Origin of the sequence: Shewanella sp. SM32 (assembly GCF_025654235.1) — a bacterium.
GTDB lineage: Bacteria > Pseudomonadota > Gammaproteobacteria > Enterobacterales > Shewanellaceae > Shewanella > Shewanella oncorhynchi.
Genome location: NZ_JAKKRO010000012.1, coordinates 1 through 57671 on the forward strand (window position 1 = coordinate 1; position 57671 = coordinate 57671).

At 46.6% G+C, this 57671-nt stretch carries 44 protein-coding genes and 4 pseudogenes (1 of these 48 running past the window's edge); 20 read left to right on the top strand and 28 right to left on the bottom strand.

What is annotated here, in order from left to right; translation table 11 throughout:
- Nucleotides 1-236, top strand: a pseudogene (locus tag L5M10_RS06815) (IS4 family transposase); the annotation flags it as partial.
- Nucleotides 237-529: 293 nt separating this feature from the next.
- A complete protein-coding gene (locus L5M10_RS06820; RefSeq protein WP_263173907.1) occupies nucleotides 530-1438 on the top strand; it encodes a hypothetical protein in 909 nt (302 codons plus the stop codon).
- A gap of 195 nt (nucleotides 1439-1633) precedes the next feature.
- Here L5M10_RS06820 and L5M10_RS06825 read toward each other — a convergent pair whose 3' ends face one another.
- The 17 genes from L5M10_RS06825 to L5M10_RS06905 form a co-directional block, all read right to left on the bottom strand.
- Nucleotides 1634-1960, bottom strand: coding sequence for a DUF3325 domain-containing protein (locus L5M10_RS06825; RefSeq protein ID WP_263198071.1), 327 nt, complete (start codon nucleotides 1958-1960; stop codon nucleotides 1634-1636).
- Nucleotides 1957-3546 (bottom strand): PepSY-associated TM helix domain-containing protein, encoded by a 1590-nt coding sequence (locus L5M10_RS06830; RefSeq protein WP_263255075.1) that lies wholly within the window; start codon nucleotides 3544-3546, stop codon nucleotides 1957-1959. The genes L5M10_RS06825 and L5M10_RS06830 overlap by 4 nt, the downstream gene beginning before the upstream one ends.
- Nucleotides 3543-3911, bottom strand: a complete 369-nt coding sequence (locus tag L5M10_RS06835; protein ID WP_168826169.1) for a hypothetical protein — start codon at nucleotides 3909-3911, stop codon at nucleotides 3543-3545. Before L5M10_RS06835 ends, L5M10_RS06830 begins: the two co-directional genes overlap by 4 nt.
- The gene (locus L5M10_RS06840) at nucleotides 3904-7071 is read right to left on the bottom strand and encodes an efflux RND transporter permease subunit (protein WP_263198075.1); all 3168 of its coding nucleotides are present in this window, start codon (nucleotides 7069-7071) and stop codon (nucleotides 3904-3906) included. Before L5M10_RS06840 ends, L5M10_RS06835 begins: the two co-directional genes overlap by 8 nt.
- Nucleotides 7072-7075: 4 nt before the next feature.
- Nucleotides 7076-8125 carry an efflux RND transporter periplasmic adaptor subunit gene (locus L5M10_RS06845; protein ID WP_263162575.1) on the bottom strand — a complete coding sequence of 350 codons (1050 nt, stop codon included), beginning with the start codon at nucleotides 8123-8125 and terminating at the stop codon, nucleotides 7076-7078.
- A gap of 26 nt (nucleotides 8126-8151) precedes the next feature.
- Nucleotides 8152-8793, bottom strand: coding sequence for a DUF4198 domain-containing protein (locus L5M10_RS06850; RefSeq protein ID WP_263162574.1), 642 nt, complete (start codon nucleotides 8791-8793; stop codon nucleotides 8152-8154).
- A 39-nt stretch (nucleotides 8794-8832) separates the two neighbouring features.
- Complete coding sequence (locus L5M10_RS06855; protein ID WP_263162571.1) at nucleotides 8833-11019, bottom strand: TonB-dependent siderophore receptor; 2187 nt, start codon at nucleotides 11017-11019, stop codon at nucleotides 8833-8835.
- A 402-nt stretch (nucleotides 11020-11421) separates the two neighbouring features.
- Nucleotides 11422-12669: a glutamate-5-semialdehyde dehydrogenase gene (locus L5M10_RS06860; protein ID WP_263162568.1), complete on the bottom strand. Its 1248-nt coding sequence runs from the start codon at nucleotides 12667-12669 to the stop codon at nucleotides 11422-11424.
- A 46-nt stretch (nucleotides 12670-12715) separates the two neighbouring features.
- Nucleotides 12716-13816: a glutamate 5-kinase gene (gene proB / locus L5M10_RS06865; protein ID WP_105250714.1), complete on the bottom strand. Its 1101-nt coding sequence runs from the start codon at nucleotides 13814-13816 to the stop codon at nucleotides 12716-12718.
- Nucleotides 13817-13827: 11 nt separating this feature from the next.
- On the bottom strand, nucleotides 13828-15324 hold the full coding sequence (putP, locus tag L5M10_RS06870) for a sodium/proline symporter PutP (protein WP_168826179.1): 1497 nt from the start codon (nucleotides 15322-15324) through the stop codon (nucleotides 13828-13830).
- Between the two features lie 3 nt (nucleotides 15325-15327).
- Nucleotides 15328-15504 carry a hypothetical protein gene (locus L5M10_RS06875; RefSeq protein ID WP_168826181.1) on the bottom strand — a complete coding sequence of 59 codons (177 nt, stop codon included), beginning with the start codon at nucleotides 15502-15504 and terminating at the stop codon, nucleotides 15328-15330.
- A gap of 163 nt (nucleotides 15505-15667) precedes the next feature.
- Nucleotides 15668-17734, bottom strand: coding sequence for an FUSC family protein (locus tag L5M10_RS06880; RefSeq protein ID WP_263198079.1), 2067 nt, complete (start codon nucleotides 17732-17734; stop codon nucleotides 15668-15670).
- Between the two features lie 5 nt (nucleotides 17735-17739).
- On the bottom strand, nucleotides 17740-18603 hold the full coding sequence (locus L5M10_RS06885; RefSeq protein ID WP_263162565.1) for an HlyD family secretion protein: 864 nt from the start codon (nucleotides 18601-18603) through the stop codon (nucleotides 17740-17742).
- A gap of 6 nt (nucleotides 18604-18609) precedes the next feature.
- Complete coding sequence (locus L5M10_RS06890) at nucleotides 18610-18810, bottom strand: DUF1656 domain-containing protein (RefSeq protein ID WP_263162563.1); 201 nt, start codon at nucleotides 18808-18810, stop codon at nucleotides 18610-18612.
- A 181-nt stretch (nucleotides 18811-18991) separates the two neighbouring features.
- Nucleotides 18992-20347, bottom strand: coding sequence for a glutathione-disulfide reductase (gorA, locus tag L5M10_RS06895; protein WP_113940197.1), 1356 nt, complete (start codon nucleotides 20345-20347; stop codon nucleotides 18992-18994).
- 147 nt (nucleotides 20348-20494) lie between these two features.
- Nucleotides 20495-21061, bottom strand: a complete 567-nt coding sequence (locus L5M10_RS06900) for a hypothetical protein (protein WP_263198080.1) — start codon at nucleotides 21059-21061, stop codon at nucleotides 20495-20497.
- A 152-nt stretch (nucleotides 21062-21213) separates the two neighbouring features.
- On the bottom strand, nucleotides 21214-22005 hold the full coding sequence (locus tag L5M10_RS06905) for a hypothetical protein (protein ID WP_263198082.1): 792 nt from the start codon (nucleotides 22003-22005) through the stop codon (nucleotides 21214-21216).
- A 269-nt stretch (nucleotides 22006-22274) separates the two neighbouring features.
- Here L5M10_RS06905 and prlC point away from each other — a divergent pair, with 269 nt between their 5' ends.
- A complete protein-coding gene (gene prlC, locus L5M10_RS06910; protein WP_105250706.1) occupies nucleotides 22275-24314 on the top strand; it encodes an oligopeptidase A in 2040 nt (679 codons plus the stop codon).
- 175 nt (nucleotides 24315-24489) lie between these two features.
- Complete coding sequence (locus tag L5M10_RS06915; RefSeq protein WP_011791203.1) at nucleotides 24490-25020, top strand: thioesterase family protein; 531 nt, start codon at nucleotides 24490-24492, stop codon at nucleotides 25018-25020.
- Between the two features lie 24 nt (nucleotides 25021-25044).
- On the opposite strand, the gene L5M10_RS06920 is transcribed toward L5M10_RS06915, so the two are convergent.
- Nucleotides 25045-25692, bottom strand: coding sequence for a glutathione S-transferase family protein (locus L5M10_RS06920; protein ID WP_263198084.1), 648 nt, complete (start codon nucleotides 25690-25692; stop codon nucleotides 25045-25047).
- Between the two features lie 206 nt (nucleotides 25693-25898).
- Between L5M10_RS06920 and L5M10_RS06925 the strand changes: the two genes are divergently transcribed.
- The 5 genes and pseudogenes from L5M10_RS06925 (at nucleotide 25899) to L5M10_RS06945 (ending at nucleotide 32462) form a co-directional block, all read left to right on the top strand.
- Nucleotides 25899-26588 carry a DNA-3-methyladenine glycosylase I gene (locus L5M10_RS06925; RefSeq protein ID WP_219235075.1) on the top strand — a complete coding sequence of 230 codons (690 nt, stop codon included), beginning with the start codon at nucleotides 25899-25901 and terminating at the stop codon, nucleotides 26586-26588.
- An 814-nt stretch (nucleotides 26589-27402) separates the two neighbouring features.
- A complete protein-coding gene (locus L5M10_RS06930; protein ID WP_105250703.1) occupies nucleotides 27403-28548 on the top strand; it encodes an efflux RND transporter periplasmic adaptor subunit in 1146 nt (381 codons plus the stop codon).
- A 9-nt stretch (nucleotides 28549-28557) separates the two neighbouring features.
- Complete coding sequence (locus L5M10_RS06935; RefSeq protein WP_263255076.1) at nucleotides 28558-31692, top strand: efflux RND transporter permease subunit; 3135 nt, start codon at nucleotides 28558-28560, stop codon at nucleotides 31690-31692.
- 141 nt (nucleotides 31693-31833) lie between these two features.
- Nucleotides 31834-32101 (top strand): annotated as a pseudogene (locus L5M10_RS06940) (hypothetical protein).
- 37 nt (nucleotides 32102-32138) lie between these two features.
- The gene (locus L5M10_RS06945) at nucleotides 32139-32462 is read left to right on the top strand and encodes a hypothetical protein (RefSeq protein ID WP_131524445.1); all 324 of its coding nucleotides are present in this window, start codon (nucleotides 32139-32141) and stop codon (nucleotides 32460-32462) included.
- 56 nt (nucleotides 32463-32518) lie between these two features.
- Here L5M10_RS06945 and L5M10_RS06950 read toward each other — a convergent pair whose 3' ends face one another.
- Nucleotides 32519-34141 carry an AbgT family transporter gene (locus tag L5M10_RS06950; protein ID WP_263198087.1) on the bottom strand — a complete coding sequence of 541 codons (1623 nt, stop codon included), beginning with the start codon at nucleotides 34139-34141 and terminating at the stop codon, nucleotides 32519-32521.
- A gap of 559 nt (nucleotides 34142-34700) precedes the next feature.
- On the opposite strand from L5M10_RS06950, the gene L5M10_RS06955 reads away from it, so the two are divergent.
- From L5M10_RS06955 to L5M10_RS06965, 3 genes are read left to right on the top strand one after another with little or no spacing between them, the layout of a single operon-like run.
- Nucleotides 34701-35267: a LemA family protein gene (locus L5M10_RS06955; RefSeq protein ID WP_105250697.1), complete on the top strand. Its 567-nt coding sequence runs from the start codon at nucleotides 34701-34703 to the stop codon at nucleotides 35265-35267.
- Nucleotides 35268-35316: 49 nt separating this feature from the next.
- Nucleotides 35317-36354 carry a DUF3137 domain-containing protein gene (locus L5M10_RS06960; RefSeq protein ID WP_263198089.1) on the top strand — a complete coding sequence of 346 codons (1038 nt, stop codon included), beginning with the start codon at nucleotides 35317-35319 and terminating at the stop codon, nucleotides 36352-36354.
- Nucleotides 36354-37109, top strand: coding sequence for a lytic transglycosylase domain-containing protein (locus L5M10_RS06965; protein WP_263198091.1), 756 nt, complete (start codon nucleotides 36354-36356; stop codon nucleotides 37107-37109). Before L5M10_RS06960 ends, L5M10_RS06965 begins: the two co-directional genes overlap by 1 nt.
- A gap of 69 nt (nucleotides 37110-37178) precedes the next feature.
- Here the strand turns inward: L5M10_RS06965 and L5M10_RS06970 are convergent, their stop codons facing one another.
- Both L5M10_RS06970 and L5M10_RS06975 read right to left on the bottom strand, forming a co-directional pair.
- Nucleotides 37179-38024: a 23S rRNA (adenine(2030)-N(6))-methyltransferase RlmJ gene (locus L5M10_RS06970; protein WP_173497834.1), complete on the bottom strand. Its 846-nt coding sequence runs from the start codon at nucleotides 38022-38024 to the stop codon at nucleotides 37179-37181.
- Nucleotides 38025-38116: 92 nt separating this feature from the next.
- Nucleotides 38117-40381 (bottom strand): GGDEF domain-containing phosphodiesterase, encoded by a 2265-nt coding sequence (locus L5M10_RS06975; RefSeq protein WP_263255077.1) that lies wholly within the window; start codon nucleotides 40379-40381, stop codon nucleotides 38117-38119.
- A 266-nt stretch (nucleotides 40382-40647) separates the two neighbouring features.
- Here L5M10_RS06975 and L5M10_RS06980 point away from each other — a divergent pair, with 266 nt between their 5' ends.
- Together L5M10_RS06980 and L5M10_RS06985 are read left to right on the top strand one after the other, a co-directional pair.
- Nucleotides 40648-41394 (top strand): class I SAM-dependent methyltransferase, encoded by a 747-nt coding sequence (locus tag L5M10_RS06980; RefSeq protein WP_263196409.1) that lies wholly within the window; start codon nucleotides 40648-40650, stop codon nucleotides 41392-41394.
- Between the two features lie 228 nt (nucleotides 41395-41622).
- Nucleotides 41623-42270, top strand: a pseudogene (locus L5M10_RS06985) (CatB-related O-acetyltransferase).
- Nucleotides 42271-42315: 45 nt separating this feature from the next.
- On the opposite strand, the gene L5M10_RS06990 reads toward L5M10_RS06985, so the two are convergent.
- Nucleotides 42316-43236, bottom strand: coding sequence for a LysR family transcriptional regulator (locus L5M10_RS06990; protein ID WP_263196408.1), 921 nt, complete (start codon nucleotides 43234-43236; stop codon nucleotides 42316-42318).
- Between the two features lie 185 nt (nucleotides 43237-43421).
- On the opposite strand from L5M10_RS06990, the gene L5M10_RS06995 reads away from it, so the two are divergent.
- The 5 genes from L5M10_RS06995 to L5M10_RS07015 all read left to right on the top strand — a co-directional run bounded on the left by L5M10_RS06995 (nucleotide 43422) and on the right by L5M10_RS07015 (nucleotide 49083).
- Nucleotides 43422-44171 carry a 3-oxoacyl-ACP reductase family protein gene (locus L5M10_RS06995; RefSeq protein WP_263196406.1) on the top strand — a complete coding sequence of 250 codons (750 nt, stop codon included), beginning with the start codon at nucleotides 43422-43424 and terminating at the stop codon, nucleotides 44169-44171.
- Nucleotides 44172-44574: 403 nt separating this feature from the next.
- The gene (locus tag L5M10_RS07000; RefSeq protein ID WP_263196404.1) at nucleotides 44575-45039 is read left to right on the top strand and encodes a hypothetical protein; all 465 of its coding nucleotides are present in this window, start codon (nucleotides 44575-44577) and stop codon (nucleotides 45037-45039) included.
- A 361-nt stretch (nucleotides 45040-45400) separates the two neighbouring features.
- Nucleotides 45401-47512 carry a protein-disulfide reductase DsbD family protein gene (locus tag L5M10_RS07005; RefSeq protein ID WP_263196403.1) on the top strand — a complete coding sequence of 704 codons (2112 nt, stop codon included), beginning with the start codon at nucleotides 45401-45403 and terminating at the stop codon, nucleotides 47510-47512.
- Nucleotides 47513-47648: 136 nt separating this feature from the next.
- Nucleotides 47649-48533 carry a DsbA family protein gene (locus L5M10_RS07010; protein ID WP_263196401.1) on the top strand — a complete coding sequence of 295 codons (885 nt, stop codon included), beginning with the start codon at nucleotides 47649-47651 and terminating at the stop codon, nucleotides 48531-48533.
- Nucleotides 48534-48558: 25 nt separating this feature from the next.
- On the top strand, nucleotides 48559-49083 hold the full coding sequence (locus L5M10_RS07015) for a protein disulfide oxidoreductase (protein ID WP_263196412.1): 525 nt from the start codon (nucleotides 48559-48561) through the stop codon (nucleotides 49081-49083).
- A 111-nt stretch (nucleotides 49084-49194) separates the two neighbouring features.
- On the opposite strand, the gene cyoE is transcribed toward L5M10_RS07015, so the two are convergent.
- The 6 genes from cyoE to L5M10_RS07045 form a co-directional block, all read right to left on the bottom strand.
- Nucleotides 49195-50127: a heme o synthase gene (gene cyoE, locus L5M10_RS07020; protein ID WP_263141405.1), complete on the bottom strand. Its 933-nt coding sequence runs from the start codon at nucleotides 50125-50127 to the stop codon at nucleotides 49195-49197.
- 13 nt (nucleotides 50128-50140) lie between these two features.
- Nucleotides 50141-50482: a cytochrome o ubiquinol oxidase subunit IV gene (gene cyoD / locus L5M10_RS07025; protein WP_263196399.1), complete on the bottom strand. Its 342-nt coding sequence runs from the start codon at nucleotides 50480-50482 to the stop codon at nucleotides 50141-50143.
- The gene (gene cyoC, locus L5M10_RS07030; protein ID WP_263196397.1) at nucleotides 50482-51102 is read right to left on the bottom strand and encodes a cytochrome o ubiquinol oxidase subunit III; all 621 of its coding nucleotides are present in this window, start codon (nucleotides 51100-51102) and stop codon (nucleotides 50482-50484) included. Before cyoC ends, cyoD begins: the two co-directional genes overlap by 1 nt.
- A gap of 1 nt (nucleotide 51103) precedes the next feature.
- Entirely contained in the window at nucleotides 51104-53083 is a 1980-nt protein-coding gene (gene cyoB / locus L5M10_RS07035) for a cytochrome o ubiquinol oxidase subunit I (protein ID WP_263196394.1), read from the bottom strand.
- 2 nt (nucleotides 53084-53085) lie between these two features.
- A complete protein-coding gene (gene cyoA, locus L5M10_RS07040) occupies nucleotides 53086-54189 on the bottom strand; it encodes a ubiquinol oxidase subunit II (protein WP_263196393.1) in 1104 nt (367 codons plus the stop codon).
- A gap of 189 nt (nucleotides 54190-54378) precedes the next feature.
- A complete protein-coding gene (locus L5M10_RS07045; protein WP_317629809.1) occupies nucleotides 54379-54768 on the bottom strand; it encodes a hypothetical protein in 390 nt (129 codons plus the stop codon).
- 615 nt (nucleotides 54769-55383) lie between these two features.
- On the opposite strand from L5M10_RS07045, the pseudogene L5M10_RS07050 reads away from it, so the two are divergent.
- Nucleotides 55384-57671, top strand: a pseudogene (locus tag L5M10_RS07050) (EAL domain-containing protein) (it continues 1360 nt past the right edge of the window).

Here is a 57671-nt window from a genome sequence, read left to right on the forward strand (position 1 = left end):
GGTTGATGGTTCAATGCCTGTTGTGGCTAGTTGGTTTACACGCACAGCAACAGGGCTGGGATAAGCATTTTCAGGCCAATACCATTGGGCATCGAACGGTACTCTCAACGATTCGCTTGGGATTGGAGGTACTCAGGCGGCCTGATTATCAAATCACGGAGAAAGAATTGCTGGCGGCCTGGGTATTATTCGCCAATCAGTTGCTCAAATATGGCTATGCTATGGCTGATTTATGAGGGGATCCTTCAGGTGAAAGCTAGCTCGCTATTTGATAGGCAGGATGTCTGAATGTCGTGAAGTGCATGGATGCACATGAGCGACCATAGTGAGATATATATACTTTTATGGTAATTTTTTGGGGAGTTACATTCTGCGGAATTGAGCCGGGGTTAGGACCAGCTGAGAACTACCTGTTTTATTTTTTATTTTTAATATTAATGTCCACATCAGAATGATTTGTTATTTGACTTAATACTACTAACGTATCTAATGTGTTGAGTTAATAAATAGCATCATCAAGGTTGATAGATTGAAAGAATTACACTTTAGTATAGTGAGCGACAGTTTGCTGAAAACCCATAAGGCAAAGCTAAGTGATTGTGAATATTTAGAGTTGAGTAATGCTAGAGAGATTCTATCTAAAATACTTGACCATGAAGAATTATATGATCAGGTAATAGAATCCTATGTTGAAGCTAAGTCTACAATGTATGAAATGAGTGTCAGAGCTATTTCTGACAGTGTTAAATATGATTACATAAAGAATCATAATAATCGTAGTAAGCTAAATCGCCTTTATTTCAATGTTTTAAACTTCAGTAAACTATATCTTGATCGCCACTTTCATGATGGGGATAAGAAATCATTCGTTAAAAGTATTACTGCTTCAGAAAGTAGTCACGACGAGGTTAAAAAGCATCGACAAGATATATCAAAGAATAATCCTGATTATATTTTTGGATGCAAATTAAGGAATTATGTACAGCATGCTTCGTTGCCCGTAAAAACGTTCACTACAGGTGTTCGCTGGAGTCCAGAAGATAATCAAAGTGTTGCTATTTTTCATGTGCCACTTGCTAAGAAAAAGCTAATCGATAGCGGTATTTTTTCACAACAGATGTTATTAAAATATGGTGAAAAAATTGATTTGCATCAAATTATGGATGGTTATATTTACGCAATTTCAGAAATGCATTTGAAGAGTAGACAGCTAATAAAGGATTATATGGAAAAAAGTTTAGAAGTAATTAACTTGAAGAGGCGTCAGATAGGGTTAGAACATAGTAGCTCATTATGTGATATCAACGTTGTTGATACTGAACAAGGAGTAAGTTTATTCTCACTACACGTTGAATGGTTTAGTGTAGTTGAGCATCTGCAAAAAAAGAACTTACACTCATTAAATTTCAAACGCTTTACTCACATACCGTATCAGTAGGATGTGTTTGTTAAATATTTGTAGCCGTCTAACTTATAGGGATATTTCTTATAAAATAAAAGTGCTGTTTGTCTTTGGAGTGTGAGTGCTTAATCATTTTCAGTATGATCATATTGGATTAGGGTTTGGCTATCCACCTCACTCTCTGCGATTTGCTATCAAGCCTAACTCATCTTAGTTTCGGTTATGATTGACTTAATACAACAAACCGAGCAAACACACTACGGTGCTGGCGGGCAATATGGGCTGTAACCAGCGTGGTTTGTAACTGAGTAAAATCACTAGGATTATCGAACTTAAACACACCCAGCCGAGCAGTAATACGCTGGCGTACGCTGGGCCGTAATGACGACTGGCAAGCCAATAGCACAGGACGAGCGTTGCAGTACCAGCGGTGCGAAATCCGCGTGCCTGTGCATCGGTTAACGGGCGGTTACGCACGGCGCGGTGGTGGTTAAAATAAGATAATGCCAACAGCCCCATGGCGATAAAACAGGTTAACAATTCGCCTGTGGCTGTCATGATTCAACTCCTAATTCTGTCGTCGCTTTGGCTACCCGTGTAGCCAGCACTTTTTTAGGGCTACGCAAGCGTTTGGCTGCCATGTAAAACAGCGCTGCAAGTCCGAGCATCATGAGATCAAATCCTGCGAGAACATAGGCTTGGCGCTGTAGATTGCTTATCAGCTGATACTGCGAAGTCATGGCGTTGAGCAGAGGTAGCAGGCCATAAAGCAAGGATGTGAGTAAAAAGAGTCGTTGCCATGTTTGTTTATCTCGTTTGAAACAAGCGAGCAGTGCGACTAACGCCCAACTGATAAAGAAACAATGGATTTCCCAGTTCTCTCTATCCGCAAAGGTGACGGGTAAGAGTCGATTGGCATAAAAATAACAGGCTAACGCAATGGGCAGGCCAGCAAAGGTGGCGAGATTCAACATGTTCACTAGCGTGAGCCCGCTATGATTCTTATCTTTTTTAAGCTGCTTTTGTGCCAGTTTATCGGCCCACATAATCGCGCCGCTGGCGATCATCACGCAGCCCGTTAATCCCGCCAGTAAATACAGTAAACGTAGGCCTTGGCCTGCAAAGCGACCACTGTGCAGGGCTATCATGGCACTTTGGGTTTGATTCGCTCCCGAAGTCACAGCCGACTGCGCCAAAACAGCACCTGTCACAGTAGACAAGTGATACCAAGGCGCTTGCTGATTTAAGCTGTGCTCAGGGGCGATTTTGACTGTTACGCTGGCATTGCTGTCGTTGAGATTATCAAACTGCAAGCCTTCAAGTGGCGACTCACCCACGACACTGTGAATCGCACTGAGTAAACTCTGACTATCGAGCATAGTGGCTGGCGTGCCAGTGGCGGCGGGAGTTTGGTAAATTGGTTTCCATTGCGAATAAAAGGCTTGAGTTTCATCACCATATTGCGTGTTAAGTCCCCATGGCATATACATAAACATCAGGGTCACTAGGCCGGTATAAGTGATCATAAGATGAAAGGGCAATGCGAGAACTGAGCTGGCGACATGGGCATCTAACCAAGAGCGCGGGCCTTTTCCGGGGCGAAAACTAAAGAAATCCTTAAAAATACGTTTGTGGATCACTATCCCGCTGATGATGGCGACCAACATGAACATAGTGCAAAAGCCGACAATCCAACGCGCCGTGAGCACACTCATGTAGTACAAGTCGAAATGCAGTCGATAGAGAAAGTCGCCCCCTCGGCTTTCCCGTGCTTTAGGTAAGGCTTCACCTGTTGCAGGGTTAATAAAGCCTTGATGATAATCACCAAATCGCTGGCCTTCAGCGGTGGGATCGCTCCATGCATAGGTCAGTAATGGCATCCGTTGTGTGGGCAAGTAAATCCACCATGACTCAGCGTCAGGCGCTTGTTGTGCCAAGGACGTGAGGCCCTTGAGTATCAATTGTTGATTATCCGCATTGGCATCATATTGGCTGCTGTGGTTTTCGGGTTGCATCCACAGGTTGATTTCAGCACGGTAATAGGCCGCTGTTCCGGCGAAAAAAACCAGAAACAACACCCAGCAGGTGAGCAATCCAACCCAAGTGTGTAGCCAAGTCATTGAACGAAAAAAGGAGTCTTTCATAATCCACTCCCTTGAGCGCTTGTTGCATCAAACGCTTTAGCGGCGAGGTAAGCTAAATACAGCAGACCGCTAAGCGCGAATAAATCCAGCCAGTATCGCCATGTTGATTTAACGCTGAACACCCAAATCACGGCGCAGGTGTACACAGTAAATGACAGCATCATGGCGGTTAACACCCGATCAACCTGAGATAACGGCAGGATTTGCGCGAATAAAATAGTCGCTACTGCACTTAACAAATAGCCGCCAAAGGTTGCTGCGAGGCAGCGATTGCCTATGTTCAGGCTATCGCTCCAGATGGCTGACGTTTTCCAGCGCATCAGTCTTTGTGTTAACGGTGGAGTCATGTTGGTTTTTTCAGTCATGATGGTGTGCCACTTCTGCTGAATTTGTCTTGTGGGTGCGGGATAGCACAGAGATTAACAGGGCGGGTAAAAAGGTTAAGCTGAGTAGCGTTGCCACGATAATGCCTGCCAATACCACTATGCCAACGCCGCGGTAGAGTTCGCTGCCAGCACCGGGGAATAACACCAACGGCAATAACCCAAACAAGGTTGTCGCGGTAGACATTAGAATCGGTCGTAATCGACTGGCGACGGCAGATTTTACGGCATCAACGATACCAAACTGACCCGATTGCAGGTTTTTACGGCTCTGTTCCACGATCAAAATCGGGTTGTTAACGACAGTGCCTAATAGGATTAGAAATCCAAGCATAGTAATCATATCAAAGGGTTGGTGCCAACCTTGGCCGCCAAGATACGCAAATAAGCTGCCAGTATAATTAAGCGCTTGTAAGCCGACTAAACCGCCCGCAAGTCCGAGCGGGATAGTGATCAGTACAAATAACGGATAACCCCAGTGATTAAAAATCGCGACTAATAACAAGTAGATGATCAACACGGCGACCAGAAAATTGCTGGAGAGTGCCGCTTTCGTCGCTTCGAGTTGATCGGCTGCGCCCGAAATGTCCAAACTGACATCTTTGCCGACAGCACCCTGTTGATAGAGGATGGGGACTAATTCTTCCCGCACCTTAGCAACAGCGGTTTCTAACGCAATGGAACGCGGCGGAATAATGTAAAGAGTCACGGTTCTGCGGCCATCGACGCGGCGTAAACTGTCGCTATCCATTTGCTCACTAATGTCGGCCAAGGCTTGCAGTGGCAGTACATTACCCTTAGGCGTGACTATCGGCGCGAGTGCCAATTGCGACAGACTCTGTTGATTGCCTGCCAGACTAAATAGAAAGATATCCACCTTGTTATCATTGAGGAAAAACTCGTCGACATAGGCGCCATCGCTCAGTGCCGAAACTGCATAGCCAAACTCGCTGCCGCTAAAATCTTGTTCTACAAGACGTTGCCAGCGAGGGGAAATCTGCCACAGCGGTTGATCTAGCGACAAGGTCGATGGGTCTGAATACCGCTGTGGTTCGGCAAATACTTTTTCCGCCGCTTGATACGCCGCTTCTGCAGCACGATAGAGGCTGGCTTGATTCGGGCCAGAAATATCCAAGGCGACAGCGCGGGTGCCACCATCGTTGCTGGAAATAATGGAGCCCCGCGATGAATAGGCGCGCATGCCAGGATATTGCTCAAACAAGGCGGTGAGTGAGCTCATCATGGCATCCATATCTTGGCTGCGAACGGGCTCGCTCATCACCCAAATACTGCCGACACCTACGCTGAGGGTATAGTATTTTAGTGGCGGGACTTTTTGCTCACCACGTTCAAAGGATGCCGCCTCGGCATTGACTCTCGCGGATAGCTGAGTCGTTAATTCTTCAGCAATTTTAGCCATTTCGGATAGGTTGTAACCCGGCGGCGCGACCATAGAGGTAAAGGCTTTTGGTTCTTCGCCTTCGGGTAAATATTCGGCCGGAGGCATAAGCCAAGCCGCAAGCCCAATCGTCGAGACGAGTGACAGCACAATCACAAAGATGCGGCGTCTTGCCGACAGTACAAGTTGGCTGACTAAGCTCAATATGCGTGATGCTTTGGGCGGCTCACTTTGGTTTGTCTGCGCCGAGTGCATCTTACCGAAACCAAAACGGGCAATAGCGGCGGGTACGATGAACACCGCGACCAGCATAGAAGCGATAATGGATGAAGCGATGGCAATCGCGATATCCGAGTACAGTTGCCCCGCTTCTTGTTTGATAAATAGAATGGGTACAAACACTAGCACTGTGGTGAGCGTCGAGGCTAATACTGCGGGCCAGACATCGTAGATACCACTTATGGCTGCTTCGAGACGCTCTAATCCGCGTCTGCGCGCTTGTTCAATACTTTCGAGCACCACAATGCTGTTATCGACCGTCATGCCGATGGCAAAGGCAACACCCGCCAGCGAAATGACATTAATGGTGCGATCAAACACCAGCAGCCCGACGAAGGCGGCTAAGGTACATAGCGGAATACCGATAACACCAATCAGGGTGGCTCGATTCGAGCGCAAGAAGAGATACATCACTAAGGTTGCCAGTAAGGCTCCTAGGCCTAAATTGACCCACACATTTGCAACCGAATCTTGCACATAGCGCACATCATCACTGAATAACTCTAACTGCATGGCGTGCTGGGCGAGTTGATTTTGATTGATCTGCGCTATCACGGGCATCATGGCATCTTTGATGGCGATAACGTTAGAACCGACATCCCGTTTGACCGCTAAGCTGAGGGTGCGTTCTTGTTCGGCAAAGGATAGTTCTCGGATCTCGGCGTGGTCGAGTTTTATCTCGGCAACGTCTTGCAGCAGAATATTCGTATTACCTTGGCGTTTTAAAATCAGTTGCTTAAGTTGATTTAAATCCTCAAAACGGCCAATTACCCGCAGTAAATAACGTTTTTTACCACTGTCGATATCGCCCGCAGAAGTGTCCTTGTTGCGATCTCGAATGGCTTGGCGCACGTCCATAATGCTGATGCCACGTTGGGCGAGTTTGGCGGGATCGAGCCGTATTTGAATTTGCCGTTCAGCGCCGCCTTGAATAGTGACGGAGGAAACGCCTTTGACGCGCTCCATTTGTGGGCGAATAAAGTCGTTAGCGAAATCGCGCATCATGTCTATGTCTAGATTCAGCGGGTTCCCCGCGACAGGCACGAGGCGGAAATACATGAAAGCGTTGTCTGAATATGAACTGCTGTAAAGCCTTGGTTGATCGACGTTTTCAGGGTAGGACGATACTTGGCTGAGCGCATTGCTAACACGAATAAGCGCGTCGCTTATCTCAGTGCTTTGGGGGAATTCGAGTTCTATCCATGCCGAACCCGTATCAGCCCAAGATGTCATGCGTTGTAAGTTGGGCAGGGTGCGCAGGTAGCGTTCCTGCTCAAGTAGAATTTCTTTTTCGACGTCTTGCGGTGTTGCCCCCGGCCAACCTGTGGCCACGCTGATGGTGCGCACATCTAAGTCGGGGATCATTTGGATTGGGATACGCAGTGCGGCAGCCGTGCCCAATACGCAAAATATCAAGACGATGACCGACAGTAAGGTGCCATGTTTAATTCCAAACTTCAGCATCTCACTAACCTCCTACTGCAGAGTTGAGTACAGAGACTGGCTGTTGGTCTTGTAGGCTTTCGTTACCGCGGATCACTACGGGCGCGTCTTTAGGTAATGGGCTAAGGATTTCAATCCCGATGGCACTCGTATGGCCCACTTGAACGGTATGCCGTTGGGCTATGTTGTTTTGCACGGTAAAAACACTGAACTGGCCGTCCGGGTGACGGACTAGCGCATCTTGCGGCACGACAACACTGTGTTGCGCCCGCTGTAAGTGGAAGGTCGCAGTGGCCGATGTGCCGGGCATCAAAAGTCCACTCGCATCAGGAATGGTTAAGCGCACCAAGAAGCTGCGAGCATTGTGGTCGCTCACGGGGACGAGTGCATTCACATGGCCGATAAACTGCTGTTCAGGCAGCATATCTGCGGCAATATCGACTTGAGTTGCAGTGGCTATGTTTTGGAACATTTCCTGTGGGACTTGAATATCGAGCCAGAGCTGTTCTTGGGATACTAAGGTGAAGATTTCAGTGCCGACATTGACCCATTCACCGGTTTCAGTTTGTTTGCTTGAAATCACTCCCGCAAACGGCGCGATCAGTTGGTGGCGGGCGACCACCTCTTTTTGGTGTGCTAATGCCGCCGTTAAACTCTGCAGATTAGCTTCGGCTTCGGTTAACGCCGCTTGACGAATCGCGCGCTCAGTTTCGGGAAATAATTGCTGAGAACTGAGTGTTTGCGCTTCGGTGAGGAGTCGCTGCTTTTCTGCCAGCATGGTCTTAGCGGCCATTACATCGGCCTGACGCTGTGCTAATTGGTGTATGGCTAAGGTGTCATCGAGTGCGAGCAAAGGCTGGCCAGCGGTAACGTTAGAGCCCGCATCGACCAGCACTTTGGCGACTAGGCCATCGGTACGTGCAGATAAGCGGGCTACCCGTGCGGATTTAATGGAGCCACTGAGTGGCAAAAGTTCATTGGTACTGCCTGTTTGGGGCAAGGCGACTCTTACAGGTGCTGTGCTTGCGTGGACTGCAGAACACAGCATGTATAAACCTATCATTAAATAACGCACGTTAACTCCATCTCATTATAAGATTATTACTGAGTGATAAAACTCGTGGTGGTGATGTGTAAAACGCTATCAACCTCGTTGCCTGCGAGTGTTTGTTTACCTTCTGTGGTGTGATTACTGACGAGTAAGTAGCGGCCCGCATCTGGGGTATCGAGGGCGAATTTACCTTGGGCATCGGTGGTGAAAGATTTACTCCAAAAACCGGGGCGATAAACTTGTACTGGATGATTCACCAGTGGTGCGCCTTTATAGCTAAGTACAAACTCGGGAGCGCCTGACTTTACTGGCGTAAATTCAAAATCTTGCAGCGGTTTTGTGTGTTCTTGTCCCGTGCGGGCATAGAGTATTGCGGCCTGCAATCCGGTCTCAGTTTTCCATGGTTGCCACGCGGTATCGGCATAGAAACTGATGTCACTCTTGCTATCTTGGGTTTTGACCAGTAAATGATCGGCCTGCGTTGTGGCGGTTAACGGTGTCTTGGCATTGGCGGCGAAAATACGCGCCGCGCTTAACGATGCTAACTCTTCTGCCGAAGCTTGCTCTGAACCCGGTTCGCCAAATTGCACTTTAACCGAACCATCGTTATTACGCTCAAGCCATACTTCATGTGCTTGAGCCGAAAAAGCGATACCGCCGAGTAAAGTGAGTATTACAAGTGCTTGTTTCATCAGATCATCCTTAATGTTATTTCGGGTTAGGGCTATGTTTTAGAGCGTCCAACGTAGTGACAGTGTGGCATTACGTGGCTCGCCAAAGTCGGCGTAACCCCAGAGTGAACGGTTGTAGTTCTTGTCGAAAATATTGTTAATGTTCAATTGCATAGAAATAGAAGGTGTGATTTGGTAGCCAAACATTAAGTCAACGAGTGAGTAGGCGGATTGTGTTTGGCGGTAAGCCACATTCGGCGCGCCATCGACACCCCAAATAGTGCCTTGATAGAAGGTGCTGCTCTGCCAGCGCCAGCTTGCACCTGCAGTAATGCCCGGCAGAATGTCTTCAAAGTTATATTTAGTGGTGAGTTTGAAGATATCTTCGGGCAGATAAGTTTGACGACGTAGGCCATCTTTATCTTCTGCATTGTTGTGGGTATAACCACCGCTGATATCCCATAAGTCGGTAAGACGTCCGGCTATTTCTAACTCATAGCCTTTGGTGGTAATCCCATCCACACTTTCGTAGATAGAGTCACCGGAAGGTAGCTGACCTTTACCTGCATACTCGGGTTCGTTGTCTTTATTGGTTTCGTAGATGGCGGCTGACATGTTTAGCGTGTCATCGAACAGCGCGACCTTGACGCCGCCTTCGACGTTTGTGCCTTCTGCAGGTTCGAGCAGTTGGCCATCTTCACCAAAATAGGTGCCAGGTTTGAAGATTTCAGTACGGCTAGCGTAGACAGCGATCTGCTCGGTCACATCGTAGACTAGGCCGTAGTAGGGGATGAAAATACCGGTTTTTTCCATGGTTGCATCTGTGCTGTTACCCACGAGATCATGCTTTTCGTAGGACCAGTTACTTACGCGTCCACCGACCATTAATTTCAGTGAATCCAACAGATTGACACGGACAGTGCCGTAAACACCCGATTGGCTTTGCTCATTGGTTTGGCCATTGGTGGGGGAATTAGGAATATTAGGCTTGGGGTAATTGCCCTGATCCGCAACGTTATAGCGACGTTGGGGGGCGGAGTTCGTGTTGATGTTATCGAACTCGTTGTCACCATAGTTAAAACCGATCACAGCGCTATGTTCACGGCCGAGCAAGTCGAAGTTACCCGTTGCATACAGGTTGAAACTGTTGGTATCGGATTCACGATCATGTTGGGCGGCATAAGTATCGCCCCAAGGGCCAACAAATTCGCCGGTTGATTTGACGATATAATCGCCTGGGTAAAAGGCCAATGCGTCTATGGTGGCGTTAGCAATACGATAGGCACTGACAAGTGACCAGTCGTTATCGAATCTATGTTTAAACTCGGCCATGAGACTTTTTTGGGTCACGTCCCAATGGGTCCAGTCCTGTGAGCTGGAATAACTGCGGCCGAAATCGACAGCTGTGCCATCGGTATAAAATGCGGGATTAGAGTTCCAGTTATACACGCCATCGGTTTGCGATTTTTGATAGTCCGCAAACAGTGACAGGCTAGTATCTACGCCTAGACTCGTTTCAACCACGCCATAAAGCACTGTGGTATCGCGCTGATAGCGGTCGATAAAAGAATCGCCTTTCTTCACCGCACTGACGAATCGACCTTTCACATTGCCTGAATCCGTGAGCCAGCCAGAAACATCGGCCTCAAGTCTATAGGTATTCCATGAGCCATAACTCGCACTTGCCGTGGCGCGGGTGTCATCCGTTGGACGTTTACGAATAAAATTAACCGTGGCAGAAGGTTCACCTAAACCGCTTAAAATCCCTGCCGCCCCTTTTAATACTTCAACCCGTTCGGCAATCACGGGGTCTAAACCTTGATCAATTGAGCCGCTGTAAACATGGGATGAAGAGGTCGTGATTAAGCCGTCAATTTGGACACCGCTGTCGAGTGCATAACCGCGCACGAAAATCTGACTATTTTCAGAGGCATCGCCCACCATAGTGACGCCAGGAGTGTGATTTAACACTGACTCCATAGTGACCAAACCTTTGTCACTGATCATTTCTTCGGTAATCAAAGTGACGCTTTGTGGGGTTTCTTTGAGTGACATAGACAAACCCGTGGCGCTATTCATTGCCGCGCGGGTGTATGTTCCTACCACGTTCAATCTTTCTATCTGTTCTGTATCTTTTTTCTCATCTTGCTTAGGGTCAGTATTGGCTTGAACCGTCAGAGTAAGTGTGCTGAGAAGTACAGGGATCAATGGCGAGCGCCAAGACGTTAAAACAGATAGGGGAGGCATGGTATTTCAATCCTTTCAGGCGATTTCAGATTAAATGATGATTGGTGATCCTGAGTGCAAATAAAGCGTTTAGGTGCAAATGAGAATCGATCGCATGATAGGTTTGTTGAAAATAAATGCAATATGCTCAATGTGTAAATTGTTTAAGCTGGGTTGTAACTTATTGGCGAATAGCTTGTCAGCGAGCTGTGATAAGCCGTCGCAGTGGGATCTGCACTTTTAGCGCATGCCTTACTATAACTCGGTTTCAGGGCATCGACTTGGAACTCAGGCTGTTGTGGATAGGGTCAATTTAGCCAACAAAAAGGCCACAGTCGTTACCGACTGTGGCCTTTAATCTTTACAATTGAATCGAAATCCAGCGGACTTGTTAAGCCTAAAAGTGTGATTTACACCTTAGGTTTATGCCCGTACTTGGCCTGTGCCTGAGACTAAATACTTCTCAGCGGTCAAGGATTCGAGTCCCATTGGGCCATAGGCATGTAGCTTAGAGGTCGCGATGCCGATTTCTGCTCCAAGGCCGAGTTCGCTGCCGTCGGAGAAGCGCGAAGAGGCATTGACCATTACCACAGAAGCATCGACCGCACGTTGGAAGTGTGCGGCAGTGACTTCGTTTTCGGTGCAAATCACTTCGGTGTGCTGGCTACCAAAACGAGCAATATGTTGGATAGCATGGTCAAAGTGATCGACTTGGCGAATGGCAATTTCGAGATTTAAATACTCTTGGCCGAAATCGTCTTCTTCCATGTAAGTACAGTTTTCAAAATAACCACCGGCTTGAGTACAAGCATTGATTTTAACCTTATGCTCGGCCAGCGCTTTGGCTACCTTAGGCAGGAATTGCGAGGCAATTTCTTGGTGTACTAATAGGGCTTCGAGGGCATTACATACGCCAGTGCGCTGGGTTTTACCGTTGAGCAGTAAGTCCATAGCAATATCCAGATCGGCATCTTTATCGACGTATAAATGACACACGCCTTTAAAATGCTGGATCACTGGGATTTTACTGTTGTCAGTCACAAAGTTAATCAAGCCTTCGCCGCCGCGGGGAATGATCACATCGATATAATCTCGTTGCTGCAGCAGTTCTAGCATGAGGGCGCGATCTGGGTCGGGCACCACAGTGATTAACGCCTCGGGCAAGCCGTATTGTTTCAATACGCTTTGCAAAATAGTGGCGATAATTTTACTGCTGTGTAGCGCCTCTTTACCGCCGCGCAAAATCACGGCATTGCCGGATTTAAAGCACAGGGCACCCGCATCGGCGGTGACATTGGGGCGCGCTTCATAAATCATACAAACCACGCCCAATGGAACGCGCATCTTACTGATGGATAAACCATTAGGTCGTTGACCTATATAACGTTCGTTGCCAATGGGATCGGGTAAGGCGGCGATGGTTTCAATGCCTACCGCCATAGCTTCGATACGCTCTGGCGTTAGCGTTAATCGGTCGAGCATGGCAGGGCCGACGTTATCGGCGGTCGCTCTGTGTAAGTCGATTAAATTTGCGCTTTGGATTTCATAGGACTTTTCACGTAATGAGCGTGCCATATCGAGGAGTACAGTATTTTTAAGCTGTTCGTCAACTTGGGCGAGGATCAGAGCCGCTTTGGCAGCTTCTTGAGATAAATTTTTGATTAAAGTCATATTTACTCCGCTTATGTTTACTCGCTTAGTTTTATTCGGCTGATGCTTATTCGAGAATGGCGATGTTTTTCTCGGAAATAATCGGTCCAGTCTTTTGCTGAAATTCACTGGCAAACTCGCGATCGTCTTGGTCCGTAATAAAGCTAAGCAAACAACTGCTGTAATTGGATTTGGCCTTTGCCAATTTAGTGCCATCGTCTTTGCGTACTAAAATGGTGTCACCGACAGAAAAGTCCCCATTGATGGCAACGACATCGTCACTGGTCAATTGCTCGCTATGGATATCAAGGGCGATATTAAAGTCATTTTCAACAATGACTTCGCCTTGAGCCTGCGAGGTATGTGTCATCCAGTGCAAGTGATCCTGCATTGGCTTCTCATCGGGGGTAAATAAGGTTCCTGGGTTTTGGCCCTTCAACAATTGGTTGAATGAGTCGGCATCAAAACCATTAATAATAAAGGTTTCGATCCCGTGGGAAATCGCCTTCTTGGCGGCTTGTATCTTAGTCCGCATTCCCCCCGTACCGACGGCACTGCTAGCGCCGCCCGCCATGGCGTAGATCTCGGCATTAATCTCGGTAACCTGCTTGATAAGCTGTGCATCGGGATATTCATGGGGGTTTTGTGTGTAAAGCCCATTCACATCCGAACAGATAATCAGCGTATCGGCATCGGCCGCCGCGGCGACCATGGCCGAAAGATTATCGTTATCGCCAACTTTGAGCTTGTCGGCGGTGACGGCATCGTTCTCGTTGATGATAGGCAATAGCCCATGTTCGAGTAGGCTGAAAATTGTGTCTTTAATACTGATGTAACGATCTCGATTGCGTAAATCACCGTGGGTTAACAGTAGCTGTGCGGTTGGGAAATCAAATAACTTGTTCCATGTGGCCATCATATCGGCCTGGCCCGCTGCAGCCATGGCTTTCTTCACTGTGACGCTCGGTTTATCAACCTCGCCAAAGTGATGCCATCCTGCAGCGACTGAGCCCGAAGAGACCAAGACAACTTGGATCCCTTGGGCACGACAATAAGTAATAAATTGGGCAATGCCGAGTAAGTAGTGGCTGCTGCAACCTTGTTTGTGTGGAGCAATCAGGGCACTACCTACCTTAACGACAATGCGTTTCCAGGGTAAGTCAGTCATACCTGCGCGCCTCATCTGTCTTCGGCTAAAACACGGCCAGCCTTATGGAATAATTTAGTGGTTTTGGCACAGGGATCAGTATCGAGTAACGAGACTATCCAAATCACCACACTGCTCACGGCAAAGCCGGGGATCATCTCATACACCACTGTGGTTAAAGCTTTACCGTCAGCAAGTACAGGTGCATAAATCCAAAACAACACTGTAGCTGCGCCTGACACTATGCCGGCAATCGCGGCTTTGTGGGTTAGGTTAGCTTTATACAAGCTAAACAAGACTAACGGACCGAAGGCTGCACCGAATCCTGCCCATGCATTACTCACCAGTGATAGCACACTGCTAGAGCGGTCAAGCGCCAGTAGACTTGCGACAATTGCCACGCCAGCTACGCCAAAACGTCCCATTTTCACCATGTCTTTTTCGCTAGATTCTTTCTTCGAGATCACGCGATAAATATCTTCCGTTAGCGAGCTTGATGACACTAATAGTTGCGATGAAATGGTGCTCATGATCGCGGCCAGAATTGCGGCTAATAAGAAGCCACTAATGATCGGATGGAACAACAACTCAGAAAACACGATAAAGATGGTTTCAGGATCGGTCAGCTTCATGCCAAATTTATTGGCGTAAGCGATACCGACAAGACCTGTTGCCAGTGCACCCACAATGGTCACTGTCATCCAGCCCATACCTATGTGTCTGGCGGTTTTAATGTCAGCGACTGAACGAATTGCCATAAAGCGCACAATAATATGCGGTTGGCCAAAGTAACCGAGTCCCCAAGATAAGCTTGAGATAAGCCCTAACATAGTGACGTTTTGCATGGCATCGGTGAAGTGTGGAATCGATTGATACGCAAAGTTCAGCATAGTGTCAGCGCTGGTAAACTCTTGATATGCCACCACAGGCACTAAGATTAAAGCGACAAACATGATACAGCCTTGGACAAAGTCAGTGAGGCTCACTGCTAAGAATCCGCCCAACAAGGTATAAGAAACCACTACGCCGAGGGTGACGACTAAACCTATGTCGTAGTTCAGGCCAAATGCTGACTCAAATAACTTACCGCCAGCCACTAAACCCGCTGAGGTATACAAGGTAAAGAAGATCACAATGATCACGGCCGAGATAATTCGGATACTACTGTTGGCATTGCCGAAGCGTTTAGCAAAAAACTCCGGGATAGTAAGGGCGTTATCCGCGACTTCGGTATAGACCCTTAATTTGGGTGCAACGACCAAGTAATTAATTAGAGCACCAATTAATAGTCCAAGTGCGATGTAAATGGTTTCGAAACCAACCAAAAACATTGCGCCGGGAAGACCCATTAGCATCCAGCCACTCATGTCAGATGCACCCGCTGAGAGTGCGGTGACCTGTGGGCTCACCTTGCGGCCGCCCAAAATATAGCCGGATACATCGCTGGTGGATTTTTTATAGGCGAATAAGCCAATAGCAAGCATGGCGATAAAGTAAATTGCTAAGGAAACGTAAGCCAGGTAATTCATGGGTTATTTGTCTCCTAACGCTTTGTTATTTTGAATAATACTCGGTTTCAAAATGACAAAGAGATAGGTGCTTAATATTGCGCATAAACACATAAACTGCATGGTTTCCTTGGCGTGTAATCGGGTAAAGCTTGCTACTTGCGAGATAAGATTTTCCTCTGGTGGGTTCTCCGTAGACATAATTGCTCCTTGGTTGATAATTGAATTTATATCACCAATATAGTTAGTGATCTAATTATATTAAGGCATTTTATCGGCCAAATATCAAGCTTCTATTGGATTTAAATGGTTTTGGCTGCGGCACGAGGGTGGCTTTTTCGGCGGAAAATAGTTTGAGAACTGACTATTTTTCAGCGGTGTTTTTCTGCTCGGCGATACTGTGGGCAGTGCGTTCGAAGGTTAATGTGATGCGTTCAAACATCCCAGTAATCAGAGTGAATTGTTCGTGGGGTAACGGGCATTGCGCCAGCGCTTGTAATAAGGCTTCGCTGCTGGTGTTAAACTCTTCTGCGACTTGGCCGTGGGCGCAGGCGATAAATGCCTGACCTAAATTGTGTTGCCAGAGGTTGAGTGCATTTTCTAAGTCTGAGTGCGTATCTGAAATCCCCTGCAACATGCGCCGCATTCGAATCGACACATGGCCTAGATTAAGTGCAGTGAACACCAGATCGGTAAATACCCTCGAACTCTTGCCCGAGCCTTTTTCGTAACTGGCGATCCGCAGGAGTCGATCGCCCATGCGGGCGTTAAACCAAGGCTCAGGATCATCATGTTGCGCGATATGCACTAGATCTTTTTGGATAGATTGCAGCAGACGATATTGCATCAGCCGCTGGCTAGGTTCGGTGATCAATTTAAATAGCCAATACAGCACAGTAACGCCAACAAAAATCGCTAAGGCATTGCTGACAGTGTTTTCTATCGCAAATGAAATGGTATTACTGGGCTGTACTAATACCGCAAACGGCACGCAAATCCCGAGACCATAGGGCAAGGTCGGTCGATTCGCTAAGGCGAGTAGCCCAATAAAAAAGGGGCCTGCGAGCACTAAAATGAGGATTTCGAAATCGCCGCTACTCTCTGCCAGCAAAGGTAAAGCGTAAAACACTGTGAGGGGCACAGCGATAGTGATACCAACAAGAATACGGCGCAAAATCGTGGTTAGTATCGGCAGTGGCTGGCGCGCCATCATGATGGAAAAGACTACAGGCATCAGGATCATCATGAGTACCGCACTCGACCCTGTGCCGATCCACAGCGAAGCCCCAATGACAAATACCGCCATGCTGCGTAGACCGGTCGTAAACCCTATCAGTGGATCTCGGTGAAATTCCATTGGCGGCGCGTTGAGTTGTACCGCAGAATTGCTTGTCAGCACGTTATAACTTTTGAGCACCATGATCAGATCGGCGCTTAATTCCATCGCAACTTTGAGTAAGCGAGTCTCTAATGGGCTTCGGTCGCGGTATTGCATCAGGTTTTGCTGGAGTTGATACCTCAAGGTGCGCGCCATTTTGTAGCATTCTTGGTCATCACTGGATTGCGCCATCAAGGTAAAACTACTGCGCATATTGGCTAAGGATTTCGCGAGTGGTTCGCTAACCAGATGGGAATGATTACGTTGCAGCCGGCCAAATATTTGGATTGCCGCCAATAGCGAAAGGGTTTTATTGCAGAGAAAGTTCGGCGCATGGCTCTGCCCGCGTCCTTCGGGGCCTTCATAAATCACTGCGCTGGAGTCGTCACTCAGCGCCGATACTGATTCCATAATAGTGTCGATATGTTCATGGCGGCTCGCATGTACGCCCTGTAAATCGAGTTCTAATGCAAGATAGTTAAGCGTTTGATTAATTGTGTTTTTAGCATGCAGTTGCAGGCCATGTTTTACCTTAGTCGGCCAAAGTAGCGAACTGACCAAGACGGCACAAATTGCGCCGACGATAATTTCGCTGATCCTCGCCTGCGCCACATCGAATATTTTTGCACTATCGGCTGTGCCTGGGCTCGCCATCACAATGAGCACTATCAAGCAGGCTGTCATGCCCGCCATAGCAAAGGCATAGACAAAGTTTTGCTGGCGCACCATGGCCGACAACCCAGAATTTAACCCTATCCAGCAGGCGAGTAATCCTAAGGCGAGTTCGGGATAGGGTGTAAACCCGTTGAGTATGGCAATCCCTGCAAGTGCGCCGACTAAGGTGCCGCCAATTTGGCATAAGCCCTTTTCGATCACGAGGCCACTTTCGGGGCGAATTTGCAAAAATACCGCTGACACCAGCGCCCAATATGGCCGTTCTAAATTTAAAAACATGGCCACATATAAGGCGAGCGCCATCGAGATCACGCCTTTAATCGCGAAGATGAGGGTTCGTCGGTCGGGAAAAAATAAACTCTTAAGTAATAGCGTCATAATGACTATTTGTCAGTCTGTAGCTTGATGGAAACTGTCATGCCGACGCTCAGTTCTATGTCCTTAGGAATGCTATCTAGCTGGATATCGACCGGAATACGCTGCGACAACCTCACCCAATTAAAGGTTTGGCCAATTTGCGGTAATAACTGCCCATTAGCGGTGACATTGGTATTGGCAATCGCCTTACCTATGCTGACCACTTTGCCGTGCAAGACATGGCCACCACTCATTAGGCTGACATCGGCGTTTTGACCTATGTGAACCAAGGGGATTTTGGTTTCTTCAAAATAGCCTGTGATATAGAGAGAGTCTTGTTTGACGAGCGAAAATACTGAGTTGCCTTTGCTGACATAGTTGCCATTACGCAGGCTTAAATTGATCAGGGTGCCATTTTCGGGAGCGTGAATTTGCGTCCGCGCTAAGTCAATTTTGGCGGTATTCAATTGTGCCTGTGCGAGTTCATAACTGGTTCTTGCCAGTTCGGTATTGATAAAGGCTTCGTCGAAGGTTTCTTTGCTGACTAAGTTGGCGTTGGTCAAATCGATACGGCGTTTGTATTTATGTTTTGCCAGTTCCCATGTCAATTTTTGGCTTTCCGCTTTGGCATTTAATTCGGCAATTGTGGCCTTGTAGCGGGTATCGTCCACTGTGAACAATACATCACCTTTATTAACGACTTGATTGTCTTTTACATTCAGTTGGTTTACCCAACCGGATACATCTGGCGCTATGGTAATGATTTCGGCGCGAACTCGGCCGTCGCGGGTCCAAGGAGAATAAAGGTAGTGCGACCATATCCAATGTCCGGCGATACCTGCAATCGCGACCACAATAAGGGTGAGGCTGATACGAAAGATTTTTCCCATGAACAATCAACTCCCAAGCAAGTAAATGACCAACGCCAGATAGCAGATAAACAGCCCAACTTCGAACCAAGCTGCGCGCCACAGCTTGTGATAGAGCCCAGTTTGATAGAGTACCCCGCGAGTGATGCAGGAAAGCAGAAAAGCGAAGGGGATAAATATAATTAATGGACTAAATAACAAACCATCGAACGCGAGTTCTTTAAGCATTACGCTATTCATCCCGATAACAGTGGCGCAGCGATAACAGCGCTAAGTGTTTAAAATGCAAAGTACTCAGTCGAGATTATAGGAAAGTCGCGTGAGAGTTAATGGTTTTATGCTATCTGTGATCAATTAGGGCCAGCATAAGCTGGCCCTAAATATGATGAAATCAAAGCGAAAATCGCTTCTACCTCATGGTAACAAACTCTTCCGCGCCCGTGGGGTGGATAGCAACGACCGCATCGAAATCGGCCTTAGTCGCGCCCATTTTCATGGCGACGCCGAAACCCTGAAGGATTTCGTCCATACCAAAACCAATACCATGAATACCAACGACTTTTTCGTCCTTGCCAGCGCAGACTAACTTCATCTTACAGGCTTGGCGATGGGCCGTAACGGCGGTGTACATGGAGGTAAACGTCGACGTATACACTTTGACGTTATCGTCGCCGTATTGAGTACGGGCCTCAGGTTCGGTCAAGCCCATAGTGCCGATAGGTGGATGGCTGAACACAACGGTTGGGATCAGGTTGTAATCCATTTTGGCATCTGTCATACCGTTAAATAAACGCTCAGATAACAAACGGCCCGCTTTAACCGCAACAGGGGTGAGCTCTACGCCGCCCGCCATAATGTCGCCGACACAGTAAATCCCTTTGTGAGTTGTATTTTGCTGCTCATCAGTGATGACATAGCCTTTGCTATCTAATTGCACTTCGGTATTTTCTAGGCCGATATTGCCTGTTGCAGGTGAGCGGCCAATTGCCCAAATTAGGCAATCGACTGTAATGCTTTCACCGTTTTCTAAGTTTAATGTCAGGCTGTCATCGGCATTTTTAACCACGGCTTTTGGCACGCTATGGGTGTGTAATGTCGGGCCTTCGGTTGCCATCGCATCGACGAGAGCATCGACTAATATAGGGTCAAAGTTACGCAGCGGCGCATGTTTACGCACTAATAAGTGAGTTTCACTGCCCAGAGCGTGTAACACGCCAGCGACTTCTACGGCGATATAACCCGCGCCAACAACGGCAACACGCTTAGGTTGCTCGCGTAGGGCGAAGAAACCATCGGAGTCGATACCGTATTGCGCGCCAGGAATGTTCGGAATCGTCGGTGCGCCGCCAGTGGCGATAAGAATGTGATCGGCGGTGTAATGTTCGCCGTCCACTTCGATGGTGTTGCCATCCACAAAACGGCCGTAGCCATTTAACAGCGTCACTTTGTTGTTGGCAAAACCACGGCCATAGGCATCGTGAATACGACCAATGTAGGCTTCGCGGTTTTCGACCAAAGTGTTCCAATCGAATTTATTAACAGTGACGTCGAAACCATAATCTTTGGCGTAAAGGTTCATCGCTTCGGCAACATGGGCGCCATACCACATGACTTTTTTGGGCACACAACCTACGTTTACACAGGTGCCACCCACGTGTTTGGCTTCGATGAGTAGAACCTTAGCACCACGCATTGCCGCTCGGTTTGCTGAGGCGATACCGCCGCTGCCTGCGCCTAGGCAGATATAGTCAAAATGTTGAGCCATGAGTTTCTCCGTCTTACTTCAAGGATGAGATGCTTTACAGCAGAAGGTCATTGTAGGGGGCTTTGTGGTAACAGACCAGCCTATTGCATCACTAACGTATAAGGCATTGCTTTTAATAAAAAATATTACTAAAGCTGCACTCAGTTGTTATCGCGTGGCTGTTTCGCGGCGATATTGGCACTTAGAGTGATCGTTTTGAGCTGGGCCTTCTGCACCACATTTCAAACACTGCCACTCTTTTTGGCGGGCGCTGAGTTCGTCGGCTTGATGTTTAGCAGCGTTATCTTGCTTGTCGCCGAGTAGGGACTCTAGCTGATCCATACGTTTATCGAGCCAACGGCAATTAGGATCATTGGCGACATGTTCACGACTGGCTAGCTGTTGTTTGCGACTGAGTTTTTTACTCTTAGCGGCTTTGTTCGATTGAGTGGCTTTAGTTGATTTAGTGGTTTTGGATGGCTCTGCGGGTGTGACAGTGGGGGGCGAATACTCGAACGCACTTTGCACTTGGTTAGGCACATTAATCGGCTTACCTTCATTGTCGAGCAAAGTGCCTAGGGGCAAAGGCGCGGTTTGTGTCGGTTGCGCTAAGGATTCTAGACTCGGTTCAGGCTCTGGTACCTGCTGCGCATTTGTCGAGCTTGTAGCTTGGATAAAAAGCAGGGGCAAGGTAATGACAGCAGTTCGGATAAGATAGAAATGATGCGTTAACATTCCCTGTTCCTCGGCAAAATCGATGTGAATAGTGAGTCGCTCCGTCGATATTTTGAGTTTAGTTAGTGAGCTTTGTTTTTGCCAAATGTCACGGGATAAATTGACAGAGGAAGGTTGCAATACAGCGCTAGAAACATAGAGCTAAAACGACGTTAAAACGTTATTGCAAAGTGAATGCCGGCATAGGTTTGATCCTGTGAACTCATATCGCCATTGGCTGAGGCTTCTTGCTCAATATCACTCTGGGCAATGCTGTGGCTAATGTGTCCGCTAATACTCATGCTTGGGGTCAGTTGATAATTCGCTTCGAGGCCAAACTGCAGGTTATTACTGCCATCGTGTTCTTCTGTGCGGTATTTAAAATCAAACCCTTGAGTGATATAGGGCGTGAGGCTGAACTGGTCTGTGATATTCCAATAACTGTGCAAACTCACTTCAACAAAGTAGCCTGCCGCCTCTGTGGAATAGACATAACTCACCGATGGTACCAACCAAGCTGTGGCGCTGTAGGCGAGTTCTGCAAATAGCTCGTTATCTTGGCAGCGGCTATTGCTATAGCCTTCAATGCGCTGATATCCCAGATTGGCCTCAAGGTTTTCGGCTAAGTTGAACCCATATTCAAGGCCGATATTCCACTCTGTATAGGCTTGGCTATCACCGCGTCCGACTAAGGCATAAGTGGTTAAGTTGCCGTGTTGAACGGCAGCATTGAGCCAATAAATACCCCCATTTTGCAAGTTATTGCGACCCTGTGAGACATATTTGCTGTCCCAACCTAAATCCAGCGTCACCGCCAAAGGTTCTGTTATCTGGCGGGGTAATATGGTGTTTGAAATACTATCGACTTGTTCTAGGCCCTCATTAGCAACTGCGTTGTGACTAAGGCAGTTGATCCCTAATGTGCAGAGGACGCTGGCGATAAGTTTCACTGAGTGTGTTGCCATATTTTTGCTGATTTTGGTCGAGGTACGTTAGTTATGCAGATAATACCTTTCCCATATACAAACATTAATGCGAATTGATTCGATTTGCGATCGAGATTGCAACAATGTGTAGGTAAATAAAACGTAAATCCTAAATGCGAACTAGTTCACTTTTTTTCAGGGGAAATAGGGTTAAGTAAGGCGTTCGAAGGGGACAATCGGTTTTCTCGCCTTGATAAATAGGCCATTAGCCCTTATTTATAACAGATACAGATTGTTGAGGAGTCAATATGAGCAACCCTTTGCTTAGCGGCGCAAAATTACCGCTTTTTTCACAGATTAAACCGGAACATATTCAAGTCGCCGTTGAGCATGCCATTGCTCAGTGCCGCACTAAGATTGATGAAGTGCTGCAGAACCAAGGTCCTTTTACGTGGGACAACTTGGTCGCGCCATTAGAACAGGTTGACGATGAGCTAAGCCAAATTTGGTCGCCCGTTTCTCATATGAATTCAGTGACTAGCACAGATGAGTGGCGTGCCGCCCATGATGCTTGTTTACCTCTTTTATCGGAATACGGCACTTACGTTGGCCAACACCAAGGTTTGTATCAAGCCTATAAAGCGCTGCGAGCATCCAATGAATTTGCACAATTGAGCCAAGCCCAGCAGATGGTGATAGAGCACAGCCTGCGCGACTTTGAACTATCGGGTATTGGCTTAGATGATGCGCAAAAAGTGCGTTATGGCGAGATTGTAAAACGTCTTTCTGAACTCACCAGTGGTTTTTCTAATCAATTACTGGATGCGACGCAAGCTTGGACTAAGTTGATCACAGATGAAGCTGAGCTTGCTGGTTTGCCTGAGTCTGCCAAAGCCGCTGCTAAAGCGATGGCGCAGTCGCGTGAGCTAGAAGGTTGGTTATTTACCTTAGATTTTCCATCTTATCTACCCGTCATGACCTACAGCGAAAACCGCAGTCTTCGGGAAGAATGCTACCGTGCGTTTGTCACTCGCGCTTCAGATCAAGGTCCCAATGCCGGAGAGTTTGATAACAGCCCGCTGATGGACGAAATTCTTGCTTTGCGCCACGAACTCGCATTGTTACTCGGTTTTGACAGTTTTGCTGACAAATCTCTGGCGACGAAAATGGCTGAAACGCCGGCGCAGGTGATGGCATTTTTAAATGAGTTAGCGCTGCGCTCAAAGGATCAAGCTAAGGCAGAACTGGCTGAGCTGAGAGCGTTTGCCGAGGCCGAATATGGCGTGACTGAAATGGCCTCTTGGGACTTAAGTTTCTATGCTGAGAAGTTGCAGCAGCATAAGTATGAGATTTCACAGGAAATCCTGCGTCCGTATTTCCCCGAAGATAAAGTGCTCTCGGGTTTGTTCTACACAGTATCGCGTTTGTTCGGCCTTAAAATCCTTGAGCAAAAGGATTTTGACCGATGGCATAAAGACGTTCGTTTCTTCGATATTTTCGACGAAACTGACGAACACAGAGGCAGTTTCTACCTCGATTTATATGCCCGCACAGGTAAACGTGGTGGTGCTTGGATGGATGACTGCCGTGTGCGCCGTCAAACCGCCAATGGATTACAAAAGCCAGTGGCTTATTTGACCTGTAACTTTAATGGTCCGGTCGATGGCAAACCTGCGCTGTTTACCCATGATGAAGTGACAACCCTGTTCCACGAATTTGGTCATGGTATCCACCACATGCTGACAAAAATCGATGTTGCAGGCGTGTCGGGTATCAATGGTGTGCCTTGGGATGCGGTCGAGTTACCGAGCCAATTTATGGAAAATTGGTGCTGGCAGGAAGAAGCCTTAGCCGAAATTTCTGGCCACTTCGAAACGGGCGAGCCATTACCTAAAGCCTTGTTGGATAAAATGCTGGCGGCGAAAAACTTCCAGTCTGGCATGATGATGCTGCGCCAACTCGAGTTCTCGTTGTTCGATTTTAGAATGCACCACGAATACGACCCCGCTAAAGGCGCGCGCATTCAAGAAACCTTAGACGAAGTGCGTCGTCAGGTGGCCGTATTAACACCGCCGGATTTTAACCGTTTCCAACATGGATTTGCCCATATTTTTGCGGGCGGTTATGCCGCAGGTTATTACAGCTATAAATGGGCAGAAGTGCTGTCGGCGGATGCGTTTTCTCGCTTCGAAGAGGAAGGTATTTTCAACCCTGAAACGGGTCGTCGTTTCCTGCACAATATCCTCGAAATGGGTGGTTCAGCCGAGCCGATGGACTTGTTCAAACAGTTTATGGGACGCGAGCCGAATATCGATGCCCTGTTAAGACATTCAGGCATTGCTGCATAAGCAATTGTGAGTTTTGATAAATCAGCCCCTTTTAATGGGCTGATTATCTGAGGGTATTTAGCTTAATCGAACGATAAAAAGACGCCCTAGGGCGTCTTTTTTGTGAGCTATATCCCGCTTGCCCTGTGGTATGACCTCTGTTAGCCTGTGGCTCTTATTTCAAGGGCGGCGCGTTATGAATCTGTATTTTCGTTTGTTTTGGTTGTTATTCTGGCGCACGCGCCATTGTCGTAAGATCGATTTTCTAGGGACAAGCCGTATCACTTATCGTGCTTTACCGAGCGATTGCGATATCAATTTCCATCTCACTAATTCTCGCTATCCCGCGTTTATGGATCTGGCGCGGACCTATATGTTGGCTGAGATGGGTCTGCTGAAACGTTTCTTAAAGTTGAAGTGGATGCCAATAGTCAACGCCGCCGAATTTACTTATATTCGCGATATTAAGCCGCTAAAAACCTTTGAGATTGAAACCAAAGTCGTCGGTTGGGATGAAAAGTATTTTTATATTGAACAACGCTTTGTGAGCGAACGTGGCCTACATTGTATCGTCCATGTACGCGGTGTGTTTGTGTGCAAAGGTAAGCAAGTGCCGTTAGATGTACTCGTGAAAGAAGCGGGTTATACCGATCCTGCACCTGAGTTGCCGCCCGAAGTCGTGAAGTGGAAAGCGTTTTTGCAGTTGAAGAAAGAACGCAATATGTGATTGTGTTGAGGCATGACTTACTCGCTAAGGTATGCCTCTTATTCCTGCCGTTTCCTCCATCTCAGCCAGTAACACCTCTTCTTGTACTAACATCCAAGCGCCACGCAGTTGTGCCTGTTGCCAATAGCGCACGATTTCATCTAAATCCAACAGGTTTAGATGTTGGAAGCTATAGCTTAAACAAGGGATGAGTGCACAGTCGGCTAAGGTAAAACTGTCGCCACAGACCCAATGATGTTGTGTGAGTTGCGCGTCTAAGCGTTGAAACTGTGTCAGTAGTTGCTTCTCTAATTGTTTGATTTCGAATTCATTGCTGTCTTCTATATGCTTTAACTTTTCTAATTGAAATAATGGGTTGTTAATATCATTGTCTATGATGCGATCGAACAAACGTACCTGTAAGTTGCGTTGTGGTTCTTGTGGCAGCAGCTGGGTACTGTTTTTAAAATGCCTATCTAAGTACTCGATAATAATGCTGGATTCGGGTATCAGCTGTTTATTTTGGGCTTTAAGCAGGGGGATTCGCGCTTGCGGATAACGTTGGTGAAATTCCTTGCGAGACAAAGGGTCGCGTAGATCTATGATTCTGGGATAGAAGTTGGCCTGCTTTTCATAAAGTGCGATGAGCACTTTCTGTGAATAGCGTGATAACGGGTGATAAAAAAGCTCCATAGGCACTCACTCCAAACCCAGTCTTTTGCGGACTTTACGTTTTAACTTTAGTCGTAATTGAAGCGCTTGCTGTAAGAGTTTTCTTAAAAAATGCTGGAATAAACACAATTTTTCTTGGCAAAGCCAAGTGATCCATCAGGGATAAGAATCGGTATTATGAGCCCATATAGAAAGTGTCGGGATTTAATCATTTTAAAGGTAATAATATGAGCCAGTTAGAGCGTTTTTCATCTATTTATGCCAGAGCCAGTGAGCGCAAAGGCGGACCTGCTGGACTCGAAGCCTTATTGTCTGGTTGCCTGTCTGATGATGAAATTCGCCAATATCGGGATGCTGAATTATTGTCGGCAATGAGCCGTCAGGTGTTTCAAAGTGGTTTTGTATGGCGGGTGGTGGTTAACAAATGGCCCGAGTATGAGAAGTCTTTCTTTGGGTTCGAACCACATAAAGTATTAATGTTATCGCCTGAGCAAATTCAAGCGCGGGCAAGTGATGCGACCTTGATTCGCCATCTTAAAAAGACTCAAGCCATTTATGATAACGCTCTGATGATCCACGATGTTGCTCGCGAACATGGCAGTTTGGCGCAACTGATCGCCGCTTGGCCGACACAGGATATTATTGGTTTGTGGGCGTTGTTGAAGAAACGAGGTACTCGATTGGGCGGCAATACGGGTCCCTATTTTCTGCGCGGTATTGGCAAAGATACTTTTTTGTTAACCGATGATGTACAAGGTTATTTTAAAGCACATAAGTTAGTCGATGCGGGCTTTTCATCACAAACGGCGCTTAAGCAAGTGCAAGCCGTATTTAATCAGTGGCAACAGGAGTCGGGTCGTTGTTTGGCTGATATCAGCCGTATTTTGGCTTGCAGCGTGGGCGATAATCGAATTTAGTCCTGTTAAGTTGTGATTGAAGATGAACAAATTAGTTTTAATAGACAAATATTGCTTTGCTAGCAATATTTGTCATTACAGAAGCATTATTTGTGGGAGTCTGAGTTTCATTTAATGGGGTATTAATCTGAATTTCGGGTTTGCTCCGTTTTGGGGTAACCACTAAAATAGCCCGCTAGCTATTATTTGTGACGGTTTAATTGTGTGGCGTTGACTCATAACGCTGGCGCTGCCTTTTAGCCGTGCACAAATAGTAGATGTAATAAACTGCACAGCAATCCGCTATCGGATGTATTCATGTTTTTACGCACAAGCAGTCTGAAGCCAGCTCTTTGCTTACTCTCTTTCGGTATTGTCAGTCTTGATAGGGTCGTTTTTAACGACTTGATGCTGAGAGTGGCCTGAGTAAAAACAAGCGCGCTGCGTTTTCGTCTCTATGTACAAATTATTGCAACAAGTGACGGTTAAGCTAACGTCATTGAGCTGTGGGCCTTGGCCTGCCGCAAGTCTAGAATATGAACAGATTTGCAACATATTCAATATGGAGTAGGCTTATTGGGTGTTTTACGGCATATCTCCCTAACAATGCCACTCAAAGTTAACCGATTTTTTAAATCGAATAACAATTCGATGAATATAGTAATGCTGAATGAGTGAAAATTTTCATTAGTTTACAATTTAGTTTCGTTATCTTCCTTGTTGATTCATATAGGCTATGAGATAAATAACGGATTTGATTTTAGTTACAATTACGGCTCGTGTCAGCGCAATAAGTGTACTGGTATGTGGGCAGTTAATATTTGAAGGAGTTCTCATGCGGCAGACAATTAAACTTGCCTCAGTTATAAGCGTGGCGTTATGGATGGCAGCTTGCAGCCCTCAAGAAGAGAGCGCTCAGGCGGGTGCTGGTCCACGTAGTATGGAAGTGGGAATCCTTAATGTTGTTGCCCAGCCACAAGTGATTCAGGTGGAATTACCTGGACGCAGTAAAGCTTTCCTCGAGGCTGAAGTTCGTCCACAGGTTAACGGTATTATCACTAAGCGTAGTTTTGTTGAAGGTGGCAATGTGAAACAGGGTGAATCCTTGTATCAGATTGACTCTTCAACTTATAAAGCTGCTTTAGTGAGTGCCAATGCTGATTTAGCCAGAGCGAATGCGGGCTTAGCCTCAGCAAAAGCTAAGGCGGCACGTTATCAGCAATTGGTAAAAACCAACGCCATCAGTAAGCAAGAGTTCGATGAAGCTGAAGCGGCTTATAAAGAAGCATTGGCAAATGTTACCGTGGCTGAAGCTGCGATTAACACCGCTAAAATCAACCTGCAATATACTGAAGTATTAGCACCTATCTCTGGTCGTATCGGTAAATCGAGTGTGACTGCGGGTGCGTTAGTCACTGCCAACCAGAGCCAAACGCTGGCGACGATTCAACAACTTGATCCTATCAATGTGGATATCGCGCAATCGAGTGCTCAGTTGTTACGTCTTAAAGCTAAGTTGCAGCAAGGTAAACTACAAGCTTCAGAAAATGCAGACGTGAAATTATTGCTTGAAGATGGTACTCAATATAGTCATCCGGGTAAGTTGCAGTTCGCTGAAGTGAGCGTGGATCCAAACACTGGCTCAGTTATTCTGCGCGCAGAATTCCCTAACCCTGAAGGTATCTTGTTACCTGGCATGTATGTTCGCGCTATGTTAAATGCGGGTACTGATCCACAGGCTATCTTGGTTCCACAAAAAGCGATTACGCGTAACTCTAAGGGTGAAGCTGTGGCTATGGTGGTGAATGACCAAGGTTTAGTCGAAGCGAAAACAGTGACGACCGCAGAAGTGATTAACAACCAATGGCGAGTCACTTCTGGTTTAACTGTGGGCGACAAGTTGATTGTGGAAGGATTACAGAAAGTTCGTCCCGGCGCTCCAGTAACCACCAAAGTTATTTCTGAAACGCAAGCACAATAGGGCATAGCTATGGCACGTTTTTTTATTGATCGCCCCATCTTTGCGTGGGTGATCTCCTTGATTATTATGCTGGCGGGGATCCTCTCGATCCGCTCGCTGCCAGTGTCCCAATATCCTAACATTGCACCACCGACCGTGGTGATCAGTGCTAACTATCCTGGCGCTTCCGCTAAGATTGTTGAAGATTCTGTGACTCAGGTGATTGAGCAACGTATGACGGGTATCGATCACCTCCGTTATATCGCCTCAGCCAGTGACAGTTTTGGTAATGCTGAGATCACTTTAACCTTTAACGCTGAAGCCGATCCGGATATTGCACAGGTTCAAGTACAGAACAAGTTACAGGGCGCTATGACCCTGTTACCGCAAGAGGTGCAGGCGCAAGGGGTTAACGTTAACAAGTCGAGTTCAGGCTTCTTAATGGTATTAGGCTTCGTATCGACCGATGGTTCGTTAGATAAAGGCGATATCGCTGACTATGTTGGTGCGAACATTCAAGATCCTATGAGTCGCGTACCTGGCGTAGGTGAAATTCAGCTGTTTGGTGCCCAATATGCGATGCGTATATGGCTTGATCCGTTGAAATTGACTCAATACAACTTGACCAGTTTAGACGTTATCGCAGCGATTCGTTCTCAAAACGCTCAAGTTTCAGCTGGACAGTTAGGTGGCGCGCCCTCTGTGGCTGGCCAAGAGTTGAACGCAACGGTATCGGCTCAAAGCCGCTTACAAACGGCAGAAGAGTTCCGCAAAATAATCCTTAAATCGGATATTTCAGGCGCAAACGTCTTCCTAAGTGATGTGGCACGGGTTGAATTAGGTTCTGAAAGTTATGCTGTGGTGTCACTGTATAACGGTCAACCTGCGACAGGGTTAGCGATTAAGCTGGCAACGGGTGCTAACGCACTTGATACTGCTGAAGCTGTTCGTGAAAAAATTGCTGAGATGAAACCTTTCTTCCCGCAAGGGCTAGAAGTTGTTTATCCATACGATACAACGCCTTTCGTTGAAAAATCGATAGAAGGTGTAGTACATACCTTGCTTGAAGCTATTGTACTAGTGTTCATCATCATGTACCTCTTCTTGCAAAATTTCCGCGCAACTTTGATCCCGACTATTGCGGTACCTGTGGTATTGCTGGGAACCTTTGCGATTCTGTCGTTAGCGGGTTTCTCGATTAACACTTTAACCATGTTTGCTATGGTGCTCGCCATTGGTTTGTTGGTGGACGATGCGATTGTGGTGGTGGAAAACGTCGAGCGGGTAATGGCCGAGGAGGGCTTAAGTCCACTGGAAGCGACGCGTAAGTCGATGGATCAAATTACCGGTGCTTTAGTCGGTATCGGTCTGACCCTCTCCGCAGTGTTTGTCCCTATGGCATTTATGTCAGGTTCAACGGGGGTTATTTATCGTCAGTTCTCTATCACTATCGTATCTGCGATGGCGTTGTCTGTTCTAGTTGCTTTGATTTTAACACCTGCACTTTGTGCGACTATGCTCAAACCGATTAAGAAGGGCCATGCTCATATCGAAACTGGCTTCTTTGGTTGGTTTAACCGTAGTTTCGATAAACTGACTAATCGTTATGAGTCGAGCGTTGCTGGGATCATCAAGCGCGGCTTTAGAGTGATGGCGATTTACGTTGTGCTGGTTATTGCAGTGGGTTGGATCTTTATCCGTATGCCTACGGCGTTCTTACCAGATGAAGACCAAGGTATTTTGTTCACGCAAGCCATTTTGCCGACTAACTCAACTCAAGAAAGCACCTTAAAAGTATTGGAGAAAGTGTCTGATCATTTTATGGCTGAGGAGGGCGTGAGATCGGTGTTTAGCGTGGCGGGCTTCAGTTTTGCGGGTCAAGGGCAAAACATGGGTATCGCCTTCGTTGGTTTGAAGGATTGGTCTGAGCGTGAAGCGTCTGGTATGGATGTGAAGTCTATTGCTGGTCGCGCTATGGGTGTGTTCGGTCAGATGAAAGATGCCTTAGTATTCGCCTTCGTACCGCCTGCGGTAATCGAGTTGGGGACGGCGAACGGTTTCGACATGTACCTGCAGGATAAGAACGGCCAAGGCCACGAGAAGTTAGTGGCGGCACGTAATCAACTGCTTGGTATGGCGGCACAGAATCCAAATCTGGTGGGTGTGCGTCCAAACGGTCAAGAAGATGCGCCAATTTATCAATTACATGTAGATCACGCTAAGTTGAGCGCGTTAGGCATTGAAATCACTAATGTGAACAATGTGCTTGCAACGGCTTGGGGTGGTTCTTATGTGAATGACTTTATTGACCGTGGTCGCGTGAAGAAAGTATATGTGCAAGGTGATGCCCAGTATCGTATGCAACCGGGAGATTTAGATTCTTGGTACGTGCGCAATAACAAGGGTGACATGGTGCCATTCTCTGCGTTTGCCACTGGTGCATGGGAATACGGTTCTCCACGTTTAGAACGCTTTAACGGTTTACCATCGATGAACATTCAGGGTGCCACAGCTCCTGGATTGAGTACCGGTGCAGCTATGACAATTATGGAAGACTTAGCCAAGCAGCTTCCTCCTGGTTTTGGTGTCGCGTGGAACGGTCTATCTTATGAAGAACGTCTATCGGGTAACCAAGCGCCAGCGCTGTATGCTCTGTCGATCTTAGTGGTCTTCTTAGTATTGGCAGCACTCTATGAAAGCTGGTCGGTACCCTTTGCAGTTGTGCTCGTGGTTCCGCTCGGGATCATCGGTGCCTTGATTGCAATGAATGGTCGCGGCTTGCCAAACGACGTGTTCTTCCAAGTGGGGCTGTTAACCACAGTAGGGTTAGCGACTAAGAACGCCATCTTGATTGTGGAATTCGCTAAAGAGTTCTATGAGAAAGGTTCAGGCTTAGTTGAGGCGACCTTACATGCGGTGCGTGTGCGTCTTCGCCCCATCTTAATGACGTCTCTAGCCTTTGGTCTGGGTGTTGTGCCGTTAGCTATCAGTACCGGTGTAGGCTCTGGTAGTCAAAACGCCATTGGTACAGGTGTACTCGGCGGTATGATGAGCTCGACTTTCCTAGGGATCTTCTTCGTACCATTATTCTTCGTGATAGTGGAGCGTCTCTTCAGTAAGCGCGAGAAGAAAGGTAAAGAACAGAAGCCAAACTCAGCTGAATAAGCTCGATCGTTTCTAAACTTCTAAACTAAAGCCCTGCAATTGCAGGGCTTTTTGTTATTTTAATGCTGTTAGTTATAAAGATGGATAGGCACTGTCCGCGAGTTCTGGCATATTGCGCTGAGGCAGTTAAGAGGACGAAACATGGATGATGCTGCGTTGGAATTGCAAAAACTAGATGCACTCATTGCTAAGGGTAAGATGTACGTCATTTTGGTCTTTGGCGTATTGTTCTGGGGTATGCTGACGTCCCTCGTGGTCGCCTTAATACATTATTTTATCTCGGGCGATCCATTCTGGGCGGAACTGCAAAGAGCGCTCTATATTTATCCCATTGGCGGTATTTTATTTGGTTGGTTTGTGTGGGTGGGTGCAGATTAATCGTAAGCGAGATAAACTTCGCGCCCAATAGTATCAATAGTTGTGGTTAAGCTGAGTGTAGGAGTGACATGGTGTTTTCGTGGGGTAATCTTGCCACTAAGCAACTTATCGTGGGAATGGTATGCCATGGCATAGCGCTGGCATTTTTGGCCTATGGCGTTTATGCATTTTACTTGCAGGAGCTTGTACTACCAGAGTTAACTCGCTGTGTCGGTGCTGCTGTGTTATTTGTGGGCATGGGGTTAGCTCCTCAATTATTTTTTATGTCAGTGAGCCAGATAGTATCGCAAGCTGAGGACTCGACATTAAAATCTACCCTACAGACCTATGTGTTTAATCTAGGTATTTTTTTGATGATCTGCAGTCTGTTAATGGAATGGCTATACGACTAAAGCTATCGAATAAAGAAAGGGCGTCGACTTTATCATCGACGCCTTTTTTATTGCGGTTAAGGCGTGTAGTAAGTCGCGGCTCCCGGCCCAACGGGCAGACCAAAGCCAAATACCCACAGGAAGAAGAACGCTGTCCAACCCACGAAAAACACGAGCGAGTACGGCAGCATAGTGGCGATCAGCGTACCTATCCCTAGGTTTTTCTGGTAACGACAGGCAACCGCTAAGATTAAACCAAAGTAGCTCATCATAGGTGTGATTAAGTTAGTCACCGAATCCCCAATACGGTACGCCGCTTGAATCGTTTCGGGCGCATAACCAACCAGCATCAGCATAGGCACAAAAATAGGAGCGGTAATGGCCCACTGGGCCGAGGCACTGCCAAGCATCAAGTTGATAATGCCGCAGAGCATAATAAAGAACAAAAATACGATCGGGCCCGTCAAGCCAATGGATTGCAGAGCATCTGCACCTAACACCGCCAATACTGCACCTAAATTACTCCAGTTGAAGAAGGCGACAAACTGCGCGGCGAAAAAGACGAGGACGATATACATGCCCATAGTGCTCATGCTGTGGGACATGGCATTGATGACATCTTTATCATTTTTGATGCTGCCCACGACTTTGCCGTAAATAAAGCCAGGTATGGCAAAACAGATAAAGATAAAGGCGACTATGCCCTTGAGGAATGGCGAACCTGAGATGAGACCGGTTTCAGGATGGCGCAGCGGTGCGCCTTCTGGTACGACTGAAATCGCTAAAATAACCGCGAGCACTAACATAGATAACCCAGCCCATTTTAAGCCGCGTTTCTCAATAGTACTGATGCTCTCCATCGATTGCAGTACGGTTTCGTCTGCATCATCATCTTGGTATTGACCTAACTTAGGTTCGACGATTTTTTCGGTGACAAAGGCGCCAAGGAAAGTGATCACAAAGGTGGAGACAAACATGAAGTACCAGTTTACTTCTGGGCCGACGTTGTATTGAGGATCTATCATGCGCGCCGCAGCTTCGGTAATGCCCGATAGCAAGGGATCGACAGTACCAAGCAACAAGTTAGCGCTATAACCTCCTGAAACCCCGGCAAAAGCGGCAGCTAAACCTGCAAGTGGATGGCGGCCAAGGGAGTGGAAAATCATCGCCGCCATAGGGATAAGTACCACATAGCCAAGCTCGGCAGCGGTGTTGGACATAATGCCGGCAAATACTATGGTCACAGTGACTAATCGTTTAGAGGCACCCATGACTAAGGCGCGCATAGCCGCAGATAATAAGCCAGATCGTTCGGCAATCCCGACGCCGAGTAGTGCCACGAGCACAGTGCCGAGCGGCGTAAAGCCGGTAAAGTTGGTCACTAGATGCGAGACTATCATCCGCAAACCTTCGGCGTTCATCAGGCTCACCACATGGATTAAACCGTCGGCACTGCGGCCGTGTGAGCCAATAGGTCTAGGATCGACCACGGTTAACCCAAAGTAGCCCGCAATACCTGAAATAATGACTACGGCAACACAGAACAGTGCGAATAAGGTGATTGGATGGGGCAGCAGATTGCCTAAGCGTTCAACAATATTGAGAAAACGTACAAACCAACCACTAGAGCTGATATCGCCCTGTTGTGGATTGGGTTCAGAAGCTTTTTGTGGGGGAATATCGCCGGAATTAAAACTCATCGTCCTTCCTTTATGTCGACCTTTACGCAGCGCAATATTTTGACCCTATAACAGACTCGAGACATTGCCGACGGCCGATTGTGGATGACGTGGCTGAGGGGATAACTCTAGGTGCAAGACTCGGAGTGAAAGCTAAGGTAAAAGTTAAAAAATTAGCGGCAAAGTATGATTGTTAAGTTTTAATTGAAACTTAAATGTTGCTATTGACTGTGTTGAAGTGAGCAGGGCTAAAATTAGGATAAAAAAATGGACTCTCGAGGAGTCCAGTATTCACGAGCAAAATTGGATGCTCTAATGTTGTGCCATATCACTATAGACCTTGTTTGCTGTATCGGAGCTGAATATTGATAAATTTATAGGTTAAATGCTGTTTTTTATGCAGATGATCACTTTTCATCGTTGAATATGGCCAGTTTCGTTGATGATTGCTCGTTAGATAACATCGCCAGCTCTGACCAGCGAGTAATTTCATTGTCTTAATCAGCCTGCAGGTGAAATTTTCACTCATTTATGGTTAGCTGTATCCTATTAACAAGAATAAGAAACCTAAGGATGGAAGATGGAAAAATTGTTATTGGGATTAACGCTGATTTTTATCGTGACCTATCTTTGGTACGTCAGCCTAGTCAAAAAGCGCAATACCGCGCTCGAAGCCTTGTCGGGTATCGATGTACAGCTGACCAAGCGTGCCGACCTTGTGCCTAATATTCTAAAAATTGCTAAACGATTTATGGAGCATGAAAAGTCACTGCTCACTGAAATCACCGAATTGCGGACTCTGCTAAGCCATAATTACAACAAGGCCGACCCTAGCGCAGTTAAAGAACATTTAGTTCAGGCTGAGCGGTTGAACGACAAAATGAGTACCTTGATGGTGAATGTGGAGAACTATCCTGAGCTCAAGTCCGACAACACTATGTTGCAGGCGATGCAGACCTATAACGAGGTCGAAGCGCATATCTCAGCTGCGAGGCGTTTTTACAACTCGGCAGTTTCCGAGCTTAATACTGCGGTAGAAATCTTCCCCGGCTCGATTATCGCTTCTATGGCGAGTATTAAAGTGATGCCATTCTATGAGGTAAGCGAAGCGGCAAAAGCGCCCGTAGATGCGGCCGAATACTTGTAAGCTTAGCAGTGCAGGGTGAGTTATTACCCTGCAATACTATGACATCAATATGAATATCATCACTTTTATTTTAGGTAGCCCGATTCGGACTTATCGGGGGCCTGTTGGTTTGTCTGCGGATTTGGACGAACTACCTCAACTCGAAGCCTATTACGAAGAATATATCGCTCCAATCAGTCGCAAATATGAAACTAAGCGTGTGGCTTGCCTTAAGGCGGCGCGTAAACGTTTGTATTTGAGTTTGATGATAGTGCTTGGGCTGAGCTTGCTCACCGTTATTGGCTACTACAGCGGTGGCGCTTATTTCCCGCCTTTGCCATTGCTTGCCTTAGTCGGATTAAGCTGGTGGAGCTTTGCTCCGACTCGTGAGTTTAAGCATTTGGTTCAAAATGATATTTATCCGCTGATGTTTAAATATTTCGGCGATGATTTTATTTATAGCCGCGAAATGCGCCTCGACATGAATCGACTCGTTGCGGCTAAAGTATTACCGCGATACGACAAAGTCAGCTTCGGTGACTATATACAAGGCTGCTATAAGGGCGTTGAGTTGACGGTCAATGAGCTTACCCTGACCAAGAATGTGCAAGTCGAAGAGCTGGATGTCGGTACGAATAGGCGCAGAACTGTGACCCGCACGGAAACCCAGTTTCGTGGCTTAGTGGTTGAGCTGAGTAGTCATAAAGCGTTTATGGGTCATACTGTTGTGCTGAGGGATCGCGGTGGTTTAGCCAATTTCCTGTCCGACAGCCATGCGGGACTGGTACGAGTCAAACTTGAAGATCCGCAATTTGAAAAAGAGTTCGACGTGTTTTCAACGGATCAAATCGAGTCACGCTATTTGCTCAATACGGCATTTATGGAGCGCTTACAGGAGCTTGCCAAACATTTCGATGGCAATATTCAATGTGCATTTTTCCGCAATAAACTAACTTTGTTCCTACCGAATCGCAGAACGCATTTTCAAATGCAGTCCATTTTTCATGGCGCGACCTTTTCAGTAGAATTTAGTCAGATAAACCGAGAAATGAAGCAACTCTTTGCTATTATTGAAGTACTTAAACTTAATCAGTACACGGGACTTTGATGTTGCTTACTCGCTCAGCGCTTGCTCGTACACTGACTTTTGCAGCCTTTTCATTGCCCTGCAGATTTGAGGGGCTAGGCCTGTGCTTATTATTGATATCGAGTTTGATGATAAATGCAAATGCTGAGGAGGCGCGCGAAAAAGCTAAGCCGCGTATTGTGGCGCGGTACTCACAGAGCGGCATAGTGAGTCGTGAAGGTTTAGAAAAACTCAAAATTTATCAATACCAACAAGCTAATGGTGTCACCGTATTTACCGACAAAGCCCCCGCAAATAACCAGTATCAAATTTTGTTATATGACTGTTTTGCCTGTCGTCCCGATTCGACCATAGATTGGAATGGTATTCGGCTATTTACCGCTAATTATGATGCCCTGATCTCCCATGCCGCCCATAAGCATCAACTTGATCCCGCCTTAATCCGCGCGGTGATCCACGCGGAATCAGCCTTTAATGCGCGTGCATTGTCGCGTACTGGCGCTATGGGATTGATGCAATTAATGCCAGAAACGGCGAAAGAAATGGGGGTAGCAAATGCGTTTTTACCCGAAGAAAATATCTTAGGTGGCAGTAAGTATCTGGCGCAGATGCTAAAACAGTTTAATGGTGATGTCGCATTGGCCTGTGCGGCTTACAATGCGGGGCCGACGACCGTGGTTCAGTACAATGGCATTCCGCCCTATCCTGAAACCCAAGCCTATGTTGAGCGTGTGAAAATTTTATTGAAGCGTTACCGCGAGCAGAAGGACGTTTAGTTGCCGCATTGATAAGCTAAAATGAAGTGGCGAAAATCCGGAGATCATCGCCGCCATTTGAGTCGAAGGTTACTCGCCGACTTCCCATTTTACAGTAATGTTACCGTCCACTTGTCCAAGTGTTTTACCTAAGTAATCCATTAATTCAGTTGCGATTTCGTCTAACTGCCAAGGTGGATTGATGATCCATAATCCTGCCGCAGTCATGCCAAATTCATCTGAATCGGGCTTAATGGCTTGTTCAATTCTCAGCTGACGTTTAATGCCACTGTTGGCGAGGCGCGATAACATACCTTCGGTCTGAGCGCGATTTACGACTGGATACCACAGGATAAACACACCCGTAGCAAAACGCTTGTGCGCTTTTATCAGGGTTTCGGCCACATCTTGGTAGTCGGTTTTCATCTCGTAGCTAGGATCTACTAGCACCAGAGCACGACGCTCTAATGGTGGTACTGCGGCGATAAGGCCTTTTAAGCCATCACCTTTGATCACTTTAACTTGTCTGTCTTCGCAGAAATAATCATCCAATAACACATAATCAGTGCTGTGCAGCTCGTGCAAGACCATGCGATCTTTAGGCCCTAGCTCCATGTCGATAATGGCGGGTGAACCTGGGTAGAAGTTGAGTTCGTCTGGATTTTCTTCATTAAAATGGCGCACGGCGGCGACATAGTCCTGCAGCGATTGCGGCAGATCAGTTTTATCCCAAAGCTTAGCTACACCTTCGAGGTATTCACCGGTTTTTTGTGCAAATTCATCGCTTAAAGCATAACCACCCGCACCCGCATGGGTATCGATATACACGAGTGGTTTGTCTTTCTTGTGCATCAGCTGCAAGGTTTGAAGCAAGATGGCGTGTTTCAACACATCGGCATAATTGCCAGCGTGATAACCATGGCGGTAACTTAACATGGGGGATCCTAGTAATTTGCAAACAAAGCAAAGAGAGGCAAATGCCAGTCGCTAATTATACCTGCGATGCTTGTAGGCGTAAATTTAATGCCTCAGTTGGCGCTCTGTTTATTAGCAAACCAGTGTGTGGGGGTTTGCATTTGAAAAGTTTTCAGCCAGAGATTCGCTGGTGCGGGTTTACCGAATAAATAACCTTGAAATTGTTCGCATCCTAGCGCAGTGAGCTGCAATAACTGGGCTTCGGTTTCGATACCTTCGGCAATGACGTTGAGTTTTAAGCTCTTGGCTAACAGGATGGCAGCGTTAACAATTTGGGTATGGCGTTCACTAATGCCCATTTGACTGACAAAGTAACGGTCGATTTTAATTGTGTCGGCACTGATATCAATGAGCTGGCTTAATGACGCATGGCCAGTGCCAAAATCGTCAATGGCGATAGAAACCCCCATGCGAGCTAAGGTGTTTAAGCGTCGTCCTGTTTCTTTATGGGTTGAAAATACAGAGGTTTCAGTAATTTCAATTTCCAACAATGGGATGAGTTCAGGATGATTCATATAGGTTTGGATCAACACCTTAAAGAAGCGATCCGACAGAATATCTTGCCCAGATAAATTAAAGGCTATCCTGACCAGAGGCACATTTTTCGGCCAAGAACGGATCAGTTGTAGTAATTGCCTGAAGACTTTTATCGCAAAAATCGCCTGTAATTGGGATGACTCTATGATAGGGATAAACGTGTTCGGCATAATCATAGTGCCGTCTTCATCGAACATTCTTGCCAGTGCTTCAAAGCTAATAATGTGGCCATCGGCCCTTACTTTAGGCTGTAGCCACATTTCCAGACGATTATGTTTCAATGCGTCGCGAATTTTAGCTTTCTGCGATGAGGCTTCGAGAAGATTATTAATCAAACCAATGTAATACACCATGACTGGGCTAGCTTGGGTGGTTTGCTTAATGGCAATTAAACATTGTTCCGCGGCTTGCTGCGGTGAGGCTTTATTACCCGAACTGCAACCGACTCGGCACTCGAGATGATATTCAATCTGTTGTTCATGTTTAAGTTGCAGGTTTGTTGGAATACGCTCGCGTAATTGTAGCGCTAGGTTTTCGGGGGAGATCAGCGGCAGGCTGGTAAACTCAAGCGCAAACGAGGCTCCCCTAAACCGGTATATTTTTGCGTGATGCCCAAAGCGATTTTTGAGTTCGGTCGCAAAGGCTTTTAGGATGGCATCCCCGATGCTGATACCGAAGGCGGCATTGATTTGACTAAGATTATCAATTTTGACTATGGCAACGGTCATATCCAAGTGGATCGTGCTTGGGGCTGGGTTATACCAGTGATTCTCGTTGGGTAATCCGGTCACTAAATCATAGAAATGTGTGCTGATATGGTGTTTTTTAAGTCGGCTCAGCTCAATCGCATGGTTTGCCTGTTCTGTGACATCGTGGCAGTGAAATAACAAAGTATCATGGTGCTGTAATGAGGCTTTTTGCAGCAGATATTTAGTGCTGTTATTGTTTTTTAAATGGGTTGGAAACGAGGCCGCCAGTAAATTCGTGCTGGTATCTTCGGTAAGTTCAAAAATGTCACATAGGCGAGTGCTGTTTAGTGTGACTTCTCCAGCGATTTCCCTCGCGGCATTATTCAGGTTGAGAATGACTCCATCCTCATTGCAGAAGAAAGAGGCTGTACCATTATTTTCAAAGATTTCAGCATATTGGTCTAATGTATGTTGCAGTGCATTTTGATGCTGGATCATTTGCTGCGCATGGATTTTCTGGGTTTTTAGCAGGCGCATTGCCGACAACGGGATACAGATATTAAAAAACATAAACAGCAAACCGTTTAGATAAGCGTGGGTCGCAGGTAGGCTGATATCAATATCGATAATGGGAGGCAGGTTTTGGTTACGCAGTAGCAGTAAAAAAGGCAATACGTTGAAACACATCATAATAAAAGCGACTTTTCTGCCAAACAGGAAAAGCGCCATCAAGGGCAAGGTATATAAGAAAGTAATACCTACCTGCGATAAGTTAAAGTCAGGGATAAACAACAACATAGATAAACAGGCTGCAATAACCATCGCCAGCAGGCTGATAGAGCTGACGAGTAAATATTTGCGCGTAAACCATAAAGACAGGAATAGTACAGTTAAAAAACTGACCGTAATGCTGATAATGAAAGTGAGGTTTAACTCATACGCAATTAAAGAGCTATGCAGCACTATGCTAGTGGTCAAGATGGCGCCACTGAGCAGAATAATCCGCAATAAGCTGGTTTTTAATATCGTTTTGTCAGGATTTAAAAAATCTTGCTCCCTGATAAACAAAAAACCTTTTAGCCATTGAAGCAAAAAAAGTCCTTATCCCGTACGGAAGTCACGCAGGTTGGCTGGGGACGTAACATATAACATAAATCACTAAACTGTTATACAAATAGATTGCCTGCTTTATAAATCAGTGCATTACAGTGTGATGCTTGTTTGAATTATTAAGGGCGTACTGAGACAAATTGGCTAAGACAGTGATGAGCTTGGTGATGTGTTTTGCTTACTAGCATATTCATAAACGAGATTTTTAGGCATAATGGCCATCATTTTCGTTGGTTAGAAGACAGCCTGTGACCTCGATTTTTTTCAATCAGCAATACCCAACACTTGTGGATATTTGTGCACGTTGGCAACTCGTCTACGATGCGAATGCGACCTTCGAATTGCGTTTTGAATCAGATACTTTATCACTGCATAAACGCGATGAGCCTAAGCTCGATGGCATAGTGGTGGATTTTGTGACTGGCGCCGTCGCCCATAGACGTAAGTTCGGTGGTGGTCGTGGCCAATCTATCGCTAAAGCGGTGGGATTGAAGCAAGGAGTAACACCGAGTGTGGTTGATGGCACAGCGGGTTTAGGGCGCGATGCGTTTGTGCTCGCAAGCCTTGGTTGCACTGTAACTATGGTTGAACGTCATCCTGTGGTTGCCGCATTACTTGAAGATGGCTTACGCCGTGCTTATCAAGATGCTGAAATCGGCGATTGGATGCGTGAGCGGATGCGCCTATTTCATGGTTCTAGCCTAGAAGCACTATCGAAATTGGCACAAGAGGTGGATGTGGTTTACCTCGATCCTATGTACCCCCATCGTGATAAATCGGCCCTTGTTAAAAAAGAAATGCGTGTATTCCAATCCTTAGTCGGTGCCGATTTAGATGCCGATGGCTTACTCACCCCAGCTTTAGCTTTAGCAACTAAACGTGTCGTCGTTAAGCGCCCAGACTATGCCGAAGATTTGGATGGGGTTAAGCCTAATACGGTTATTGAAACCAAGAAAAACCGTTTCGATGTCTATGTAAAAGCCGCGATGAAATAGCGAAGATTTTTCTCATCGCGAACATAGTATGCTTTCAGTGACAACGGCTTAGCTCATGTCGATTTTTCAGTTTTATGGGCTATTTTCTTTTTTATACCCACTTGTGATTTTTTATATGAAACTCATTCCTCTGCTAAAACAGCCGCGTATTCACTGACTATTCTAATGTAAAACTTCTCATAACATTATGTTTCGTATTAACTATTTTGTTTATAAAGAGGATTTGCAATGCAGAACAAGCATTGGTCAAAAGTTCAGTTATTGCATGAGGTGGTCACCAATCCCAATATCATAGTTAAAGGCTAACATATCTATTACAGTGATTGCTGGGATGCTGGCTTTGAGGGAGCAGCGGTGAGATATCTTCATGGTGATGAAGTGAGCCGTGAGTGGGAGCCTAAGTGGCCTATCGATAAACTTTATATCGGGAACTATGTGTGTATCGCCGCCGAAGTTGTGATCTTAATGGGCGGAAATCATACGCATAGAGCGGATTGGTTTTGTTTATATCCCTTTATGGATTTCATCGAGGAGGCCTATGTAGGCAAAGGCGATACTCATGTTGGTGATGGGGCTTGGTTAGGCATGAGATGTATGTTGATGCCAGGGGTGACGATAGGTGAAGGTGCGGTTGTTGCCGCAAATAGTGTTGTCACCCAAAATATCGAACCCTACAGTATTGTGGCGGGATCACCTGCGAAATTAATCAAGTATCGGTTCGATAAAGACGTTATTTCTGAGTTACTGGCGTTAAAAATCTACGATTGGCCTGCCGAAAAGTTTGATAGCTTAAAGCAGCATTTGTGTTCGGCGGATTTTGACGCGCTCAGCAAAGCGATCACTCTCTATGACCAATCTGTACATCAAAATAAATAGCCGTTAGTCCCAAAGTGAGAGGTCGGCTTAGTCGAGGCCTTTTACTTATCCTGCCTTAAATCTGCTTTTGGGCGCTTTCGCTAAGTCGACCAGTTCTTCGATGATCACCCGTAGCTTGGGTTGGAGGTAAGGGGTTTTAAGCCAAATCAAGTGGATGGGTGTGTCGTCACTGGCGAGTTCGTCCAGTACCGAGATAAGTTCACCAGTTTTAAGATAGTCCTCAACCAACCATATTGGCACTTGCGCTAAACCCACTCCCGCCAGTGTGGCCGCTAAAATGGCTTCGCAATCAGCGATTTCGTGGCGTACTGGAATGTCATAAGCCTCGATGATCCCATCCTCATTTTTAAGTAACCAGCGATGTTGCTGCCCAAGCGGCCAGCCGACAATGCATTGGTGCTGGCTGAGATCTTCTTTGCCTTGTGGAGTGCCAAGTCGAGCGAAATAGGCGGGAGATGCGCAGATCACTCGGCGCTGCTCCCCTAATCTACGGGCGACTAAATCCACAGTGTCGCCGAGTTGTCCGACACGCACCGCCAAATCAATGCCGTCACTAAACAAATCGGTCGCTCTATCGTTAAAGGTAATGGATAACTCGAGCTTGGGATATTTTTGCGATAGTGATAATAGGGTTGGCAGTATATATCGCCGCCCAAACGTCACAGGTAAATCCACTCGCACTCGACCTGAGGGAATTTGCTGTTCGCTGCCGAGTCGGCTCTGTGCATTGTCTAGGATTGCCATGGCATTTTGGCAATCTGTGAGATACGAATCGCCATCATTGGTTAAGCTCATACGCCTTGTGGTGCGGTGCAGCAGCTTAGTGCCTAAGCGGGTTTCTAATCGCACTATGCTTTTACTGAGCGCCGAACCAGTCATGCCTAACGCCTGCGCCGCTAAGGTAAAACTGCCGAGCTGGGCAACTGTGACGAAATGGCGTATCTCAACAAATTGATTATTTATCACGGCAATTAATTCCTTGTAGGACTTAGTGAAGGTCATTTTAGTGACTTAATCATGGCAAGTGAATCGCGTAAGCTACTACCACAGTATGAAAATGAGCGTTAACGTACAAGCGAACGTCATTTTGTAATTGATTAAAAAGGTTTTTCTATACAATCAACCTTAACCACCTATTGAGTGAGCAAACTATGAAATCGTCGAATAATCTGCAAGGTAAAGTGGCTTTTGTACAAGGTGGTAGTCGTGGTATCGGTGCCGCCATTGTTAAACGTTTAGCGAGTGACGGCGCAGCGGTTGCCTTTACCTATGTGTCATCTGAGGCCCAATCACAATTGCTAGTTGACGAAGTTATCACTTATGGTGGTCAAGCTATTGCCATTAAGGCCGACAGCACAGAGCCGGAGGCGATCCGTCGTGCCATACGCGAGACCAAAGCGCACTTCGGTGGCTTAGATATAGTGGTCAATAATGCGGGCACGCTGATTTGGGATAGCATCGAGAATCTGACGCTAGAAGACTGGGAACGAACTGTTAACACTAATGTGCGCAGTGTGTTTGTGGCCAGTCAAGAAGCTGCGCTGCACATGAATGACGGCGGCCGCATCATCAATATCGGTAGCACCAACGCTGAGCGTATTCCGTTTGTAGGTGGTGCGATTTACGGCATGAGTAAATCGGCATTAGTCGGTTTAGCCAAAGGACTCGCGCGGGATTTAGGCCCACGTGCAATTACGGTGAACAACATTCAGCCAGGCCCTGTGGATACCGATATGAACCCTGATAACGGCGATTCATCTGAGCCCGTTAAAGCGATGGGCGCCCTAGGGCGTTTGGGTAAAGCCGAAGAGATCGCCAGCTTTGTCGCCTTTATCGCGGGTCCAGAAGCGGGCTATATCACTGGTGCGAGTTTGATGATTGATGGTGGGTTTTCTGCATAAGCTTTGTCTGTATTTATCTTTTCGGCAAAAAGTTTGATTCCAGTCATTAATAAGCCTGCACAAGAGTCACTCTGGTGGGCTTTGCTTAAGTTGTGGCTAGTTATGCAGAATCAATATGTTAGAGCATAAAAACTCGTTGAGTATGATGGTAAGAACTTAGGTCGTTGTTACTCAAATTATCCGTCAGCAAAGCGTGGTTTTATTGAAATGGTGGACTATGGCTTGAGTCAGGCAAGGCAAAATAATTTGCTTGTTGATGAACTATTGTTACAATCCGCCGGTCTTATCTTCAGCTATCTGTTGACAGACACTCATTTTTTATCTTTATTATCAAAGAATAAGACGAAGGGAAATTCAAATTTCTAAGTTATCGACTAAGCAAACAGGCAACTTATGGGGCGTGATGGTGTTTACCATTCTGACCTTGTTCTGTTTGACTCAAAATAGTGGAATACTTAACTTGTTGCTCAAGGAGTCGAGCGCGCAGGCGATGTCGGCTACGTCTTTTTCTGGTGCTAGTTTTAGCGCCAACTCAGTTTTAAACTCAAGTTCAGCTTTAAACAGCAGCTCAGCTTCAAACAATATGGCTAGCTACGTCGATGCTCAAGCGGCGGGTACTGAGCTGGTCAAAAGTGAACCTAAAAAATGTGAATTGTCTGAGAAATCGATCCGAACCTGTATCGACACTCCGAGTACCATCCCATTTCTTATCCTGCTGTTCCTACTGCCGTTACTTCCCCGCGCCTCCCGCGTGATAACACTTTACCCATACAAGGTTATCAAGCTAAACCTAGGCGAATACATCTCACACATTGTCGCTTTCAAGAATAAAAACTTATTTATCAATTTGATAGGTGGGTTTGTTTAGGCATGCTTTCTCTCAGTCAATATTTGACTTTTCTCGCCAGTTTGCCGGTAGAAAAGAAAGTTAAGCGGCTGCAGAACATCCAATTTTACACATCACACCTCCCTATCTGACTGCTTGAACTTAAGCCTTCTATCACGCTGATGTTTCTTAAGCCATAACGATATTGGTAACCAGAACATAGCGTTAGCCAATATTTATATGGCCTAAAAGCAAGGTAAGCATGCACGCAGCATCACAGAGTCTTGTTTAACTTAGCTTGGTCTAACAGCGCTTAAGTATTGCAATGGCAAATGTGACGACATATCGAAGAGATTAATATGCAATTGAATAACAAACAGTTAATGCATATTTGGGGGATAAAATGAGTACATTAAAATCCATGTTAACCAGATTCTGGATACTCGCCTTGATAGTGACCAGTCCGTCGCTAATGGCCGCATCGACGGGGTGGTTGGTTAATGATAATCACCCTCCAGCCAAAGTACGTTTTATGCTAACGGGGGAGGTTGATCCTGCAACGAATACTTTGCCTGCTGTGCTTGAAGTACAACTTGAGGGCGATTGGAAAACCTATTGGCGCAGTCCTGGGGAAGGCGGTATTGCGCCTACCATCAAGTGGGATGGCTCTAGCAATCTACAGCAAGTGGATTGGAGATGGCCTGCGCCAGAGGAATTCTCATTATTGGGATTACAAACCTTTGGTTACAAAGGTAATACCACCTTTCCCTTAACCTTGAAAGTCGATGATATCGCTGCCCCAACTCAGTTGCGTGGCAAAGTGACCTTGTCGACCTGTACCACTATCTGTGTTCTGACGGATTATCAGATTAGTCTTGATTTCACGCCCAATGCGCTGCAAGCAGATACCGATGCCATGTTGGCTTACAACAAGGCTGTGTCGCTTGTGCCACAAAAAGTATTGACCCAAGAGGGCCAAAATCCTGCCATGACAATGGGTTGGGATGCCGCCAAAGGTCAACTTGAAATCAGACTCAATGATGCCAACTGGCAGCAACCTACAGTGATTATCGATGGCGAGCCAGATACCACATTTAAGCTAGTGAGCTTAAAACCAAACGAAAGTGATGCTAATGGCAAGCAATTGGTCGGTATTTTCACTGGTCAAAGTTGGCTGGGTGAGCCTGAAGTTTTGGGCAAATCGCTGAACATGACTGTCGCCGATAGCGAGCGGGCGTTGGAATACAGCGCCGAAGTGAAGCCTGTGGTGATTACTCAAGCAAGTACCTCGATATTTGGCATGATACTGCTGGCGCTTATTGGTGGTTTGATCTTAAACGTCATGCCCTGTGTGTTACCAGTACTCGGTATGAAGCTCAGTTCAGTGGTTGCAGCGCCTGATCTTAAGCGTAATCAAATCCGCCAACAGTTCATCGCATCAGCGCTGGGGATATTGGCCTCATTCTGGTTACTGGCTGGCTTTATCTTAATGCTTAAGCTCACGGGTCAAGCGATTGGTTGGGGCGTGCAATTCCAAAACCCTTGGTTTATCGGCTTTATGGCGCTGGTGACTACAGTGTTTGCCTTCAATATGTTAGGTGTGTTTGAGATCAACTTACCCTCTAACGTGCAAACCAAGTTGGCGACAACGGGCGGCAATAATAACAGCGGTCACTTTTTACAGGGTATGTTTGCGACGCTACTGGCGACACCGTGCAGTGCACCATTTTTGGGGACTGCGGTCGCTTTCGCTTTGGGCGCCGATGTACTGAGCCTGTTTGCCATCTTTACCGCGTTGGCCGTGGGTATGGCGTTCCCTTGGTTAATCGTGGCGGCATTCCCGCAAGTGGCGGGTTATTTCCCTAAACCCGGTCGCTGGATGAACACAGTTAAAGTGTTTTTCTCCGGCATGTTGCTCATCACCAGTTTGTGGCTCATTAGCCTGTTGGCCAGCTTTATTGATGTGCTCTACCTGTGGCCGTTAGCGGGTGTCATTACACTGATATTTATTGTGTTTATGGCTAAAAAATATGGCGCGATTGCTATTGTGAGCTGCTTAGGTATCGGCATTTTACTGTCGGCGGTTATTGCATTTATGACGGCGAACCAGTGGGCTAAACCTTTACCTGCGGATCTTGCTTGGACGCCATTGGATCAAGCATTGATTAATCAGCAGGTGGCCCAAGGCAAAACTGTGTTTGTCGATGTCACTGCCGATTGGTGCATTACCTGTAAGGCCAATAAAGTTGGCGTGATCCTGCAAGATCCAGTCTATAGCCTGTTGCAACAGTCGCATATTTTGCCGATGAAGGGCAATTGGACTACGCCTTCTGAGCCCATTACTCACTACCTGCAAAGCCATAATCGTTTTGGAGTGCCATTCAACGTGGTTTACGGCCCGGGTGTGCCGCAGGGGATTGAGTTACCGGAAATTCTATCGACTGACCTTGTGCTTGCTGCGATTGAGCAGGCCTCTGCGTCCCCTGAAAAGGCATCCGTAGCGGCAGGGAAATAACGCTAACGACCAGCCGTTCACTCGGACATGTCACTCGGCAATATCACTGGCGAGTCTCATTCAATAGCGAGTCGAGTGGCACTCAACAAATACTCAGGTCAGGGATAACCCTAACCTAAGACAATGGAAATCGATTATGAAACAGAAGATTGAAGTACAAAACAACACTGAATCAATGCAGAAAACTCAAGCCATTGGAGGCACCCAAATGTCGAAATTTAGCTCTTTACGGAAAAATCGCAAGTTACAGATGTTTGTTGTCTCGGGTGTCGCCATGGCAATGTTGGTGGTTTCCTTGCCTTCGGTGAGCACCATGGCCTATGCCAAGGACAGCAGTTTATCGGCGGCCCAGCAGCAAGAGGTGCGAGCGATTCTTAAAGATGCCTTGATCAATGATCCTGACCTAATGAGAGAAGCAATTATTGCGTGGCAAGCAAGGGAGCAAGAGGGTGCCAATACCGCCATGCAAACGAGCCTAGTAACCCATCATAAGGCCATGTATGAGACCAAAAGCGATCCATGGAAGGGCGCTGCGGCACCTGAGATTGAGATGGTGTACTTCACCGATTTTAACTGCCCATACTGCAAGAAAATCGAGCCTTCGCTGAACCAGCTTATTGAAGAATTTCCGCAGTTAAAAATCATAGTTAAAATGGTGCCATTGCAGGGCGAAGGCTCCAAAATGGCGGTCGATTTTGCCCAAACCGTTTGGTTAAACGAGCCTGAAAAGTATCTCAAGGTGAAGGATATGTTGATGTCGAGTCCGCGTGGACTCGATGCCGCAGCCATCGCTAAGGTCGCTAAACTGACGGCAACCGAGCGCTGGGTCGGCAACACAGATGAGCGCGTGGCTAAAATGGTCGATGACAATGTTAATTTAATGAATGAGTTAGGCATAGGTGGCACTCCAAGTATGATAGTAGCCGATACGCTTATTCCCGGATTAGTGCCTTACGAAGTGTTAAAAGAGCAGCTTGAAGCCGCGATTGCCGCTAAAGATAAGACGCAGAAGAGCAGTTAAGATGCCGTCAAAGGAAACTGAAAATATGAGCGCCGAACAGGTTTCGACATCTTTACCTAAACGCATATTGGGCTGGATTAAGCAGCTGGCACTTTGGCTGCTCATTGCCCTTATCGTGACCAGCGTGATGGACATCTGGCGCGGCAAAGATATCCCGCGGGATAATTTGCCGCAGCTCCAAGGGACGACGTTGGCTGGGGAAGCGCTTGATATTGCCACGTTAAGCCAAGATCAGGCGGTATTGGTATACTTCTGGGGTACTTGGTGCCCTGTGTGTAATTTTGTCAGTCCGGCGGTCAATCAAATGTCGGCCTATTACCCCGTGGTGACGGTTGCCATGAATTCGGGGGAGGATGAGAAACTGAGAAAATATCTTCAGCATCAAGGCTATGGCTTTGACACTATTAACGATAGTGACAGCAAGATTGCCCGTGATTGGTCATTGCAGGCGACGCCAACCATTATGATCTTTAAAGAGGGTGAGCTAAAACACTATACGACAGGCTTTACTAGCCTACCCGGTATGTGGTGGCGAATGATGTTCACTTAGAAGAGATGCTTCAGGGGCTGTTTTAGGAGAGAAAAAAAGCGCTAATCTTGGTTAGCGCTTTTGTATTATCAACTTATTTCAGGACTAGACAACTAGCTGAAAGCTTAGGGTTTACTTCACTAAAGTGAGTAGTGGTGCCTGACTCACAACTTGGAAGTCGAGCGCCATAGTCACACTGAGCGCCGTAATAGTGATGATTGAAAAACCAAACACTTGGCGAGCCCAGCGGTGCATGTCGACGCCGTGGCGATAACCTTTTAATGCCATGGCAAGCCACCACAGGCTAGTGGCACAGGTGACTGCCATAAAGGCGATACCTGTATAACCTGCGAGTGGCAGCAGCGCACTGACTAAGGCGAACACTGCAATATAAAGCACGATATGCAGTTTTGCCTTGGTCATGCCTTCTGCAACCGGCAGCACAGGAATATTAGCGGCCGCATAGTCATTAAAACGGAAAATCGCGATGGCATAGGAATGTGGCATCTGCCATAGACTGAACATCAACAGCAAAATAGCTGCACCCATGTCCATTTGCCCTGTCACGCTGCAATAGCCAACCACGGGCGGTACTGCGCCCGAGAAGCTGCCAACCAAAGTGCCATACACTGAGTTACGTTTCATGTAGAGGCTATAAACCCCCACATAAACGATGTAACCAATAACGGCAAATAGCAGGGCTAATGCATTGGTAAACAAGGCTAAGATGCTAAAGCCTAACACACCTAAGGCGAGTCCAAATGCAAGTACGTTACCCACGGCAATTTCGCCCGTGACGGTCACGCGTTTGCAGGTTCGCTGCATTTTGGCGTCGATATCACGGTCAATACAGTTATTGACAGCGCAGCCCGAGGCTACAACCAAGGACAATCCTACTAAGCTCGCCAGCATCAAGACCAAATTTACGTCGCCTTTGGCGGCTAATAAAAAACCGCCAGCAACGGAAATCAGATTCCCGAAAATGATGCCAGGCTTAGTAACCTGCACATACCCTTTGAAGCGTGCTTTCCATTGCGGTGACATAAATCTGTCTTGTGTTTGCATAGACTGTTTCTCGTTACATCATCAAAGCGTTGGCTTCGAGTATGATCCACACCGACAGGCCGACTACCATGACAATGATCAGTGCGGTAAACAGGAAGGAGAAGGTATTCACTTTGCCTTCTTTCGAGAAATCTAAGTGCAAGAAGTACTTAAGATGTACCACTATCTGCACTATCGCCATCACTAGCACTAAGCTAAGGGTGGTCGCTTTCTCGAAGTGATGGGTCATTACCGCCCAAAATGGAATGGCGGTTAATACCACTGACAGCACAAAGCCCATTAGATATGACTTAATGCTCGCGGCCAGATTGTCAGTACCATGGCTAGGCTTATCAGTATGACTATGTGCGCTCATTACAGTGCTCCCAATAAATACACGACCGTGAATACACAAATCCACACTATGTCGAGGAAATGCCAGAACAAGCTTAAGCAGCTCAGGCGGGTGATGCTGCGATGACCTAAACCGGTTTTCGCCACTTCAATCATCATAATCGCCATCCAAATCAGACCTGCGGTCACGTGCAAGCCGTGCATACCGACCAGAGTGAAGAAGGACGACAGGAAAGCGCTGCGCTGCGGGCCATTGCCATGTTCAATCAGGTGATGGAACTCATAGACTTCCATACCGATAAACACACAACCGAGGGCGAAGGTGACGAGTAACCAAGCCAAGGTCGCGGCTTTGTTATGGCGTTTAGCAAAAATCAGCGCCATGCCATAGGTAATACTACTGACGAGCAGGGCGGCAGTTTCGATCAGCACAAAGTCCAATTCGAAAATGTCTTTACCCGAAACGCCACCGTCCGTGTTCATGTAGAGCACTGCATAGGTTGCGAAAACCGAGGCAAACAAAATGCAGTCGGTCATCAGGTAAATCCAAAAACCAAACAGGGTGTTGCCACTCGTATCATGGTGTTCGTGATGATCTTCTGCGTGAGCTACTTTTAAATCTGCTGGGATTGCAATACTCATATCAGCCCCTTACTACATTGTTTAAGTGGGCATTTTCAATGCGAGCCACTTCATCGGGTTGCACGTAATAGTCGACGTCATTGTTATAGGCACGGAATAAGAACACGATAAACGCGCCCACTAAGCCCACAATGGCTAACCACAGAATGTGCCAAATAGCGGCAAAACCCGCGGCAGTGATCCCCAGCGCCATTAAGATACCGCTTGAGGTATTTTTCGGCATATGGATTGGCTGATAGTGTTTGAGGCCTTGATAAGCCAAACCTTTTTCTTTCGCATCGGTAAAGGCATCGATATCAGCAACCTGTGGCAGCTTAGCGAAGTTATAGCACTGTGGTGGTGAAGCGGTTGACCACTCTAAAGTATGGCCATTCCATGGATCGCCCGTAGTATCGCGGTTTTGGTCGCGGTCACGGATACTCACGTACAGTTGGATAAACTGCAGAATGATACCGACCATGATGATGCAAGCACCCACAGCGGCTAAGTAGATCCATAGATTCCATGCCGGGTTATCCGTATGGCTAATTCGGCGCGTCATACCCATAAAGCCTAATACGTACAGCGGCATAAAGGCCACGTAGAAACCGATTTGCCAACACCAGAATGACGCTTTACCTAAACGTTCATTCAAGTGGAAACCTGTCGCTTTAGGGAACCAGTAAGCAAAGCCTGCTAAGTAACCAAATACAGCACCACCAATAATAGTGTTATGGAAATGCGCGATTAAAAACAAACTGTTATGTAGAACGTAATCGGCTCCCGGTAAGGCTAATAGTACACCTGTCATACCGCCTATGGTGAAAGTCACCATAAAGCCTAGCGTCCACAACACAGGTACCGTTAACCGTAGGCGGCCACGGTAGATAGTGAACAACCAGTTAAACAGTTTTACCCCGGTTGGAACGGCAATCACCATAGTCATCACCCCGAAGAAGGCGTTGACGTTGGCACTTGAGCCCATAGTGAAGAAGTGGTGTAACCAAACGATGAAACCTAAAATTGAAATCGCACCGCTCGCCCACACCATAGAGGTGTAACCAAACAAACGCTTAGCCGTAAAGGTTGAGATCACCTCGGAGAAAATACCAAAAGCAGGCAAAATCAGGATGTAAACTTCAGGATGTCCCCACGCCCAAAATAGGTTGATATACATCATGGCGTTACCGCCACCGTCATTGGTGAAAAAGTGGAAATCCATATAACGGTCGAGCGTTAACATGGCTAACACGGCGGTTAATATTGGGAATGACGCGACGATCAATATGTTCGCCCACGTACAAGTCCAAGTGAAGATTGGCATTTGCATCAGCTTCATGCCTGGGGCACGCATCTTCAGTACGGTGGCGATAAAGTTCACCCCGGTTAAGGTCGTCCCTATGCCTGAAATTTGCAGTGCCCAGATATAGTAATCGACTCCAACCCCCGGACTGTAAGCCAGCTCTGAGAGGGGGGGATACGCCACCCAACCTGTCTTAGCAAATTCACCTAAACCCAATGAAATATTGATCAGCACAGCGCCAGAGGCGGTCAGCCAGAAACTGAGGTTATTCAAGAAGGGGAAGGCAACGTCGCGTGCGCCAATCTGCAGCGGCACTACTAAGTTCATTAGACCTATCATAAATGGCATCGCCATAAAGATAATCATGATCACGCCGTGGGCGGTGAAGATCTGGTCGTAATGTTCTGGCGGCAGATAACCTGCGGCGCCGTTGGTGGCGAGTGCTTGCTGGGTACGCATCATAATGGCATCGGAGAAGCCACGAATGAGCATCACTAAAGCCAACACTATGTACATGATACCGAGGCGTTTATGGTCAACTGAAGTTAACCAATTATTCCAGAGTACACTCCATTTTTTGTGTTTAGTGATCAAGGCTGCGATATACAAACCTACCACAGCGACGACCGCTAGGGTCACCATGATGATGGGCTCGTGATACGGAATCGCATCTAAGCTTAATTTACCGAGAAATGACATGATTACTCCGCCTCCACTTTGTGAGTGGATGAGTGCTCTAATGATGAAGGTTCTGTGGATGAGTCTTGTGTTAATGACGGTACAGAAGGTGTTGAGCTATCCATGTCGGCCATGTTCTGTGTATTTTCCATCGCGTGCTCGCCTGCCATATGTGGCATGTCGTGCATACCTTTCATGTCTGCCATGTCAGATGTGTGCTCAGTGCCCATGTGTTCCATGCCTGCGTGCATGTCCATTCCTTCGTGACCTTTCATGCCCTCATGTGAGTCCATGCGCATGTATTGCATCACGATTTGGTCAAACATCCCTTTGCTGACAGAACCAAAGTATTCAACTGGATTGTATTCACTCGGTTTAGCCAGTGTGGCATAGGCCGCTGAGTCCAATGCCTTGCCCTGTTGTTTTAACTTAGCTACCCATGCCTCGAAGTCGGCAGGTGTCTGAGTGGCAATCGCTTTAAACTTCATGCCCGCAAATCCGGCGCCGCTGTAGTTAGCCGAGATACCGTCGAAGGTGCCGGGCTCGTTAGCGATCAAATGTAACTTAGTGGTCATGCCCGCCATAGAGTAAATCTGGCTGCCTAACTGAGGGATGAAGAAGGAGTTCATCGCAGTGTCAGAGGTGATCTTAAAGTTCACCGGCACATTGGCTGGGAACGCCAACTCATTGACCGACGCCACGCCTTGTTCTGGATAAATGAATAACCATTTCCAGTCCAGCGACACTACTTCAACCGTGACGGGTTTAGCTTCGTGATCTAAAGGTTTGTATGGATCAAGATCATGGGTCGAACCCCAAGTGATCACACCGAGCACTATCACGATCACAATCGGCACTATCCACACTACGGTTTCAATCGCCGTTGAGTGTGCCCATTTAGGCGCATAGATTTCCTGATCACGGCCATCGCGGTATTTCCACGCGAAGTACAATGTCATGGCAATCACAGGGATAACGACAATAAGCATGAGTAGGGTGGCGACGATAATCAGGTGTTTTTCATCGATACCGATTTGGCCCTTAGGGTCCAACACACCGCCATCACAACCCGCGAGCATGAGTGCTACTGCCGCGATTGCTGCTTTACTTAATTTTCGAATTAACAAAGGAAGATTCCTCTAACCCTAAGGTTTACAACTCTGCCAAGCGTTAACCGGCAGTCGCACTAAGCGGCGTTATCTGAGCGCAAATCCTGAAACCCAAGAGGCATGACACAACAATGTGTCGCCATCCCGAGGCAAATCTAAGATCCGCTTTCAGCGCTTAATGCTTAATTTGAATTTAAAAACAGAGGGTTAAAATGGCGGAGCGCGACAACCGTGGGCGGTATGTTCGAGGGATTTTAGCCTTGGGGGTGCTAAAAAAAGTGAGGCGTTAGTTAAATTGAGATGATTGAAAAATTTGAAGCAGCAGTTGATTAAATGCCATAACTGCAGAATAACGAGGGGGTTGAGCAATAATAGGCTGAACAGACTGGCGCCGATAAACTCGACTAAAAAGCCATTGCTGAGGCTGATTAATTCACTAATATCGACACAACCGCCGATCAACACGGATAAAACGTCAGCAATAGGCAGCACAAACAATAACCCGAAAAACAGGGTTAGATTTGTCATGCTAAAGGTTGAAAGCCGAATAGTTAGGTTCAATCTTTCAACAATGAATTGGCTAAGAGCTAATTTCAATTAACGGGTCCGGCTGAACGGGAAAAGGAGTCAGTTGGCAGAACAAAAAATATTCAGCATGTAACTTTTTTATGCGGCAGGAGGATACCAAGAAGCGGCTATTGAATGAAAGCGGATCCCCGTAGTAAAAGGGCTTAAGTATTAAAAAAACCTTAATTAAAACTAAATGCGATCGTTAATTTTACAAAATTAACAGTATTTAAACTGATTTTGTTCTCATAAAATAAAAAATTGTGAAGCCTCTCATTTATTCATTTTGACTAAAGTTGATTTGCTTGTGGTGTCATTGAGTTGATTATAGCCCCTATAAACATGTTAGCTTTACCCGTAAAAAGACTAAGCTTAACTTCTATGGCGGGGCTAATGTTGCCGATAGTTGTCTTGATGGGTTAGCTTGTTTGTCGCAAGATTGGGCTCGCCAAGTTTGGCTGTGTGATTAAGTGCATTTGAGATCGGCATCCCAAATAAAAACATCACGTTAAATGAGTGATTGTGTCAGTCATTTACGCTATTTACATTAGATAAACCGATTATTAAACTGTGAACTTATCTCGCCCCTGATATGTGCTTGAGATTGAGCCTGTGAGTAGGGCATGATGCTTCTCAATTCTCGAAGTGCGTCAGCATAAAGGACTACACATAAAGTCATTTATCCCATACCTTAAGGTAAACATTTTCATCGCCTTAGCTTACGTTATTGTAGGTAAGATTGGTTTGATGATTGCTTTGCCGCCTGGATATTCTGCTGCAATTTGGCCTGCCGCAGGTATTGCTATTGCCGCTTGTGTTTTATGGAAAGAATATGCGCCTTGGATTGGCGTGTTCATTGGTTCTTTGTTGATTAATCTCAACATCAGCGGACATATCCATTGGGGGTGGTTGCCCTTTGCGATTTCAATTGGCTCATCTATACAGGCAGTGCTTTCTGCCTATGTTCTTGGGCGAGTCGATCATTTATTCACCCTAGATAATCCTAACGCCGTCATTAAATCCTGCTTGAGTTTAGCTTTAACTTGTACTGTAGCGACTGTTTTTGGCAATTTCTCCTTAGTGATTAACGGTACGATTCCACAGTCCGATTTACTGGGTAGTTTAATAAATTGGTGGACTGGGGATTTGCTCGGTGCCGTGATTTTTATCCCTCTGACTATGTTGTTATTTGATAAGCGAGTTATTTGGCGTTCTCGCCGCATTCAGACGGGTGTGCCTTTGCTGGTGGGCTTTTTATTCTGCGTGGGGATTTATTACTACTCAGATATGAATCAGCGCCAACAGTTGCAGGATAAGTTTCTGGTTCAATCTAATGCGATTATTAGCAATATTGAAAGTTTTCAAGATGCTAACCTCCAACAAATTGTTGCCTTAGCAAGCTTGTTCGATAATAGCGAGCAGGTTTCTGAGGATGAGTTTGTACAGTTTGGCAAACGCAATATGTTGATGAAGGATGGCTTTAGAGCTTGGTCTTGGTCACCGCTTGTGGCGGCAGCCGATCAGCAAAGTTTTGAGGCATCAATTCGTTCTGTGGTTGGCGGTTCCTACAAAGTGACTCGTCCCGAAGGCTGGCAGGCGAATACTGATGGTTGGCTAGTCCCTGTGATGTATATTCAGCCGCAGATAGGTAACGAAGCGGCCTTGGGATTAGATCTCAATAGTGAGCCGACGCGAGCCGCTGCCATAGCAAAAGTGCGTGCGACGTTAGCACCCGTGATGACAGCCAAGATTCAATTAGCACAAGATCCCAATGGTCCTGGTGGCACTTTACTCATTGCTCCTGCTTTTGACAGATTGGGTAAGATCTCAGGGTTTTGTTCTGCTGTAATTGATTTGCAAGGCATTATTGATGATGTTGATAGTGTAAAAGGGTTGCAGTGGCAACTGACAGATATGAGTGCGGGCGGTACCTTACTTTATAGCAATACTCAAAAATCGTTTCCCGAATTTAGCAGTAAGCTCTTCAGCGATAAAACTGGGCAGTATTTTCAGGCAAACTTGATGTTAGCGGATCGTCATTGGCATATAGTGATTTATCAATCCTATGCGGTGCTGATGGGCGATACTTTTAGCTTATCGCTACTGATGCTGCTGCTCGCATTTATCACTTGTGCGGTCGTGGGCGGTATGACACTGGTTTCCTCCGGCGAGCGCCAACGTATTGCCGAAAAAGTGACAGAAAAAACCATGGCATTGTCGAAGGAAATTGCCCGCCGTCAGGCTTTTCAAGCTACCTTGGTCGAAAGTGAGCAAAAATATCGAAACCTATTTGATAAGGCCCCAGTGGGGCATGTGCTTAAACGTTTAGATGATGGTCAATTTGTGGCGATTAACCCCGCCTTTCAAGCGATTACGGGTTATTCACTCGATGAGCTTAATCAACTTGATCCTTGGGATCTTACCCCAAAGCGTTATCAATTAAGTGAAACTGAGCAATTAGAGCGCTTAAAGCAGACGCGCCGTTACGGCCCCTATCAGAAGCATTATTTACATAAAAATGGCCAATTAGTGGCGGTGCGCCTCAACGGGGCTTTAGTTACTGGTGCTAATGGTGAACAGCTAATTTTGTTTATTGTCGAAGATATTACCGAGCAGGAGCGTACCGTTGCGCGGGTAAATCTCTTGGCGCAAGTATTTCAGCAGAGTGGTGAAGGCATCACGATTATGGATGCCAACGATATCATTGTGGATGTGAATAGCGCATTTTCTTAGATCACGGGTTATTCCCGAGAGGACATTATTGGTAAAAACTGCCGTTTTATAGAGGCTGAACGAACGGACAAAAGTATCGATTCTCAAGTCCGTGCTGCCCTCGAGCAAACGGGTTTCTGGCAAGGTGAAGTCTGGGACAGGCATAAACAAGGCTACGATTTCCCGAAATGGTTGATGATGTCTGTGGTGCGGGATGATTC

What these genes read in the sequence shown, in the direction of transcription:
- L5M10_RS06880 (WP_263198079.1), bottom strand. Translation starts at nt 17,734, where the DNA reads ATGACGCTATTACTTAAGAGTTTATTTTTTCCCGACCGACGAACCCTC.
- cyoE (WP_263141405.1), bottom strand. Translation starts at nt 50,127, where the DNA reads ATGCAAACACAAGACAGATTTATGTCACCGCAATGGAAAGCACGCTTC.
- L5M10_RS06965 (WP_263198091.1), top strand. Translation starts at nt 36,354, where the DNA reads ATGTTGCTTACTCGCTCAGCGCTTGCTCGTACACTGACTTTTGCAGCC.
- L5M10_RS06935 (WP_263255076.1), top strand. Translation starts at nt 28,558, where the DNA reads ATGGCACGTTTTTTTATTGATCGCCCCATCTTTGCGTGGGTGATCTCC.
- L5M10_RS06875 (WP_168826181.1), bottom strand. Translation starts at nt 15,504, where the DNA reads ATGTCTACGGAGAACCCACCAGAGGAAAATCTTATCTCGCAAGTAGCA.
- L5M10_RS06830 (WP_263255075.1), bottom strand. Translation starts at nt 3,546, where the DNA reads ATGAAAGACTCCTTTTTTCGTTCAATGACTTGGCTACACACTTGGGTT.
- L5M10_RS06850 (WP_263162574.1), bottom strand. Translation starts at nt 8,793, where the DNA reads ATGAAACAAGCACTTGTAATACTCACTTTACTCGGCGGTATCGCTTTT.
- cyoB (WP_263196394.1), bottom strand. Translation starts at nt 53,083, where the DNA reads ATGTCATTTCTCGGTAAATTAAGCTTAGATGCGATTCCGTATCACGAG.
- L5M10_RS07005 (WP_263196403.1), top strand. Translation starts at nt 45,401, where the DNA reads ATGAGTACATTAAAATCCATGTTAACCAGATTCTGGATACTCGCCTTG.
- L5M10_RS06950 (WP_263198087.1), bottom strand. Translation starts at nt 34,141, where the DNA reads ATGAGTTTTAATTCCGGCGATATTCCCCCACAAAAAGCTTCTGAACCC.
- L5M10_RS06860 (WP_263162568.1), bottom strand. Translation starts at nt 12,669, where the DNA reads ATGACTTTAATCAAAAATTTATCTCAAGAAGCTGCCAAAGCGGCTCTG.
- L5M10_RS06955 (WP_105250697.1), top strand. Translation starts at nt 34,701, where the DNA reads ATGGAAAAATTGTTATTGGGATTAACGCTGATTTTTATCGTGACCTAT.
- L5M10_RS06930 (WP_105250703.1), top strand. Translation starts at nt 27,403, where the DNA reads ATGCGGCAGACAATTAAACTTGCCTCAGTTATAAGCGTGGCGTTATGG.
- cyoD (WP_263196399.1), bottom strand. Translation starts at nt 50,482, where the DNA reads ATGAGCGCACATAGTCATACTGATAAGCCTAGCCATGGTACTGACAAT.
- L5M10_RS06890 (WP_263162563.1), bottom strand. Translation starts at nt 18,810, where the DNA reads ATGCTTAAAGAACTCGCGTTCGATGGTTTGTTATTTAGTCCATTAATT.
- L5M10_RS06905 (WP_263198082.1), bottom strand. Translation starts at nt 22,005, where the DNA reads ATGGCAACACACTCAGTGAAACTTATCGCCAGCGTCCTCTGCACATTA.
- L5M10_RS06855 (WP_263162571.1), bottom strand. Translation starts at nt 11,019, where the DNA reads ATGCCTCCCCTATCTGTTTTAACGTCTTGGCGCTCGCCATTGATCCCT.
- L5M10_RS06920 (WP_263198084.1), bottom strand. Translation starts at nt 25,692, where the DNA reads ATGGAGCTTTTTTATCACCCGTTATCACGCTATTCACAGAAAGTGCTC.
- L5M10_RS06885 (WP_263162565.1), bottom strand. Translation starts at nt 18,603, where the DNA reads ATGGGAAAAATCTTTCGTATCAGCCTCACCCTTATTGTGGTCGCGATT.
- L5M10_RS06835 (WP_168826169.1), bottom strand. Translation starts at nt 3,911, where the DNA reads ATGACTGAAAAAACCAACATGACTCCACCGTTAACACAAAGACTGATG.
- L5M10_RS06840 (WP_263198075.1), bottom strand. Translation starts at nt 7,071, where the DNA reads ATGCTGAAGTTTGGAATTAAACATGGCACCTTACTGTCGGTCATCGTC.
- L5M10_RS07000 (WP_263196404.1), top strand. Translation starts at nt 44,575, where the DNA reads ATGGTGTTTACCATTCTGACCTTGTTCTGTTTGACTCAAAATAGTGGA.
- L5M10_RS07010 (WP_263196401.1), top strand. Translation starts at nt 47,649, where the DNA reads ATGAAACAGAAGATTGAAGTACAAAACAACACTGAATCAATGCAGAAA.
- L5M10_RS06900 (WP_263198080.1), bottom strand. Translation starts at nt 21,061, where the DNA reads ATGTTAACGCATCATTTCTATCTTATCCGAACTGCTGTCATTACCTTG.
- L5M10_RS06915 (WP_011791203.1), top strand. Translation starts at nt 24,490, where the DNA reads ATGAATCTGTATTTTCGTTTGTTTTGGTTGTTATTCTGGCGCACGCGC.
- putP (WP_168826179.1), bottom strand. Translation starts at nt 15,324, where the DNA reads ATGAATTACCTGGCTTACGTTTCCTTAGCAATTTACTTTATCGCCATG.
- cyoC (WP_263196397.1), bottom strand. Translation starts at nt 51,102, where the DNA reads ATGAGTATTGCAATCCCAGCAGATTTAAAAGTAGCTCACGCAGAAGAT.
- L5M10_RS06960 (WP_263198089.1), top strand. Translation starts at nt 35,317, where the DNA reads ATGAATATCATCACTTTTATTTTAGGTAGCCCGATTCGGACTTATCGG.
- L5M10_RS06945 (WP_131524445.1), top strand. Translation starts at nt 32,139, where the DNA reads ATGGTGTTTTCGTGGGGTAATCTTGCCACTAAGCAACTTATCGTGGGA.
- proB (WP_105250714.1), bottom strand. Translation starts at nt 13,816, where the DNA reads ATGACTGACTTACCCTGGAAACGCATTGTCGTTAAGGTAGGTAGTGCC.
- L5M10_RS06925 (WP_219235075.1), top strand. Translation starts at nt 25,899, where the DNA reads ATGAGCCAGTTAGAGCGTTTTTCATCTATTTATGCCAGAGCCAGTGAG.
- L5M10_RS06995 (WP_263196406.1), top strand. Translation starts at nt 43,422, where the DNA reads ATGAAATCGTCGAATAATCTGCAAGGTAAAGTGGCTTTTGTACAAGGT.
- gorA (WP_113940197.1), bottom strand. Translation starts at nt 20,347, where the DNA reads ATGGCTCAACATTTTGACTATATCTGCCTAGGCGCAGGCAGCGGCGGT.
- L5M10_RS06825 (WP_263198071.1), bottom strand. Translation starts at nt 1,960, where the DNA reads ATGACAGCCACAGGCGAATTGTTAACCTGTTTTATCGCCATGGGGCTG.
- L5M10_RS06970 (WP_173497834.1), bottom strand. Translation starts at nt 38,024, where the DNA reads ATGTTAAGTTACCGCCATGGTTATCACGCTGGCAATTATGCCGATGTG.
- L5M10_RS07015 (WP_263196412.1), top strand. Translation starts at nt 48,559, where the DNA reads ATGAGCGCCGAACAGGTTTCGACATCTTTACCTAAACGCATATTGGGC.
- prlC (WP_105250706.1), top strand. Translation starts at nt 22,275, where the DNA reads ATGAGCAACCCTTTGCTTAGCGGCGCAAAATTACCGCTTTTTTCACAG.